This is a genomic window from Paenibacillus terrae (genome assembly GCF_005217525.1).
In the GTDB taxonomy this organism is placed as follows: Bacteria; Bacillota; Bacilli; order Paenibacillales; family Paenibacillaceae; genus Paenibacillus; species Paenibacillus terrae_C.
The window spans coordinates 1-57,671 of sequence record NZ_PNXQ01000008.1; the positions used below are offsets into that span (position 1 = coordinate 1).

At 47.8% G+C, this 57,671-nt stretch carries 47 protein-coding genes and 1 pseudogene (1 of these 48 running past the window's edge); 29 read left to right on the top strand and 19 right to left on the bottom strand.

What is annotated here, in order from left to right:
• Nucleotides 1-888 precede the first annotated feature (888 nt).
• Nucleotides 889-1,659, bottom strand: a complete 771-nt coding sequence (locus C1I60_RS26410) for a hypothetical protein (RefSeq protein ID WP_434784379.1) — start codon at nt 1,657-1,659, stop codon at nt 889-891.
• Between the two features lie 214 nt (nt 1,660-1,873).
• Between C1I60_RS26410 and C1I60_RS07280 the strand changes: the two genes are divergently transcribed.
• The 6 genes from C1I60_RS07280 (at nt 1,874) to C1I60_RS07305 (ending at nt 6,638) form a co-directional block, all read left to right on the top strand.
• Nucleotides 1,874-2,287, top strand: coding sequence for a GntR family transcriptional regulator (locus tag C1I60_RS07280; RefSeq protein ID WP_137061137.1), 414 nt, complete (start codon nt 1,874-1,876; stop codon nt 2,285-2,287).
• On the top strand, nt 2,284-2,997 hold the full coding sequence (locus tag C1I60_RS07285) for an ABC transporter ATP-binding protein (RefSeq protein WP_137061138.1): 714 nt from the start codon (nt 2,284-2,286) through the stop codon (nt 2,995-2,997). The genes C1I60_RS07280 and C1I60_RS07285 overlap by 4 nt, the downstream gene beginning before the upstream one ends.
• Nucleotides 2,994-3,761 (top strand): ABC transporter permease subunit, encoded by a 768-nt coding sequence (locus C1I60_RS07290; RefSeq protein ID WP_137061139.1) that lies wholly within the window; start codon nt 2,994-2,996, stop codon nt 3,759-3,761. Before C1I60_RS07285 ends, C1I60_RS07290 begins: the two co-directional genes overlap by 4 nt.
• A 43-nt stretch (nt 3,762-3,804) precedes the next feature.
• Nucleotides 3,805-4,290 carry a cytochrome c biogenesis protein CcdC gene (locus C1I60_RS07295; RefSeq protein WP_137061140.1) on the top strand — a complete coding sequence of 162 codons (486 nt, stop codon included), beginning with the start codon at nt 3,805-3,807 and terminating at the stop codon, nt 4,288-4,290.
• A 348-nt stretch (nt 4,291-4,638) separates the two neighbouring features.
• On the top strand, nt 4,639-5,865 hold the full coding sequence (locus C1I60_RS07300) for a stalk domain-containing protein (protein ID WP_137061141.1): 1,227 nt from the start codon (nt 4,639-4,641) through the stop codon (nt 5,863-5,865).
• 95 nt (nt 5,866-5,960) lie between these two features.
• A complete protein-coding gene (locus C1I60_RS07305; protein WP_137061142.1) occupies nt 5,961-6,638 on the top strand; it encodes an aspartate/glutamate racemase family protein in 678 nt (225 codons plus the stop codon).
• Nucleotides 6,639-6,740: 102 nt separating this feature from the next.
• On the opposite strand, the gene C1I60_RS07310 is transcribed toward C1I60_RS07305, so the two are convergent.
• The gene (locus tag C1I60_RS07310) at nt 6,741-7,748 is read right to left on the bottom strand and encodes a LacI family DNA-binding transcriptional regulator (RefSeq protein WP_137061143.1); all 1,008 of its coding nucleotides are present in this window, start codon (nt 7,746-7,748) and stop codon (nt 6,741-6,743) included.
• Between the two features lie 43 nt (nt 7,749-7,791).
• Here C1I60_RS07310 and C1I60_RS24765 point away from each other — a divergent pair, with 43 nt between their 5' ends.
• Nucleotides 7,792-7,932, top strand: a complete 141-nt coding sequence (locus tag C1I60_RS24765) for a hypothetical protein (RefSeq protein WP_212734444.1) — start codon at nt 7,792-7,794, stop codon at nt 7,930-7,932.
• On the opposite strand, the gene C1I60_RS07315 is transcribed toward C1I60_RS24765, so the two are convergent.
• Both C1I60_RS07315 and C1I60_RS07320 read right to left on the bottom strand, forming a co-directional pair.
• Nucleotides 7,929-11,369: a GH36-type glycosyl hydrolase domain-containing protein gene (locus C1I60_RS07315; RefSeq protein WP_137061182.1), complete on the bottom strand. Its 3,441-nt coding sequence runs from the start codon at nt 11,367-11,369 to the stop codon at nt 7,929-7,931. The genes C1I60_RS24765 and C1I60_RS07315 overlap by 4 nt on opposite strands.
• Before the next feature lie 13 nt (nt 11,370-11,382).
• Complete coding sequence (locus C1I60_RS07320) at nt 11,383-13,557, bottom strand: glycoside hydrolase family 3 N-terminal domain-containing protein (RefSeq protein ID WP_137061183.1); 2,175 nt, start codon at nt 13,555-13,557, stop codon at nt 11,383-11,385.
• A 493-nt stretch (nt 13,558-14,050) separates the two neighbouring features.
• On the opposite strand from C1I60_RS07320, the gene C1I60_RS07325 reads away from it, so the two are divergent.
• The 3 genes from C1I60_RS07325 to C1I60_RS07335 are packed head-to-tail and all read left to right on the top strand — an operon-like array spanning nt 14,051 to nt 17,098.
• Entirely contained in the window at nt 14,051-15,304 is a 1,254-nt protein-coding gene (locus tag C1I60_RS07325) for an extracellular solute-binding protein (protein WP_137061144.1), read from the top strand.
• Nucleotides 15,305-15,340: 36 nt separating this feature from the next.
• On the top strand, nt 15,341-16,225 hold the full coding sequence (locus C1I60_RS07330) for a carbohydrate ABC transporter permease (protein WP_137061145.1): 885 nt from the start codon (nt 15,341-15,343) through the stop codon (nt 16,223-16,225).
• 18 nt (nt 16,226-16,243) lie between these two features.
• On the top strand, nt 16,244-17,098 hold the full coding sequence (locus C1I60_RS07335; RefSeq protein ID WP_044646507.1) for a carbohydrate ABC transporter permease: 855 nt from the start codon (nt 16,244-16,246) through the stop codon (nt 17,096-17,098).
• Between the two features lie 152 nt (nt 17,099-17,250).
• Here C1I60_RS07335 and C1I60_RS07340 read toward each other — a convergent pair whose 3' ends face one another.
• Nucleotides 17,251-17,895, bottom strand: coding sequence for an RNA polymerase sigma factor (locus C1I60_RS07340; protein ID WP_353505561.1), 645 nt, complete (start codon nt 17,893-17,895; stop codon nt 17,251-17,253).
• A 153-nt stretch (nt 17,896-18,048) separates the two neighbouring features.
• On the opposite strand from C1I60_RS07340, the gene C1I60_RS07345 reads away from it, so the two are divergent.
• From C1I60_RS07345 to C1I60_RS07375, 7 genes are all read left to right on the top strand, one after another.
• A complete protein-coding gene (locus C1I60_RS07345; RefSeq protein ID WP_137061147.1) occupies nt 18,049-19,800 on the top strand; it encodes an ABC transporter ATP-binding protein in 1,752 nt (583 codons plus the stop codon).
• A gap of 75 nt (nt 19,801-19,875) precedes the next feature.
• Nucleotides 19,876-20,061 carry a CLI_3235 family bacteriocin precursor gene (locus C1I60_RS07350; RefSeq protein WP_137061148.1) on the top strand — a complete coding sequence of 62 codons (186 nt, stop codon included), beginning with the start codon at nt 19,876-19,878 and terminating at the stop codon, nt 20,059-20,061.
• A gap of 71 nt (nt 20,062-20,132) precedes the next feature.
• Entirely contained in the window at nt 20,133-21,587 is a 1,455-nt protein-coding gene (gene ccpM / locus C1I60_RS07355) for a Cys-rich peptide radical SAM maturase CcpM (RefSeq protein ID WP_289306508.1), read from the top strand.
• A gap of 14 nt (nt 21,588-21,601) precedes the next feature.
• Nucleotides 21,602-22,723 carry a TIGR04066 family peptide maturation system protein gene (locus C1I60_RS07360; protein ID WP_137061149.1) on the top strand — a complete coding sequence of 374 codons (1,122 nt, stop codon included), beginning with the start codon at nt 21,602-21,604 and terminating at the stop codon, nt 22,721-22,723.
• Between the two features lie 13 nt (nt 22,724-22,736).
• Complete coding sequence (locus C1I60_RS07365) at nt 22,737-23,006, top strand: peptide maturation system acyl carrier-related protein (protein WP_014279347.1); 270 nt, start codon at nt 22,737-22,739, stop codon at nt 23,004-23,006.
• 99 nt (nt 23,007-23,105) lie between these two features.
• A complete protein-coding gene (locus C1I60_RS07370; protein WP_137061150.1) occupies nt 23,106-23,891 on the top strand; it encodes a muscle M-line assembly protein unc-89 Uncoordinated protein 89 in 786 nt (261 codons plus the stop codon).
• A 160-nt stretch (nt 23,892-24,051) separates the two neighbouring features.
• A complete protein-coding gene (locus C1I60_RS07375) occupies nt 24,052-25,662 on the top strand; it encodes a S8 family serine peptidase (RefSeq protein ID WP_137061151.1) in 1,611 nt (536 codons plus the stop codon).
• 26 nt (nt 25,663-25,688) lie between these two features.
• On the opposite strand, the pseudogene C1I60_RS26415 reads toward C1I60_RS07375, so the two are convergent.
• Nucleotides 25,689-26,416: pseudogene (locus tag C1I60_RS26415) on the bottom strand (Rpn family recombination-promoting nuclease/putative transposase); the annotation flags it as partial.
• Nucleotides 26,417-26,544: 128 nt separating this feature from the next.
• Here C1I60_RS26415 and C1I60_RS07385 point away from each other — a divergent pair.
• Nucleotides 26,545-28,308, top strand: a complete 1,764-nt coding sequence (locus C1I60_RS07385) for a sulfatase family protein (protein WP_137061152.1) — start codon at nt 26,545-26,547, stop codon at nt 28,306-28,308.
• Between the two features lie 256 nt (nt 28,309-28,564).
• Here the strand turns inward: C1I60_RS07385 and C1I60_RS07390 are convergent, their stop codons facing one another.
• The 4 genes from C1I60_RS07390 to C1I60_RS07405 form a co-directional block, all read right to left on the bottom strand.
• Complete coding sequence (locus C1I60_RS07390) at nt 28,565-29,671, bottom strand: Gfo/Idh/MocA family protein (protein ID WP_137061153.1); 1,107 nt, start codon at nt 29,669-29,671, stop codon at nt 28,565-28,567.
• A gap of 73 nt (nt 29,672-29,744) precedes the next feature.
• On the bottom strand, nt 29,745-30,473 hold the full coding sequence (locus C1I60_RS07395; RefSeq protein ID WP_137061154.1) for a ThuA domain-containing protein: 729 nt from the start codon (nt 30,471-30,473) through the stop codon (nt 29,745-29,747).
• Nucleotides 30,474-30,510: 37 nt separating this feature from the next.
• Nucleotides 30,511-31,683, bottom strand: a complete 1,173-nt coding sequence (locus tag C1I60_RS07400; protein WP_137061155.1) for a Gfo/Idh/MocA family protein — start codon at nt 31,681-31,683, stop codon at nt 30,511-30,513.
• A 52-nt stretch (nt 31,684-31,735) separates the two neighbouring features.
• Nucleotides 31,736-32,791 (bottom strand): LacI family DNA-binding transcriptional regulator, encoded by a 1,056-nt coding sequence (locus C1I60_RS07405; protein WP_434784378.1) that lies wholly within the window; start codon nt 32,789-32,791, stop codon nt 31,736-31,738.
• Nucleotides 32,792-33,231: 440 nt separating this feature from the next.
• Here C1I60_RS07405 and arfA point away from each other — a divergent pair, with 440 nt between their 5' ends.
• The 4 genes from arfA (at nt 33,232) to C1I60_RS07425 (ending at nt 38,935) form a co-directional block, all read left to right on the top strand.
• Complete coding sequence (gene arfA / locus C1I60_RS07410) at nt 33,232-34,746, top strand: arabinosylfuranosidase ArfA (RefSeq protein WP_137061157.1); 1,515 nt, start codon at nt 33,232-33,234, stop codon at nt 34,744-34,746.
• A 419-nt stretch (nt 34,747-35,165) separates the two neighbouring features.
• On the top strand, nt 35,166-37,013 hold the full coding sequence (locus C1I60_RS07415) for an HSP90 family protein (protein WP_137061158.1): 1,848 nt from the start codon (nt 35,166-35,168) through the stop codon (nt 37,011-37,013).
• A gap of 26 nt (nt 37,014-37,039) precedes the next feature.
• The gene (locus tag C1I60_RS07420; RefSeq protein WP_137061159.1) at nt 37,040-38,101 is read left to right on the top strand and encodes a hypothetical protein; all 1,062 of its coding nucleotides are present in this window, start codon (nt 37,040-37,042) and stop codon (nt 38,099-38,101) included.
• An 87-nt stretch (nt 38,102-38,188) separates the two neighbouring features.
• Nucleotides 38,189-38,935, top strand: a complete 747-nt coding sequence (locus C1I60_RS07425) for a glycerophosphodiester phosphodiesterase (protein WP_137061160.1) — start codon at nt 38,189-38,191, stop codon at nt 38,933-38,935.
• A gap of 163 nt (nt 38,936-39,098) precedes the next feature.
• On the opposite strand, the gene C1I60_RS07430 is transcribed toward C1I60_RS07425, so the two are convergent.
• The 5 genes from C1I60_RS07430 to C1I60_RS07450 form a co-directional block, all read right to left on the bottom strand.
• The gene (locus tag C1I60_RS07430) at nt 39,099-39,926 is read right to left on the bottom strand and encodes a class I SAM-dependent methyltransferase (RefSeq protein WP_137061161.1); all 828 of its coding nucleotides are present in this window, start codon (nt 39,924-39,926) and stop codon (nt 39,099-39,101) included.
• Nucleotides 39,927-40,100: 174 nt separating this feature from the next.
• Nucleotides 40,101-40,976, bottom strand: a complete 876-nt coding sequence (gene galU / locus C1I60_RS07435) for a UTP--glucose-1-phosphate uridylyltransferase GalU (protein WP_137061162.1) — start codon at nt 40,974-40,976, stop codon at nt 40,101-40,103.
• Nucleotides 40,973-41,395: a GtrA family protein gene (locus C1I60_RS07440; protein WP_137061163.1), complete on the bottom strand. Its 423-nt coding sequence runs from the start codon at nt 41,393-41,395 to the stop codon at nt 40,973-40,975. The genes galU and C1I60_RS07440 overlap by 4 nt, the downstream gene beginning before the upstream one ends.
• A 2-nt stretch (nt 41,396-41,397) precedes the next feature.
• Nucleotides 41,398-42,489 carry a glycosyltransferase family 2 protein gene (locus C1I60_RS07445; protein WP_137061164.1) on the bottom strand — a complete coding sequence of 364 codons (1,092 nt, stop codon included), beginning with the start codon at nt 42,487-42,489 and terminating at the stop codon, nt 41,398-41,400.
• Nucleotides 42,490-42,506: 17 nt separating this feature from the next.
• Nucleotides 42,507-44,855 (bottom strand): glycosyltransferase family 39 protein, encoded by a 2,349-nt coding sequence (locus C1I60_RS07450; protein ID WP_137061165.1) that lies wholly within the window; start codon nt 44,853-44,855, stop codon nt 42,507-42,509.
• A gap of 287 nt (nt 44,856-45,142) precedes the next feature.
• On the opposite strand from C1I60_RS07450, the gene C1I60_RS07455 reads away from it, so the two are divergent.
• Both C1I60_RS07455 and C1I60_RS07460 read left to right on the top strand, forming a co-directional pair.
• Nucleotides 45,143-45,829 carry a response regulator transcription factor gene (locus C1I60_RS07455; protein ID WP_014279365.1) on the top strand — a complete coding sequence of 229 codons (687 nt, stop codon included), beginning with the start codon at nt 45,143-45,145 and terminating at the stop codon, nt 45,827-45,829.
• Nucleotides 45,826-47,316: a sensor histidine kinase gene (locus C1I60_RS07460; protein WP_137061166.1), complete on the top strand. Its 1,491-nt coding sequence runs from the start codon at nt 45,826-45,828 to the stop codon at nt 47,314-47,316. The genes C1I60_RS07455 and C1I60_RS07460 overlap by 4 nt, the downstream gene beginning before the upstream one ends.
• Before the next feature lie 60 nt (nt 47,317-47,376).
• Here the strand turns inward: C1I60_RS07460 and C1I60_RS07465 are convergent, their stop codons facing one another.
• Nucleotides 47,377-51,669, bottom strand: a complete 4,293-nt coding sequence (locus tag C1I60_RS07465) for a S8 family serine peptidase (protein ID WP_137061167.1) — start codon at nt 51,667-51,669, stop codon at nt 47,377-47,379.
• Between the two features lie 362 nt (nt 51,670-52,031).
• Here C1I60_RS07465 and C1I60_RS07470 point away from each other — a divergent pair, with 362 nt between their 5' ends.
• Together C1I60_RS07470 and C1I60_RS07475 are read left to right on the top strand one after the other, a co-directional pair.
• Nucleotides 52,032-52,967: a manganese-dependent inorganic pyrophosphatase gene (locus tag C1I60_RS07470; RefSeq protein WP_289306509.1), complete on the top strand. Its 936-nt coding sequence runs from the start codon at nt 52,032-52,034 to the stop codon at nt 52,965-52,967.
• A 119-nt stretch (nt 52,968-53,086) separates the two neighbouring features.
• Nucleotides 53,087-53,443, top strand: a complete 357-nt coding sequence (locus tag C1I60_RS07475) for a winged helix-turn-helix transcriptional regulator (RefSeq protein ID WP_137061169.1) — start codon at nt 53,087-53,089, stop codon at nt 53,441-53,443.
• Nucleotides 53,444-53,450: 7 nt separating this feature from the next.
• Here the strand turns inward: C1I60_RS07475 and C1I60_RS07480 are convergent, their stop codons facing one another.
• The 3 genes from C1I60_RS07480 to C1I60_RS07490 form a co-directional block, all read right to left on the bottom strand.
• Entirely contained in the window at nt 53,451-54,014 is a 564-nt protein-coding gene (locus C1I60_RS07480; protein ID WP_137061170.1) for an NAD(P)H-dependent oxidoreductase, read from the bottom strand.
• 311 nt (nt 54,015-54,325) lie between these two features.
• Nucleotides 54,326-54,868 (bottom strand): MarR family winged helix-turn-helix transcriptional regulator, encoded by a 543-nt coding sequence (locus C1I60_RS07485; RefSeq protein ID WP_137061171.1) that lies wholly within the window; start codon nt 54,866-54,868, stop codon nt 54,326-54,328.
• Nucleotides 54,869-54,978: 110 nt separating this feature from the next.
• Entirely contained in the window at nt 54,979-55,938 is a 960-nt protein-coding gene (locus tag C1I60_RS07490; protein ID WP_137061185.1) for an ATP-dependent DNA ligase, read from the bottom strand.
• Nucleotides 55,939-56,105: 167 nt separating this feature from the next.
• On the opposite strand from C1I60_RS07490, the gene C1I60_RS07495 reads away from it, so the two are divergent.
• The 3 genes from C1I60_RS07495 to C1I60_RS07505 form a co-directional block, all read left to right on the top strand.
• The gene (locus C1I60_RS07495; protein ID WP_137061172.1) at nt 56,106-56,381 is read left to right on the top strand and encodes a GNAT family N-acetyltransferase; all 276 of its coding nucleotides are present in this window, start codon (nt 56,106-56,108) and stop codon (nt 56,379-56,381) included.
• Between the two features lie 260 nt (nt 56,382-56,641).
• Nucleotides 56,642-57,205, top strand: coding sequence for a DUF420 domain-containing protein (locus C1I60_RS07500; protein ID WP_137061173.1), 564 nt, complete (start codon nt 56,642-56,644; stop codon nt 57,203-57,205).
• Nucleotides 57,206-57,389: 184 nt separating this feature from the next.
• Nucleotides 57,390-57,671 carry the start of an ABC transporter substrate-binding protein gene (locus tag C1I60_RS07505; RefSeq protein WP_137061174.1) on the top strand. 993 nt of this gene lie beyond the right edge of the window, so only the first 282 of its 1,275 coding nucleotides appear in the window; it begins with the start codon at nt 57,390-57,392; its stop codon lies off the right edge, out of view.

The window sequence follows — 57,671 nt, forward strand, 5'->3', positions numbered from 1 at the left end:
TAACGCCAGTAGCTCCGATAGCCCCGGTGATGCCAGTAACTCCGGTAACGCCAGTAGCTCCGGTGACTCCTGTGACTCCAGTAGCGCCAGTAGCCCCAGTAACACCCGTGATGCCAGTAACTCCGGTAGCTCCGGTAGCGCCCGTAACTCCGGTAGTGCCCGTAACTCCGGTAGTGCCCGTAACTCCGGTAGTGCCCGTAACTNGTTAGCCCTGTCGGTTCCGCACCTTTTGCTACAAGCAATTCGGAAGATACAATACGGTGAGCTGTCACTAACTGCCCCATTGAATTTTTACCCCAGACTGAAACTTGAATTTCATTTTCTGTAACACTTTCATCAGTGGTAAAAACAAACTCAAATGAATCAAAATCAGCATAATAATCTTTTGTAATCACTTCATTTGAATTTACAGTTATAAAATCAACCGCGTATAACGTTCTTGTACCATTTAGATAAAAACCCTGAATCAATACCGTAGAAGAATTCACAGTATCACGGTTATCAATTTTCACGGTAACTCGATGAGTAGGCCGAATACCACTGACATTACTATTTTCTATGGGTCCAGTTGATATAACCGCCATATATTGGATTCTCCTTTTGTCTAAAGTAACGAGGCTATAGTCCTATCACTAATGTCACCTCTTCTATAAGTAGTATTGAGATTCGAACGTTCACGATTTATATAATATGTAACATCTATTTATACGTGTGGACATTCCCTATGTGATAAAAACCCCTTTTGATAAGTGAGCTTTTTTTGTGGGGCACAAAAAATACCGCTCTGTCTGCCGAAAAAGCAGGGGAGCGGTATTTTTAATCCGTATGCTTTTGTATGGGAAAGCCGGATCATGAAAAACGTTACGGGTAGCTGTATGTGACGATAAGCTACTTCGTTGCCGCTGACTTAGCGGGAGCTTTACTTGTTCCTACTGGCGGTTGGGAAGGTTTAACGCCGTTTACTAAATCGGTAACCATTTTCTCTAGGTTAGAGATTCGATTGTTGTATTCGGTGTCAGTAACTTTACCGTTTTTCTTTTCTTCAGCCATCCTCGATTTCGTGTCGGAAACGAGCAAACTAATGACTTCTTTCACGTTCACGCTTTGTGCCTTTGCGATTGCAGCGAGCGTTTTACCGGATTTCAATTGTGTGTTCAGTTCGCTGGAAGATAAACCTAACAGCTTCAAAAGGGCTTTATTCTCCGCATAATTACCGCCCGCTGCTTTCGGGCCGTTGGCATCGCCAGGAAGTACATTCCCTTTGGCAGCGAGCAGTTTCTCGGCCATAGCGGAATAGTCTGTTGTATTGGATGCGTTAGCTCCGACAGGAGGGTTTTCCTTCAGCCATGTGGAGAGATTGGTTTTCAGTTTTTCTTTGGACACGCCTTGCTTCTCAGCCACTTCACCCAAGGTGTTTTGTTTGAGCTGGGTTCTAAGCGCATCGTTATCAAGGGATAATAGCTTGCCCAGCTTGTCCTGAAATTGACCGATTTGTCCAAACTGTCCTTGTGCATCCTTAGGCGGCTTTTGTGAAGCATTAGCAGATTTGTCAGCTGTAGCGGCAGCAGCGTGAACCGCGCCCGCAGAATAAAGTGCTCCACCTCCTAAAATTGCCAATGCCATCGTTCCTGCCAAAATCGCTTTTTTGGTGTTCTTCATCTTCATTTTCCACCTTTCGGTTAGGGGATGTTAGGTACGAGATTTATCATAAGATATGAACTTGAATGCTGTCTGAGCGCAAGCTGAGCATTTGCTGAATAGGTTTTGGACGGCATGACTAAAATGTTAACTAAAAATATACTTGTGTTACGTGTATTAAGTGATATAATACACTATATGCACGATAGATGCAGCGGATTAGGGGGAAACACCCATGGAAGAGCAAAGGGTTGGCTCGCTTCGCTTTTTAATTGATTTTAGCCAGCCATTATATGAACAAATTTTAAATCAAGTACGAAGCTCCATTGCCAAAGGGGAGATTGAAATGGGAAGCAAGATGCCATCTGTTCGTGATCTGGCACAGGAATTGCGTATGAATCCGAATACTGTGATGCGGGCGTATCAGGAGCTGGAGCGGGACGGACTGACCGAGAAGCGGCGCGGCTTGGGAACCTATGTTACGTCGTCCAGCGAGCGGGTAGACAGCTTTCGGGAACAACTGGCCCTGACGTATATAGATCAGTTCCTGGGACAGATGAGCAGTCTGGGGCTGTCATGGGAGGATGTACAGCGGTATATAGGAAGCAAACAGAACGGGAGTGAAGGGGAAGGAGGCAAAAAGGCATGACGGAATCTATTGTGGTTGCGAACCATATCACGAAGCAATATGGCAGTAAAAAAGCGCTGGATCAATTGGAGGTCGTTATTCCTGCGGGCCGCATTGTAGGGGTGCTTGGCCCCAATGGCTGCGGTAAATCCAGCTTTTTTCGGGCGATCACCGGGTTAATTCGACCAGATGGAGGCAGTCTTGAGGTGCTGGGGCAAAAACCCGGCTGGGAAACCAACCGCGGCATATCCTACCTGCCTGACCGGGCGCGTTGGTACCCCAATCATACGGTGCAGCAGACACTGGAGTGGGGCCAGTCCTTTTTGCCTGGCTTCAATATGAAGGATGCGCACAAGCTTGCTGATCATATGGACGTGGAGCTGGAGTTGAAAATGTCCGGGTTGAGCCGCGGGCAGGAGGCACGGGTGCTGCTGATTCTGTGTCTGGCGCGTGAGGTTCCGCTTATGATTCTGGATGAACCGTTTGCCGGCATCGATGTCCTTTCCAGAGAAGCAATCGTGGCTGGTATTATTGATTATTTGGAGGATCGGCAGCAATCCATACTCATGAGTACGCATGATATTCAGGAAGTGGAAGGCTTGTTTGATTACACGGTGATGATGGACCACGGACGGGTGATATGGTCCGGCGACTCGGATGATCTACGTGGAGAGCATGGGTCTTTGAATCAGGTGTTCCGCAATTTGTACAAAAAGGAGTGGAAGGCGTGAATTCATCAGGGCTGTTCAAAGATTTAATACGCCATGAATTTCGGAATAAAGGAAGCTGGAGAAAGCAGGGTGGGCATCGTCTGCCCAGATCGTGGAGACTCGTTTATTTCTCACTGTTTCTAATTGCGGCGTTCGCTATTTCCTCGTACTTCGCGCTTCACAACCAGCTCGAACTGACGAGGCTGTGGTACGTCACTCTGGGCTTGCCGTACATGATCATTTTCATGGGTGTGGGAAGTCTGAGAAGAGAATGGGAAAATGACACCTACGGATGGTGGCTGACTCTTCCCTATCCGCGTATGTGGCTGATTAGTGCCAAATGGATTGCTGCTATTTTACAAGCCATGGTCGTGACATTGTTCCTGTTTGTTGTAGGTTCTCTGTATGCGCTGTTCATCTCATCAACCATCCAGCCTTATACGTTTGCAGATGCAGCGTCCTTTATTATTGCCGGATTGAACTGGTTTGTGATGATTATCGCGTTCACTCCGTTCGTTATTGCGCTTGGTCTGCTGGCAGTTAGTACAAAATTCAGCACATGGAGACCGATTAGTCCAATTCTCTGGATTGTGCTGATGGGTGGCGGGAGTGTCTTTTATTGGTCAGGCGATCAGGGGCTTTATGAGCAATTTGACCATGTTCAGACAGGACAATGGTTTCCTTTTACTTGGCATTTCCCGGTTGCGGTGTTGATCAGTTGGTTGGCTGCATATGCATTAATCCGGCTGAACGCTTATTTGCTGGAGAAGAAACTGTCGGTTTAGCATCGTCTCAAATAACATGACATATTAGGAAAGGAATTTCACCATGACGACGATATTCATCTATGCATTGCTGGCTGTTTTGGTGGGGATGATGATCTGGTTGAGAACCAAAAGACGAGGGGGGCCGGTAAAAGGAAACGGAGTCCGCCTTTTGCTTCCCTTGTTTATCGCATGCCCACTCATGATGATGTCTGTGTACCAATTGATGTATATTCCCGGCCAAACGCATGCGCTTCCCGCCTTTTGGGAGCTGCTGGCTGCCGGGCTGTTAGGTGCGGTGTTTGGTTACGTCATTCTGCTGCATACGGCATATGAGAGACGGGACGACGGACACATTTATCCCAAGCCGAACAAGTACTTTAAATACATTATTATTGCCATTATTTTGATACGCGTCGTGTTGACCCAGTATCTTAGCAGCTTGGGTACGACCGAGATTAGTCTATTGGCGATTACGATGGCGCTTGTCTATATTTCCATCTGGCGAATTGGGAGCTTTATCAAGTTTAGGAGGATTTTATTAGTATAAAAGGTATAAATAGTGTAAAGAAGCGGGTATTCTGTTCAAAAGCGTTCATTCGCTTGGTGATAGAACCCGTTTCTTTGTGGCTTCATCATAAATTCATCTGTTAGCCCATATACATACATTGTTATTAACCTCTGTATCCTTTATTCTAAGGTTGTAGCTTGCTGTTTAACGGGCCATAAGTATAAAAATTTGAAAGGAGGAAGTATTGAGGTTTCAAAAGAATCCATTAGGTTTAAAGGATAGAGTAGGTTATTACAGATTTTTTTCGTAATAAGTTGTAACTACATTAGTTACATAATAAGGGATCGTTGTCCATATTATTTTATAAGATGAGAGGGGCTTACATTCATGAAAAAACATACGATTACCGCTGCACTTGCCAGCTTGCTTGTGCTATCTTCTGCTGTACCAGTCTTAGCTGCCGAGGTAAAACCCGCTACAACAGGTATCCAGGTTTGGGTAGATGGCAAGAAAGAGGCTTACAAGATTGCTCCTATCGTGGAAAATCAGCAGGTTTTGATTCCTTTGAGACAATTGGCTTCCAGTTTGGGGATTCCGATGGATTCCAAGCATATTACGTTCAATACGGCTCGTCAAAGCACGACAATTCGTTATGATCAGGCGACGGTTGTGCTGGTGTCGGGCAGTCCGGAAGCGCAGATCAACGGGATTAAGGTACCGCTGTCCACCTCGCCCATTTTGACCAAACAAGGAATAACCTATGTTCCGGTCGATGTCGTCAAAGAAGCGTGGGGCAAGCAAGTGATTTGGGACCCGACCAGCAAAATGTTGCAAATCGGGGTGAGCAATAAGGATAAGGTCGTTGAAATCCTGAAAAGCTTTGAAACGGGAGATACCAAAGCGGCCGAAACTTGGGTTAGCAAGGATCAATATATCCAGCATAATTTGAGCTTTGCCAACGGTAGAGAGGGCCTGATCGAAGGTATTAAACAAATGAAAGGCGCCAATACACAGGTTGATATCCAAAGAATCATTCAGGATGGAGACTATGTAGCCGTTCATTATAAGGAAACGGATGATGGCAAACCAAGCGTATTGTTTGATATTTTTCGGTTCGACAAGAACGGTAAGATTGTTGAGCATTGGGACAACAGTCAGGAGCTGGCTCCAGCCAATCCGAGCGGCCGTACGATGATTGACGGAACGACAGAAACCAAAGACCTTAACAAAACCGAAGCAAACAAAGCGTTGATTCGTAAGTTTGTGGATGATATCCTGGTGGGCAAGAACCGCGCTGCACTGGAAAGCTACTTTAACGGTGATCATTACATTCAGCATAATTCCTTTTTCGGCGACGGTGTTTCCGTTATTAAGCAATTATTCCCCGCAGCAGATGGAAACCAGGGAAATTCCTCGGGATACGATAAGGTGCATATGGTCATTGGAGAAGGGAACTTCGTACTGGTTGTGAGCGAAACCAAATCGCCTAAGGGGAACACGACTGCTGTCTATGATATGTGGCGTGTAGAGAACGGCAAAGTCGCAGAGCACTGGGATGTAGTTCAGGACGTTCCGGCTCAAGCAGAGTGGAAAAATACGAACGGCAAGTTTTAAAAACGGCATTCACGCCATGACTGATCCTTAAGGTGATTCCCCAACTACCCTATCTCTGCTAAAATGATGGAAACATGATGAGTGGGGATGGGATGATGGGGAGTTTTAAACAGCGGGTAGGCTGTCTGCATGCGCATCACTCGAACATTGCCTATGTGGAACGGGCTTTTGCTCCTTATGAGGTGGAACTGAAGCATTTTGTGGACCCTGCGCTCATGTACAGAGTTTCATCTGATCCAGACTTCTCGGTGGTGGATGCCAGTCGAAAGGTAGAAGAGCAACTGGAATGGATGGCTCAAAGCGGCATAGATGTTATTTTGATTACATGCACGAATTATATAGTCTTCGCGGAAAAGATTGAATTGACGATGCCTACACCCGTGATAACGCTGGATGAGCCCTTTTTCCATGAGATATGCGATGATCCGTTGCCACAAACCTTGGTATTTACGAATCCGGCTACGGTAGAGGGGACAATGAAACGTCTTTCTCATATAGCAGCCCTGTTAGATAAGCCAGATATCTCTTCGTTGATAGAGGTCAAGGTGGTGGAGCACGCTTTTGAGCTGATTATGCAAGGTCGCAAAGACGAATATATGGAAGTGCTGGTCCGTTCATTGCATGAACTGAGAGAGGCTGAACCAGACAGAACGCTGGCTGTGGCGCAATTATCTATGGTTGATGCTGCATTGCAGGTGGAACTGGAGACGGGTCAGGCGATTGGCAATCCCTTACGGTCGTTGATGAATTTGCTTGAGAATTTGTTAGGTTGAAACATAAGTATGACCCAAAGAACTTCCAACCCGTATTCCGGGGCAATGGAAGTTCTTTTTTTGTAGGATAGCATGTGATTGGGAATGCTTCTACGGTGTTCGTCATAAGGTATTCTGTTGATCTGGAGTGCTTAATACTGCGCCTGCTGACTCTCTTTGGACGAGCGTAACGTACAGCCGTTCATGCTCCACGTCTTCCCCGGCAATGATTTTCAGAACTTGTTCGGCAGCTACTGCGCCCCATTTACGTTTGGAGTAATCAATGGTCGTCAGACGGGGCTGAATATATTGTGCCAGCTCAATATTATCAAAGCCGACGATATGAATGTCTTGCCCGATGGTAAGCTCCGACTGAGCCATTCGATTGTAAAAGCCTACCGCCATCTCATCATTGAGGCAGAATACCGCGGCGGGCTCAGAATCCGGGCTGACATGCTGCTGTAAAATGATCTCGGCTGCCTGTTCGCCGCCCGATTTTTCAAAATCGCCGCCAATCTCGATCATTTCGGCGGTGCCGCTGCGTTCGATCGTCTGTTTGACTGCCTGCATCCGCTGCCATGAATCATAAGAGCCATCCGGCCCAGTGACAACGTACAGCTTGCGGTGTCCCATTTCCAGCAAATGCTCCACCGCGAGAGCGGCACCTGCTTTGTTATCCAGCAGTACCTGATTAATGTTAGGATGATTCAGCTCACGGTCCAGTACAACAATTTTATGCCCACGCTCGGCGTAATTCAGCAGTTCCTGACTATCGAACGTCTGGTCCAGTATGATGGCTCCATCAATCATGCGCTCGGGCAGCATGCGGTGAGACTGCTTGCCGCTGCATACGATGAGGTCATAGTCTTTTCGGTTCAAAATTTCCTTGATGCCGTACAACAAATCTCCATAAACGTCTCCACGGAAATCAGTCAGGAAGACGCCGATAATTTTGGTTTCCCTTTTTTTGAGATTACGTGCGGCGGCATTCGGCACATAGTTAAGCTCTTTGGCAATAGCCAAAATACGTGCGCAGGTCTCTTCCGTCACCTTATCACTGCCGTTCAATGCGTATGAAACGGTAGATATGGAAACGCCCGCCTGTTTGGCGATATCTTTAATGCTGACCACATCATTTCCTCCTTTTCGCCAGTCTGTTACTTGCTATTGTATATTGATTATTAAACTTGTGTTTATTTCGAATATCGTAACTGGACGTGCAAGCAGCAAAGGGCGATCCCGCAAGATCGCCATCGCTTTGTTGCCTATACCCGATTTAAAATTGCTCTTGGGATTTGAGCAAAATGCTCTTTAAAAAATAATCTCCAGGCGATGTATACCGTCATGTTCTGTCAGTGCATGTTCGAAATTCTTGCGCTTGATGCGCAGGGCACCCGAACGGTAGCGATTGTCGTCGGCTGGCTCGCTCTCCAGTGGGGCTCCGTTCAATACCGCGCGGCCTTGCTCACCGCTATTATGCTCTTGCAGCATGCGGTAGACGAAGGTAACGGGTTTCCCGGCAAAAGCAAATTCAAATTCCAAGCCGTCCAGATTATCCGGCAGTACAGGGTCCAGAATCAGGTCTTCGCCCGACTGACGGATGCCAAGGACATTCGATATGAGCTGATTCATATAGATCCCCGGACCACTGGAGTAGATTCTCCAGCCGCCTTTGACCGGAACGGCTCCTTCACGCAGTTCACCAAACCGCTCTTGTGCTTCGTAGCGGGTATTGAATTTGCCATCCGAGCTGCTGAAATACGCGTTGCTCTGACGCCATTCGGCGTTCGGTACGGACGCGCGAATACCGACCGGGTTGATGAGCTTCAGGCTGTGCCAGGCGTCATCCTTGCGACCGAGCTTGGCCATGGCTTCCGCGAAGCGGATATGGGCATGCACATATTGCAGCCCGACCTCGCGTCCGAAGTTGGCCGCTTGCTCTGCACGCTTGAAGTGCGAACTCACACCGCCATCGTACTGTGCAGGGCGGTTCATCAGACGCACGCCATCCGGGCACAGGAACTGCTCGCGGATGAGCTGCTCATGAGCCAATGCTTGCTCCGGCGTGAGCAGCTGGCTGATCATGCTGCGTGTCATCGGCAGCAAACGGTAGTGAATCCCCGTCTCCGTATCGGACGGATGGAGCATCAGCTTGGGCTGACCGGGCTCTTCCATATACACGAAGCCCGGGATGATACCGCTCTCCAGCATGTAGCGGTTAAAGTCCTGGCGGATGCCTTCGGCCATCTGGTGCAGCTCCCGTGCGATCTCGGCGGCTCCGCTTACGACGTCTGCGGGGGCTTGCTCCAGTGCAGCAGCAAAGTTGCCAACCACCTGATAGGTGAGTGCAACGGTCCAACTGCTCGCCATGTATTGCTTCAGTTGAGCGTTGGCTGGCTGGAGCGTGTCATCCCAATCGCCGTCGCCGTAGGCCGACAAATGTGTATCATGAAGGAAATTCGCCCGAATATATTCGATTTCCTTCATCGCATGTTCCATGAGGGTCGCGGTCTGTTTTGTATAATCAAAAGTATGCCGGCTGGTGTAGGGTACAGTTTCTTCCAGAATACTGTAGTCGCGGGTAGCGGTCAAATAATCTCCCAGTACCTTTAGCGGCCAGACGATAATATCGCCATGGCTTTCTTCTTGTTGAACGCGAGCATAGTTGTCGAACATAAACCATTGCGGCCAGTTTCCGCTATCCTCGTACTGATGACTGAACACGGTCAGTAGAATGGAACGGACTTCGTCAAACTTTTGCACGGCTGAAAAATATTCCACCGGACCCTGACATACATCGCGTGTTCCCCAAGCTGCACCACCGTATTGTTCCAGACCATGAGGCACGGAATAGTGGACAAGCATATTGTGGGTGTACCACCAGGCCACCGCATTTACACGGAACAGCTCGTTGGTTTCATGTCCGCTACGCGTCAGATGAAAACCGTTCATCAGCCCGGAAAAATACTGCCGATATCGCTCGCGCTCAGCTTCGAAAGAGGCAACTCCTACCGCATGTGCTCGACCTTTTCCAGATGGATAGCCATGTAGCCAGCCTTGTACGGTGCAGGTCCATTCGCTGCTGTCGCCTAGCTCCAGCACGACCAGAGATGCATCGGGGGAGGCTGTACCCTGTAGCAGCGTGTGAGCGTCGCTCACTTGCTGTAGTGGAGCGCCTTGTACCTGCATTCGGTACAACAGGTCCGGGTAGGCTTCGGCGCTCAGGGAAGCCTGGTCTGCGCGGAAGAGCAGGTCCTCACCGTCCCGTTCCATATGAAACGGGAGCTCATATTCGTTCACATGCATGGACATTTGCTGAGTCACGAGGAACGGATAGGCTTTGCCGCTTGCCGAGCGCACGTGAAGCCGCACTTCTGGCGTATCGGCGTTGGTATGGTTTGTAATGATGAGCGTATCGTCAGCAGTTTTGTAATACCAGCGCACATAGTTAAAGCCAATCTCGAACAGGGAAGGCAGCGTGAGCAGATGGTATTTCCCATGGATTCCGACATAGACACGCTGACCGGATGTTTTTGGAATATTGAGTGCATTACGCGCGTTTGTGATCATTTTATTGAAATTCGTGTTGCCAACCACAAGCTGGGAATTGAACACCCCGTACATATAGGAGGTGGTTGTAATGGTTTCTTCCTTACCTCCCGCGTAATGCCCGCCCATTAAAATATGCCCATGGGGACGCTCTACACGAAGCTCTTTGGATTTGAGTACGACATGTTCATAGCTGTCCGTGAAAAAGGAGAGCAACGTGTCGCCGTCCCGTTCTTCTTCCTGCCGTTTCGGGAAGAGCTGATCCAACTCGGCTGCGGTCATATCCAGCGTGCGCAGCGGCTCCCCGATGTTCTGGGCTGGAGCCACCCGCCCAGTTTGGAGATGACTTGTGACGTTCTCTGGGATGGCGGTTCCGGAAGCAGTTTCCATAATCGTCGCTACTTCTTCGCGTGCTTTCGTCACCAGTTCCTGGTACTCCAGCTTTGTAACGGCTGTCGGATGATTCGGCTGGAACAGACCGTAAAAGGTAAAGCGTGCATCCCCGGCGAGCTTTACCCGCTCGGATTGCAGCGCCGTATAAGCAAATTCGTACTGGTATACTTCATTAGCGAGCGAATCGCGGCGCAGTGCTTCCGGCTCGTTCGTTTCTTTGTACGAAAGCCCAAAGAATTGAAATCCGTCCGTCGAATAACCGACGGTGCGGGTCAACGAGCCTTGCTGGATGTAAGGGAACGCTTGACTTTGCGGCTGGTTTTGACGGGAGCAGACCGTATAGCCTCTTTGTTCGTCATGGTAGACGGTATGGTCGATATATTGAGACAGATAAGCTTCATTACTGCGTACAGCCGCTGTATCCGCAATGCCGATATCCTGACCGTACACGATATCAGCTTCCACGTCATCGCCCTGTAGAGTTACATCCCAGAACCATACCCCGAGACCGCTTAGTGTGAATGTCACCTGATAGCCGACACCTGATGTAAATCCTTCCCAAATAATTTGTTGATCCGTTTGTCGTACTACTCCGGGTGATCGGACTCCCAGCAGGGGAGTAATGCTGACGCCGGACGGACGGTACAGTCGCAGGTACAGGTTGTTCAGGGAACCGTCGACAGAATTGGTCAGCAGTTGATTGATCATGGTTGAGCCATGGGCGATTTTATATAAATCACCGCTGCTCAAGAAGGTGAAGGACAGGTCTCCAACCCGTAGCAAAATATTTTGATCCAGACTTGTATTCATCAAAGGTTACGCCTCACTTTCCTGTTTCTTTCACTAAACGAAAACGTCCTTCAGTAGTATCTCGGCTGTTAGGTCCTGTAAAGACGGCGAATTCACCGCTGTCACTATCAAAGCTCAGGTCTGCATGGTGATAGCGCAGTTGAGACTCGATCAATGAAAATTCCACTTCCCGGCTTTCGCCTGAGGCAAGCAGAACCTTGCGGAAATCTTTCAGCTCTTTCATCGGGCGAACCGTATCTCCGCTGATATCACGGACATAGAATTGAACCGTTTCCTCGACAGGACGTGTTCCTGTGTTCGTTACCCGTACCTTCACGGTCAGTGCTTGACCGGGAGTGAGGGTGTCGCTGGAAAGCTGTACGCTATCATAGGCTACTTTCGTATAACTCAAGCCATAGCCAAACGGGAATAAAGGTTCGTTCGGTACGTCCAGGTATTGGGAGACGTATCGTTCCTTTGTATTTGGATCCAGCTGAGGACGTCCTGTATTAAAATGATTATAGTACACAGGCACCTGCCCCACCGATTGCGGGAAGGACATTGTCAGACGGCCCGTTGGTTCAGCATCGCCGTACAGTAGGTCGGCAATAGCCGCGCCGCCTTCACCGCCGGGGAACCAGGCTTCCAGTACGGCGTCTGCTTCTTCAATAACACCGTGCAGATCCAGTGGGCGACCGTTGAACAGCACGGCTACCATAGGCTTGTTCAGTGTTTTCAGGCGTTTCACTAGCTCCAGTTGGGCTTGTGGCAGGCGAATATCCGAGCGGCTGCCCGCTTCACCACTCATATCCGAACGCTCGCCGAGCGCCAGTACGATGACCTCTGCTTGGCTGGCAGCTTGCAGCGCTTCTGCATATTGTTCTTCAGATATTTCGTCTATAGAGCATCCAGTCGCTACCGAGAGCAGCGAGGAGGATATTTTCGATTTGAAGCCGTCAATGACTTGAACAGCCTCTTCTTGCGAACCGCTCCACGACCAAGAGCCAAGAATATCACCGCTCTCTGCAAAAGGCCCGATCAGTGCGATATGCTGACTGCGATTCAGTGGAAGAATGGAATCGTTTTTGAGCAGTACGCATGATTGGATCGCCAATTCCTTGGCAACCGCACGGTGAGCTTCGCAGAACACGACTTCACGTTCCCGCTCAGGGTCTGCGCCGCGCAGCGGATTATCGAACAAGCCCAGCTTTTGCTTGAGCTTCAATACGCGCATGACCGCTTCATCGACGAGCGCTTCATCCAGTTGCCCGCTGCGAACCAGCTCAGGCAGGTGCCCATTATAGCAGGAGGTCATCATTTCAATGTCTACGCCTGCCAGCAGTGCTTTCTGTGCTGCCTCACGCTCATCCTCGGCAATGCCGTGGGGAATAAGCTCCTTGATGGCGGCCCAATCCGAGATGAGTACACCGTCAAAGCCCCACTCGTCACGAAGCAAATCGCGCATCAGGCGCTTGTTGCCCGTTGCAGCTACACCCTCTACGGTATTGAAGGAGGTCATCACCATTTCACAGCCTTCATCTAGCGCAGCTTTGTAGGAGGGGAGATAATACTCTCGCAACTGCCATGCGGACAGATCGACGGTATTGTAATCCCGTCCGCCTTCGCCTGCTCCGTATGCGGCAAAATGCTTCACGCACGCCGCCACCCGGTCTGTATCGTTCGTCAGGTCCTTGCCTTGAAAGCCGCGTACGAAAGCACGGGCAAATACACTGTTGAGGTAAGGGTCTTCCCCTGTAGATTCCATTACACGGCCCCAGCGCGGGTCACGTACCAAGTCCACCATCGGAGCAAAGGTGACATGAACACCGGATACAGAAGCTTCTCTGGCAGCAATGGTAGCGCTCTCTTCTGCGAGCTGCACATTCCATGAACAGCCAATAGCCAGCGGTATGGGAAAAATCGTTTTGAAGCCATGTACAATGTCTGCCATAATTAGAAGCGGAATACCCAGACGGTTTTTACTTAGATGTGCTTGTTGAACTCGAATAGCTTCTTCGGCTCCTGCGATGCCAAGCACCGATCCGACGTTACGGACCGTTTCTTCTGTGATCCCCAGAGATGCCATAGGTCCGGTAATTTGGCCGTCCGTTTCCGCATCCTCAAAAAAGGCTCCCACGAGCTGGAGCAGTTGATCGACTTTTTCTTCAAGCGTCATATTTTGCAGATAGGAATTCAGTTGTTGTTCCATCATACAATCCTCCGTAAGCTGCTATGGTTGCAGCTTTCTTTTTCAGATCCATGAGATTTTTTGGTGAAGACTGATTCAAAGAAGCGACGAATAGGCTAATACTTTGCATAAATGCTTAGTATCCTGTCGTATTATTAATCGAAACGTTTCTATTGTTGAACTCAGTTGGATTATATACGCTTTCAAATAGAGAGTCAAATCGAAAAAGAAGGTTATTTTACTAAGAAAATAACGATTTATAGATGAAACGAAAGAAAATTGGGCATAATTCTAGACGAATAAAAAATAATATCCCTATTGAATACGGTTTCAATTTGTTTTATAATGACTATCGAAACGTTTCTATTGATGGGTATGGTCCTTACACTTTCCACATATTTTCTATATCGTCAGGCTTTATTTGGCTTTAAACACTGTATACTTTAACGTGTGTAATCGAATCGGGTATCATATTTGAATGATCGGTGAGCCGGTCATCTCGGGAGGAATTTATATGATGAAAAGAACGTTAGGGATCGTTTTGGCAAGCACCTTATTACTGGGGGGCGCGTTGGCAGGCTGTTCATCCAAGGATGAATCATCCGGCAAGGATGCGAATGGAAAAACGACGATTACCCTATGGGGCATGGGGGCGGAAGGTAAGTTGCTGCCTGAGATTGCAAAGGATTTTGAAAAGGAAAATCCTGATATTCATGTAGATGTGCAGGCACTGCCTTGGGATAATGCTCACGATAAGCTGCTGACAGCAGTTGCTTCCAAATCCGGTCCGGATGTGGTTCAGTTGGGTACATCATGGGTTCCGGAGCTTGCATCTGCGGGTGCATTGACGGACATCACCCCTTATATCAGCAAATATCCTGAGCTGGAATCAAAGAATTTCTTCTCTGGTGCTGTGGATACGGCAAAATTTGAGGGAAAACCTGTAGGCGTTCCTTGGTATACCGAAACGAAAGTTTTGTTCTACCGTTCAGATCTATTGAAGCAAGTTGGATATAATGAAGCACCTAAAACGTGGGAAGAACTTTCGGATGCTGCTCAAAAGCTGGCAGCGCGTGGCAAAGGGAAATATGGTATTGCCATTAATGCGAAGGAGCAGTCTCTGGGCTTTATGTTCGCTCTTCAGAACGGCTCCAAGCTGATCGATGAGCAGGGCAATCCGCTGTTCAACCAGCCACCGTTTGTAGAAGCTGTGAAGTATTTGAACACCTTTTTCCAAAACGGCTCCAATGCCCTAGATCTTGGGATAGATTCCGTTCAGGGATTGCAAGGTGATGGTATCGTTCCTATGTTTATCAGCGGTCCCTTCATGATTAGAGAAATCAAGAGCAAGGCACCTGAGCTGGATGGAAAATGGAATATAGCCGAGCTTCCTGGCAAAGTAAACAACCTGTCTGTTTTGGGCGGGTCGAACCTTTCGATTATGCAGTTTAGCAAGCACCCGGAGGAATCGGCCAAATTCTTGGCTTACATGAGTAAACCGGAAACGCAGTTGAAATGGATGGAGCTGTCCAGTACCTTGCCTGCCGCTACCAAGTCATGGGAAGATGCAAAACTGAAGAATGATCCGATGCTTCAAACGATTCGTAAACAGCTCGATCATTCCGCAGCATTACCGCAACTGGCAGCATGGGAAGAGGTTTCTCAACAATTCATCAAGAGCTTCGAACGCATTTACCGTGGTCAAGCCGACGTACAGAAGGAAATGGATGATTTTAACCAGCAAGCTGCAAGTATTATGAAAAAATAATGATCCGTATCCGTCATTGTCAAAGGGAGTGAAGGCATGAAAGGAAGCTCGCAGAAGCTTGCGCCATACTTGTTTATCGGTCCCTCCATTATTCTGCTGACGCTGTTTTCGTTGTTGCCGATTTTACTGGCACTCGTGATCAGCTTCACAGATATGGATCTGTCAGGACTCGTTAATTATGATAATATTCGCTTTATAGGACTGGAAAATTACAAGAATGTGCTAATAGACCCTTCTTTTCTAAAGTCCATTGGGAACACTCTATTTTTCGTCATCATCGGGGTTCCTTTAGTGCTATTGTTTTCACTCAGCATTGCAATCCTGATTAACATGGGTAAATCACGTGCTTTCAAAGTTTTCCGCGTGGTGTTCTATCTGCCGTCCGTAACGAACGTGGTGGCGGTAGCGGTGGTCTGGAGTTATTTGTATAATCCGACCCTCGGGCTTTTCAACTATGTACTGGGCATGATGAATCTGGATCCTGTTCCTTGGCTGACCGATCCTACGATGGCGAAGATATCGCTTATTTTATTGGCTGTTTGGCGGGGAATAGGCTTAAATATGATTATTTTCATTGCTGCCATTAAAGGGATTCCGGGTTCTTACTATGAGGCGGCTCAGCTTGACGGGGCCAACACATGGCAACAAATTCGTTATATTACCCTTCCGCAGCTCCGCTACGCTATCTTCTTCGTATCCATTACGACGATGATCGGCTGGCTGCAATTTTTCGAGGAACCGTTCGTCATGACCAAAGGGAAACCGCTTGACGGCACACTATCAGCATCCCTGTTTATATACAATAACGGTTTCCAATTTAGTAAATTCGGTTATGCCGCGGCGGGATCGTTCATTCTGTTCTTTGCGATCATCGCGGTGACGCTGATTCAGTTCCGTTTGCAAAATAAAGCGGAGTCCTGATAGAGAGAGGTGATGAACGTGAAAACAGCTGTTCAGCAAGCCCGCGCCAATTCGCGCAGTGGAGAAAAAACATTTCAATGGTTCGTGGCGATTCTCCTGACCGTGGGAGGTCTGTTGATGGTGCTGCCTTTTGCGTGGATGATTTTATCCTCCTTTAAGACGGAGAGCGAGGTAACCCAAATTCCTCCAACCATCTGGCCGCAGCATTTCACATTGGACAATTTTAAAACACTATTTGATAGCATGGCTTTTGGCACCTATCTGACTAATACACTGGTGATTGTATTAGCTTCCTTTTTTGGATTATTCCTGAACGCCATGGCAGGCTACGGCTTCGCCAAATTCAAATTTAAAGGTAAAGGTTTCCTGTTCTATTTGGTGCTGGCCACGATGATGGTTCCGGGGCAGGTGACGATGATTCCTGTGTATTTGATTTTGAACCAGATGGGATTAACCAACACCATGATGGGGATTGTACTTCCTGGCTTGGTAGGTGCCTTCGCCATCTTCCTGTTCCGACAGTTTATGTCCGATATTCCGGAAGAACTGCTGGAGGCAACGCGCCTTGATGGTGCAGGGGAGTTTCGTACTTTCCTGCAAATCGTACTGCCTATCTCAACACCGATTTTGGCCGTACAGGCCATTCTGACCTTTATCGGCGGTTGGAACAGCTTCCTGTGGCCGCTCATTATTGCGAACGATGAGAAGCTGTATACGTTGTCCGTGGGACTATCGTTGCTCAAAGGCCAAAATGAGAGCCAGTTCGCGCTCCAGATGGCAGGCTCGACCTTCATGGTCGTACCGATCATGATCATATTCATTGTTTTCCAAAAGTATATTATCGAAAATTATACGATTTCGGGCATTAAGTAGTAGTTGTAGCGGTGAGTTATAGGCTACACATAGCAACGGCGGAGTTTCTTGGTTTAATACCGAGGAACTCCGCCGTTTTGTTGTGTCATATAAAATCTGGTTTCTTGTTTGGTTCATCCGAAGTGCTGGTATGTTTGCACAGGGGTCTGTATTTACATATGAGTCAAATAATATTGATGTGACAGGGTGCGGAGTGTTTTTCTAAGCCTGTAAATCCGTGTAGTGGTAGCTGTAATAGAAATATTATATTTGGTAGCAAGGATCGAAATGGACATGTTCTGCAAAAAATAATCCTGATATAGCTCATATTCTTTCTTCGAGAGTTGCGTCAGGATGCTGTTTATAATCTGATCAATATCTTGAAACCTGCTTTTCTCCCAATCCTCTTCTACCGAAATTGAAAGACTGCAAGCCTCATGTTCAAACATAGTCTCATGCTTTTTTTGTGTGTAGTAGCGTCTTAATGATTTATGTACAAAGTGTTTGGCCGTGAGGTATAGCCACCCTTTCACATTGGGATGAAGTTTGAGCTTACATAGCTGTTGTCTTGCTGTCAAAAAAGTATCTTGTGTACACTCCTCTGCTATGCATCTAAATTGCAATTCATTTTTGAGCAGATGTATGCAGAAACGGTACACGTCATCCAGATAAAGTTCACATATTTGATTATAGAAACAATTGTACTGTCTAGTGCATTGATCCCCTTCACAGCAGTCTGTAACCATCGTTGTCGGCATGTTCAAGCCTCCTTTAGACGGATGAAAGATCATAAACGTTATAAAACTCATGACCATCATATACAATATTTGGATGTATTGGAGATAACAAAAGTCACAGCTTCATTTCGTGAGTATGGAATTAAAGGAAGAGCTATATGTTCAGATCGGGTGATTATATCGTCAAAATGGTATTAGTAAAGGAGAGGGAACAAGAGGGAAAGAGGGAGAGGGATGAAAGAATCAATTGTGTTCAAACGATTGGCGGGATTATTTAGGACGCACTTGAAGTCCGTCACTATTATTCTTACGTGTCTAATTATATCGGCGGGTATGAACATGCTACTGCCTTTAACAAGCAGACTCATTATGGATGACGGCCTTTTAAAAGGAAATATGCAGGCTGTAATCCTGTACACGTCTGCTGCATTTGTGCTGGTATGCTCAGACAAGCTATTGCATGTATGCAAGGAAGCATTCAGGGCGGGTTTAAGTGCCAATATAACGTATTCACTATATGAGAAGGCCTACCTTCATTTGACAAGGCTCCGAATGAGTTATTTTACCCGTACGAACGAAGCAGAACTGCTCAATCAAATCAGTATGGATGTAGGTAATATATCAAGGGTTGCAGACAGCGGACTTTTTTTCGTCATCATGCAGGCGTTTAGTATGATTGGCGGTTTATGTGGTTTGTTCATGATTAATTGGAAAATGACAGTCATTGTGCTTTGCTTTTTGCCAGTCAAGTATGTTGCTGTACAGTATTTTGTCAGGCGCAGAAAAAAGCTGATAGGAGAAATGATAGAAAGTAGCAGTGATTTTGCGCAGTGGTTTGGAGAGGCCATCGGAGGAATGAAGGAGCAGCGGATGTTCGGTCTGCTTGCTAACAGGCATCAGGAATTCTCATCGAGGCAGCATCGTATCGTCGGTACGGAACGAAAAATATCGATGCTGGATGCATGGAATACGGCCTCGGAATCTATCTTGATTCAATTGCTGATTATGGTGCTGTATATCATTGGATCCAATCTTATATTTCGGCTAGAGCTTACCGTTGGCGGTATTTTTGCGTTTATTGCGTACAGTGCTTATGTCACAACGCCTATTTTCGCCATCTTAAATATAGGTTACATGCTGGCTGAGATTCTCCCGTCTGCCATTCGCTACTATCAATTTCTGGATGGGGAAGAGGAGGAAACGTTGGATTTGTCTGTTTTAGAGCCTATTTCTTCTAATCGGGCACCGGACAACCACATTGCGTTTCATAATGTTTCGTTTTCATATAACGAAGATGAGCCTGTTATAAGTGGATTGAACTTTATGATTGCTAGAGGGGAGAAGGTTGCAATCATAGGAGCCAATGGATCGGGCAAATCCACCGTTCTTGATCTCATTATGCGTTTTTGCCAACCCGATCAAGGGATCATCACTTATGAGGGCATTGATATTCAAAGCTACGAAATGGATGAATATCGTAGCCGGATAGCTTTGGTCAGCCAGCAAGTGTATTTATTCGATACTACGATTCGTGACAATATTCGGTTAGGCTCAGGTGTCAGTGACGACGTAGTTGCTACAAGTATTAGAGACATTGGATTAACTGAATTCACACAGAGTCTGTCAGACGATTTTCGTATCGGGTCTAATGGCTCCAGACTGTCAGGCGGTCAAAGACAGAAGATTGCCATGGCCCGGGCATTGGTTAGGGAGGCACCGCTATTTATTCTGGATGAGGCGACCTCTAATCTGGATGCAGCTTCCGAGGTGAATGTCCATCAATTGTTGGAGACACGTTTGAGTGACAAGACGGTAATCGTTGTCACACATCGTAGCGAGGTGTTGAAGTATGTTCAAAAAATTATTTTGCTGGAAGCTGGACAGTCAGCCCAAATTGGATCACATCACTACTTTATGGAGCATCATCCAGGCTACAGAAAATGGGTTTCGGAGAATGATGAGAAAACAAATGAAATGATTTGGTGATTTTATCTCTTATCTGGGATTAGTATAGATGAACACCGCTTTAAACCATTTTGTAAAAGAAAGGAGAGGTTTAGCATGCGTAAGCTTGTGAAACGAAACACAAATGTCAGTGATACGATTGAGGCATTTGGCTGCGGATGTTCCTGCTACTGTCCTTGTTCCTGTTATTGTGCAGGCAGCTCGACCAGAAACTCCAACACCCAAAGAGAAAGTGATGGCTCCTATCGAAGAGACAATGGAACAGGCATCGGCAATTATTAAGCTATTCATCAACTTGGGGGAGCCTGTATTTTAGGCTCTTCCACCACTTTAAATTAGAGTAGGTGTGAATGATGAACATTTGTAAACCGTTTATATATACATTTCAGACTAGACTGCATCATTATCTGTATGATGTGAATACAAACCTGATTTTGCGGATTAAGGAGGAGGCGTATGACTTTTTGAATCAGCATCGCAGCTTTGATCTGAATCAAATAGAAGATACGCCAGAGTTGCAACAGTATATTGGACATTTACTGGATAACGGTTTTTTATCTTCACAGCGTCCGCAGATCATTCACCACCCGAAGACCAAACATTTGGAGCATATGTTAAAGTACCAGCTTAAGACGCTCACCCTGCAAGTAACGCAAAATTGCAATCTCAGGTGCTCCTACTGTGTCTATTCTGGAAATTATGACAATCGTGGGCATTCCAGCTTGCGGATGGATTTTGAAACGGCGAAAAAGTGCATTGACTTTGTAATCGACAGGTCAGTGGACAGTGAACGGCTCGATTTTGGCTTTTATGGGGGAGAGCCACTGATCAATTTCCTGCTCATCCAGCAATGTGTTGAATATATCAAGGAAAAAGTGGTGCACAGGGATATCGGTTTTCATCTGACGACCAACGGTACATTGCTTAATGACGATATTTTGACATTCTTGAATGAGCACCAATTTGTCCTTACAGTCAGCCTGGACGGAGACAAGGAAAATCATGACAGAAACAGACGGTTCGCCGTTAACGGACGAGGATCATTCGATACGATTATTGCAAATGTAGATAAAATCAAGGAGAGCTACCCCGATCTGTTTGAGTGGATTAATTTTAATGTCGTTATGGATACCCGCAATGATTTTGGCTGTGTGAATGATTTCTACGCTAATTATGAAACGTTCGAGAGTTTGTATAGCGTTAGATCCTCATACATTAACGATGCTTATGCAAAGGATGAAGTAATGTATAGGAATACCTTTATTGAACAACGAGGCTATGAAGTATTTAAAATGATGCTGTCTAAATTCGGGAGAATGGATGAAAGCCATGTCTCCAAGCTGATTAAGGACTATTATGTTCAGATATACTTCCGGATGTTTCATTACAGAAAGCCGTCTGCAGGCATGCCACTGGAGGCGCATCATGGGGGACCGTGCGTGCCGGGTGTCCAACGCCTGTTTGCTGATGTAAATGGAAACCTGTATCCGTGTGAGCGGGTAAGCGAGCAGTCTGAGGTGGTCCAGATTGGCAATGTAGATTCGGGCTTTGATGTGGATAAAATCAGTCAAATATTAAACGTTGGCTCCATTACGGAAGATGCCTGTAAAAATTGCTGGAATTTCCGCTTCTGTACGCTATGCGTCGCTGTGGCAGACGATTTGCACACATTATCCAGAGAAATGAAGCTGAACCACTGTGCTGTAGTGAAAAATGATGTAAGACATACTTTACTGGACTTTTGCATGCTGAATGAGCTTGGATACGATTTTTCTGATGATACGATCCTTGATTTTGAAAATGCATGAGAGGAGTTCACAATATGGATAAGCTGCTCATTTTTCCATTTGATAGTGAGACGATAGCTCTTGTGAGAAATTTGAATTTATTGGGTAGTTACAGCGAGGTGGTACTTGTTTCCTTTAAGGGGTCGGGCATGATCGGGAAGGATGCCTGTGTAGCCGATAAGGGAGCAGTTACGGGGCTCACGGTGAAACCGGAGTCTTGTCTGGAGCAAGAGCTGGAGCAGTGCGATGCCATTTTGTTGGTGCGTTCGAATTTTAAACTGGACATCACGGAGCTCTATCTGCCACTGATTATTAAGGCCATGAAGCTCGGGAAAAAAGTAATGTGTAATTTCACTTTACCGGATGAATGCATGACTATCATCGATCAGTATCGGAATCAAGAAAGCAAGCTCACGTTAAAAAATACATTCGATATATTTACCAAGGGACTTACTGCCCCGGACCCAGCTTCCGGTATTCACGATTTCTTTACGCCAGTCATTTTTATACTGGGCTTAAATGAGCGGACAAACAAGCTTGGACTCCAGTTTGCTGTTCGACAGAAGCTTGAGGCGGCAGGATATCGGATTTCCCAGATGACGTCGAACGGGTGCGGGGAACTGGTCGGTGCTCATTCCTTTCCCCAATTTATGCTGGAGAGTGGGCTGACGGAGACCCAGAAGATTATTATGTTCAATCGTTTTCTGAAAAAAATAGAGCAAAGCGAGAAGCCTGATCTTATGCTCGTAGGCATTCCGGGAGGGGTAGTACCATATAACAATACCTTCACGAATTATTTTGGTATTACATCTTTTCTGGCATCAAGGGCTGTCGTACCTGACGGTCTGATCTGCTGTCTTCATTATGATGAGTACAACACTCAGTATCTGGAGCATGTGCAAAAGTATCTTGAAAATCGTTTTTCTTCATCTTTATTGGGATATGCCTTGTGTAACAATGTATTTGACAGCTATTCTTCCTCTACTGTGAATATGCAATATTCTTCTGTGGATAGCCGATTTGTCGAAGAGAAGAAGCGGGAGTTTTCTGATTATCCTGTACCCATAATGAACCTGTCCAATGATGACGACATCGGAAAGATGGCTGATCATATTTTGAATTATTTTTCAAGTGAGCAGAATCTTATTAAGTTGTAACGGAGGAGAGAACATGAATGGAACGCAGGATGTTGTGGAGTTGGAACTGGAAAATATCTTTTTGAAACTTTTTGAAATCAGACTAAATGAGGTAGACATCGGCGCTCCACTGCTTGGTTCGGGAATGAGACTACTTCCGCGTGATTTGGTATACCTCTTCTTTGAAGTAGAAAAAAGCTTTGCTATTCAGATTTCACAGGAACGAATATCGGAGGGCTGTTTCCTTACATATGATCGTTTGCTGGAGACTGTAAGGGAATGTATAAACGAACAGAGGAGTTGAATATTTTGTGAAAAATCTGAATAAATAGTAGACAATGGCCGATATAATAATAGAAATAACTTTTTTTGGGATATAAATATATGAATTGGAGGTTTGGGGATGAATGTATCCATTGCGTCATCTCATCGAGGGTCGTCTTTTACGGCAAATCACAATCGTTCGGGATCCGCTCAGAATGATCGAACAGAAAGGAATAGTATAGCAAGGCCGCAGAACAAGGTGCTTGAACGCCTGATGGAGCAAAAACAAAATCTGATTGATAGGCGTTCTGATTACTTGAGTAATGCGGTCAAGCGAGGAGCCAGTCCAGATAATATAAAAGCTGACCTTGAGGAAATGGATAAGCAGATTCAACAAATGGACGAGGCTATTCAGAAACAGACGCTTGAAGAACAACGCAAGGCTTTAGGTACAGATGAGGAGAGCAAAAAAGAGATTGAAAAGGGATTGGCAGAGAAAACAGAGCAATATAATCCCAAGACAGCTGAAGAGCAAAAACAGAGTTTTTTCACATACACGATGAAGGGTATTGTCTCTGCAAACAATGAGCTGAAGATGGCGAAAGTAACCAAAATGGCTCAAATCACATTGCAAAGCGAGGCGAAGGGGTGGGAGAACAGCGACCCTGCAAAATCTGCGGCCTTGCGAGAGAAGGCAGAGGGGCTTAATAGCAAAATCCTGGATATAGCCGGAGCTGTCAATGAGCATATTACCGAAGCGCTGCAAAGGGAACAACCGATTACCCGTGAAGATAATCAAAGTGATGAGGAAAAACAGCGTGTAGAGGCAGAGGGAGTGTGGACTGAGCAAGAGCTCAATGCTTACTCGGATTCGGCTAAAGGAAAGACAGAAGCGGTCGGCACGAATGTTAATACTGTAGCTTAACACATTCCTGTCTTCCCTAATTTCTGCTTGATAGACTAGGAAGGCAAAGTAGCGGCGGTCGTTTCTTGGCACTGTAGTGATTAGTGGCAATCCTCAAAATAGTTTCCGTGGTGATACACGGAAACTATTTTATTATCGGGGGAAACGGGGAGTGGGAAGAGTGAATTCTAAGATTCATGTAGCGATTATTGACGACGGAGTTACTGCGGAAGTCTTCAATACAAATATGTTGTATGATATTGAAATGGTCTCTTCATTACCAGTTCATTTTCAAACATCCACAAGTGCTGCCCAAGACAAGCCCCTGGAAGACGAACGACAGAATACGTACATGATGAACCATGGGACATTATGTGCAGGTATTGTACAAGCCTATTTTCCGAATGCAGTGATAAGTAGTGTTAAAATATTGAAACAAAGGAAAGGAAATGCTGATCAACTTTGCGCTGCCCTGCGCTGGTGTGTAAAACACGGGGTACAGGTAGCCAATATCAGTCTGGGAAGTACCGATTTTCGGGATCGTACCTTATTGCGGGAAGTGGTGAATGAAGTTGCGGCCGCAGGGCTTATTATGGTAAGTGCCGCACACAATGGCGGTTTTCTCACTTATCCTGCTTCCTTCAGCAATGTGATTGGAGTAGAATGTGACCGAAGCGGGAACCTTGCTGCAGGTCAATACAGGTATAACCTTGAGGCGGCCTTCGGTGGTGGAATTGAATTCACGGCTTTTGCTAGACATGCCCTTACAGACGTGTTAGGAGGGACAGTGTTGTGCCCTAACAGCAACAGCTATGCAGCCCCGCTAATCACGGCACAGGTATGTATGTTATTGCAGAGCTCTAAGTGTATTTATTCTATAGAGTTGCTTAAGAACGAATTGCAGGAACATAGCTGTAATCTGGTGCAAGCCTCCCGTTTACCAGTGCAACGGTACAGAAATCCAGATTGGATTCGGTGTGCGTTTGTATTTAAAGCAGGTACTACTACCTGTACAGTGGCACCGTATTATTTTCAGATTCAACGTGAAATTCTGATCTCCTCTCAAGAGGCTGTTCCTGTGATCAAAGCGGTGCTCGTGCAGGAGCATGAGCAACAGCGGACAACCGATACCCTCATTTTATTGGGGCACATGGATGCGGTTGCCCTTCGGCAAGTGAGTCAATTGGCTATTCAGTACGGTAAGCATGTGGTTTATGCAGGTGAATGGCAGTGCGATATCCCCACGATGGGCTTTTTCTCCCGTCAATTGCGCTTATGGCATGGAGAGGTCGGCCTACAGAGAGAACTGGAGAAGTATAAGGAAGGAAAGTCTCTTGAAATTCCGTTTGTCGCTATTTATTATGACGGGGAAATGGACATATTTTATTTTCTGCATTTGCTGAAAATGTCTTTTGTCCGGGATGGATATCATTGTTGGGTTGCAGTGGATCAGTCCAGATCTGTATTGCATGATATGGAATACATTTGCTTTTCTCGTACTGTAAATAGAATGGAGGAGCTTGTATGCTGTTGTAATAAGACCGCCTCCATGGCTCATGCGGATGTTGTTATTCTTTGTCTGGAGGCCCGTCAGGGTTTGGATGGGTTGAGGAAACAGAACTCACCGGATACAGAGCTGGAGCTTTGGTTGCAAACAACTGAAGGATCAGAAGCTATCCGAATTTCTATAGTAAGTAATAATAAACTTTTGGAGAAAAGGACGCTCCAAGGTTTAAATGTGGAGGCTATAGACGCTCTGTATAAATATATAGAGTATGTGCTGGTCAATTAACATTCCTATTATTTGGGTAATATTTTCTATAATTGAATCGTTTTAATTTCTTGTTCAGTTAATCCGGTAGCCTTTGCAATGATAGCTATGTCCATACCCATGGAAAGCATATTTTTGGCGATATCCTTTTTCTCTTCTATTTTTCCTTTCGCCATACCGACGGATTCTGCTCTATCGATCATGGAAGCTTCATCGTGCAGGTATTTCTGCCGGGCTTCATACAGACGTCTTGCTTCTGAATCCTGACTCAAGAATTGCAGCGTGTTCATGGCCTTTTCCAATCCTGGTCGTTCATTTTTAAAACCTCCCATTTGGATGGATCTGCGCCTTTAAGAAACAACAGCCAGTTGATAAGCCCTCCTTCTTTGAAGGATGCGGTTTGCTCATCCAGCTTCAGCAGTTCCAGAAAATATACTTCAATATCATCAATAAGTGATATCCCTGTGCGGTCCTCGCGTAAATGAAACACATTGTGGTATTCATCGTTAGGTAAAAAAGAATAGTTGAGGATGTTAATGGTCACACATTTTTTTAGTTCCTGGTATTTTTCGCCCTCATGAAGCTGTCCCGCGTATCGCTTACTCCAATAGAACAACGTCCGCTTCTCAATATCGTATTTGTTGAAAAGCTGCATTTCGATATCAATTAGTTTGCCCTCTGCGGTCTTGGCATAGACATCAAAAATAGACTGCTTGTCGTCCTTATCCGTATAGGGATTCATTAAAATAATTTCGGTTAATTGAGCTTCTCCAGCTCCCGTTTAGTATTAATTATATCATCTTTTTTAAGATATCAGATTGTCTGAACTTCTTTTCCGAATGATACTGTTTCATCATTTCACTACATATTCTTAGGGTAAAAACTAACCTGGGATGTGTATACATGAATGATAGCTCATTTTCACCCCAATCCTTTGAAAAACCTAATTTCCTGGTACTCCTTGTGGATGAGGAACGGTATCCAGCGGTTTATGAAAACCGGGAAATCAAAGAATGGAGCAGACAAAATCTTATTACGCAAGGACTCTTGAGGTCTCACGGACTGGAGTTTCACAGGCATTATATTGGAAGTGCTGCATGCAGCCCCAGCAGAACAACCTTGTTCACTGGTCATTATCCGTCACTCCATGGCGTCACTCAGACAGACGGAGTGGCCAAGGGGGCATTCGACTCCGATATGTTCTGGCTGGATAGAAATACGGTGCCTACGATGGGGGATTATTTTCGCGCAGCCGGATACCAAACGTACTATAAAGGAAAATGGCATATATCCGATGAGGATATTATCATCCCGGGTACGCACAAAGCCCTTCCCAGCTATCATCCGCTGACGGGGGTACCCGACAGAAGACTGGAAGGCATATATGAGCAAGCCGACCGCTTGGATAGCTTTGGATTTTCCGGGTGGATCGGTCCAGAGCCGCATGGGAGAAACCCACGAAATTCTGGTTCCTCCGCCGCTGTTGGTTTAAGCGGGCGAGATGAGGTGTACGCCGCAGAAACCGCCCAGCTAATCGAAGCCCTTGACCGTCGGAAACAACATGACAACCATGCAGAGCCTTGGTTAGTCGTAACTTCATTTGTGAACCCGCATGATATTGTTTTATATGGTGCTATTACTGCGCGATTGCCCATGTTTCGATTTGAGGTGGAACCGATGCCAGATGTCACTCCCCCTCCGACAATCAACGAATGGCTGGCTACAAAGCCACGCTGTCAGGCAAGCTACAGGGATATTTACCCTAGAGCGTTACAGCCCATTATGGATCAGCCCTTTTATCGAAAGCTTTACTACCAGTTGCAAAAAAATGCAGACCGTCAGATGCTTAAGGTATTTGAAGCACTGACCCGTTCTTCTTTTTACGATAATACCATTGTGATTTTTACATCCGATCATGGAGATTTGCTAGGCGCTCACGGCAATCTTCATCAAAAATTTTACTGTGCTTATGAAGAGATTGTGCATGTGCCTTTGGTTATCCATAACCAACATCTGTTTCCTCAATATAAAAGCGAGCATACCCTGACAAACCACGTGGATCTCCTGCCTACGATGCTTGGACTGGCGAATGTTGACATCACTGCAATCCAGAGCCGCCTGCAAAACAGCTTTAGCGAAGCCCGCCCCTTGGTGGGACGTGATCTTACTCCTGTTATCCGCGGACAGAACCAGGGGGAGATAGTTGACCAGCCGGTTTATTTTATGACCGACGATGATGTGACCCGAGGACAGCGGCAGATCAATATACTGGGAGAGGCATATCCGTCTGTTGTTCAGCCCAATCATATCGAGACTGTCATTACGCCCCTGCAAAGAGAGGGTGTAAAGGAGCTGTGGAAGTTTACCCGCTATTTTGACAGTACTCAATTCTGGAGCCAACCGGGGGTGAAGGATGTTACTATGCGACCCGTGGGCGAGCATACATGCGGACAATATTCTCAATGGGCTACACAGGTCAAAACGCAACCGGAACGTGACGAATATGAATTGTATAACCTGACCAGCGACCCTTTGGAAACATGTAACCTTGCTCATCCAGCATTTGCAACGCAGCAGAGCAGAAGCGTTCAGCAACAGATGATGCGCTTACTGGAGGAACAACGTAAACAAAAACGTTTATATCCCGCTCAATCAGGTGTGAGGTGAAAAACAACGCTTTTTCCCTCTTCCGGGTCATCGGAAACAGCTTGATGCTCTCTATTAAACGCGATTCGGTCGATAATTATGTATTCGGTTACAATGTTACCATACGAACAGCGGAGCTTCTCTTTGAAGGAGGGGCTCCGCTTTTTCGGGTTCACATGGACATGTTGTGAAAAATCCAAAAAAACAACTTTTGCTTACAGCCTCACCAGTCTTGTAAATCTGGCCTGCTGCCGATTAGCAGCAGGCTGACATTTTTTTACGCATCCAACGTATACAAGGGCAGGCCTTCCGGCAAAGCTGCCGGGCGCAGGCATGTGCTCTGCATCGGATAGAATGTCTGCTCATCGGAGGAATCATGGAACGCCCACATCGCCTCCAACACATGGTAGGCCAGTTCACCGCTGGCGCGGTGAGGCCGTCCGCTGCGGACAGCATAGGCCATATCGGCAACGCCGATGCCCCGTGTATTCTCCTGGTAGCCCGGCAGCAGCGGCGCCTCTGTCCATTCCTGCTCGCCCTGCAGCCTGTAGCGAACCGGCCCTCCGAATGTGTTCGGGTCAGGCACCTGCAGCGTGCCATGAGTACCATATACCTCGATCGGTGGCAGGGAGCTTCCACCAAAGATGTCAAAGCTGGTAATCAACGTGCCGACAGCCCCCTGCTCAAAGCGTAGCAATCCAGCCACATGGGTCGGAATGTCGACCGGGATGGTCTGGCCTCTCTTTTTCTCGCTTGTAATACTTCGCTGGTCCAGCGCCTTGCCTGTCATGCCAGAGATGGTGGCAATCGGACCAAGCAATTGCACCAGAGCTGTCAAATAATAAGGGCCCATATCAAACATTGGTCCGCCGCCCATAGCATAATAAAATTCAGGATCGGGATGCCAATGTTCATGTCCACGGCTCATCATGAAGGCCGTAGCGGCTACCGGCCTGCCAATGACCCCTTCCTCAATCAGCTTCAATGCCGTCTGTATGCCGGAGCCGAAGAAGGTCTCCGGTGCGCAGCCGATAAGCAGTCCCTTGCGGCGGGCCAGCTCCAAGACAGCCTGGCCCTGCTCACGGGTGACCGCAAGCGGCTTCTCTACATAGACATGCTTGCCTGTCTCAAGGGCTCTGAGAGATACGTCGGCGTGAACGGCCGGTATGGTCAGATTAATGATGAGTTCAATCTCTGGATCAGCCAGGATCTCATCTACCGAATATACGTTCGGAACGTTATACGCTGCCGCCTGCTCCTTTGCTCGGCCCTGGTCCAGATCTGCTACTGCCGACAGCTCCAGAATATCGAAGCGCTGGCAATTTTCCATGTAAATTCCGCTGATTTTACCACAACCGATAATGCCCACCTTCATTTTGTTCATGCCTGGACTCCCTTCACCTTCAAAAAATGGATAATGGAATTTCCTTACTGCATCCGACATCATCCTGTCTACGCTACCGCTGCTGGTTGTCTGCCATGCCCGTATAAGCATCTGCCAAGGAGCCGCCCCGGGCAGCCGCCGTCTGTTTGCCTGCCGCAGCCCACAGGAACCCGCTGCGCATCATCTCGGTCACTTGAGGCATCTCTATGATATCTGCGTGATGTCCTAGCGAATTGTAGAAGACGCGACCGTTTCCCCAACACTTCGTCCATACAACGGGCATATCCACCGGCCCATTGGCTGAATGCGGTCCCGGTACGACCGGGAAGCGTGTGGTTGCCAGCACTTCAACCGCCGGGTCTACGTGGAGGTAGTACTGCTCGCTTTTGACCTGAAAATCCTCAATATGGTCCAGCAGCGGGCTGGAGCCGCGCTTCATGTTCACCATATACTCCACCCCGTCATTGCCGGGATGTGCAACCCATTGCCCGCCTGTCATGAACTGCCAGTCCACATTGTTCCGGAAGGCATCGCACATGCCGCCATGGCAGCCTGCTAGGCCTACGCCGCTCTGAACTGCTGCCGAGACATGATTGACCAGCTCCTGCTCAATCTGTCCCATGGTCCACAACGGAACGATTAGGTCCAGGCCAAGCAGCTTCTCCGCATCCTGGTAGGCTTCAAGGTTATTAGACACCTCCACCTCGAACCGCTCTTCCTTCAGGATCCGTTCAAAAATGGCAGCCACCTGCTCCGGCTCATGTCCGTCCCATCCGCCCCATACAATCAGTGCCTTGCTCATCTGTAATCCACTCACCTTTCGGAATGTGATAGTTATCTTACATTTCTTCAATGGATACCCAGCGGCGCTCCTCTATGGATCGTTCCACCGCTTCAAGCACGGCCTGACAAGCGACCCCGTCGTGGAAGTTCGGCACAGGCTGCCGTCCCTCGGAGATGGCACTCATCAGCTCAAGCATCTCGTGGGTGAAGGTATGCTCGAATCCGATCGTATGTCCCGCAGGCCACCAGGCCTCGGAGTACTTGTGTGCCGGATCGGTGGCGAGCACGCGGCGGAAGCCCTGAACGTCCTTCTCATCTTGTGTGAAATACACTTCCAGTTCGTTCATCCGTTCAAAGTCAAACCGCACACTGCCCAGACTGCCGTTGATCTCGAATGAATTGGTGCTCCGGTGTCCGGCCGCAAACCGTGTGGCCTCGAAGCTGCCCAGCGCACCTCCGGCGAAGCGTGCCAGGAACAGCGTGGCATCATCGACCGTCACTTCTCCCATCGGCGCATTCGCCCCGGCGTTGCCCTTGGCGCTCAATCCGGTCATCTCCGAAGCCAGCGGGCGCTGCTTGATGAACGTCTCGCTCATGCCGATCACTTCATGAAACTCGCCGACCAGGAACCGGGCGAGATCAATCAGATGAGCGCCAAGATCACCATGAGAGCCAGAACCGGCCACTTCCTTTTGCAGCCGCCACACCAGCGGGAAGGACGGGTCCATGATCCAGTCCTGAAGGAAAAAGGCACGGAAATGATAGATTTTGCCCAGGCGGCCGCTCTCGACTAGCTGCTTCGCCAGCTGGACAGCAGGAGAGAAGCGGTAGTTGAAGCCGATCATATGTCTGACACCCGCTTCCTCCGCTGCCTGTAGCATGTCACGGGAATCCGCCAGCGAGAGCGCAAGCGGCTTCTCACAGAACAGATGCTTGCCATGGAGGGCAGCCTCAATGACAATTTCCTTATGGGCATCACTCGGAGCGTTGATGTCAATGAGATCAATATCTTCACGTTTCACCAGATCATGCCAATTGGTAACGCTTTCGGTCCAGCCGAACTGGCGGGCAGCCGCCTGAACCCCCTGCTCGTTGCGTCCACAGATGACGGACATCTCCGGCTGCAGCGGGGCACCCGGGAAGAACATGGGCAGATTGCGGTAAGCGTTGCTGTGAGCCTTGCCCATAAATTTGTAGCCAATCATTCCGATACGAAGACGATTAGACATGTCGTTATCCTCCTTATGGGTCTGAGTTCCAACGGATTGTTGAGGAATGCGGTTATTGACGAATGGATGATGCCCTGATAATCAACTTCGTGGACAGAAGCTCTCTTATCGAGGGGCATCCGGTCAGTTCCAAGGCTGGAATACGGTCTGGAGAATCCGGTATAAGCTTCGAGGCCGCAAGCTCCCCCATCTCATAAAAAGGAACGCGGACGCTGCTTAGCGGCGGAACGGACATCTCGGCCACATCCGAATCGTCATAGCCCACGAACGCCGGGAATCGGTCAACGCCCAGTCCGAGCTCGCGCAGCCCCTGCATCACACCGATGGCCATCCGGTCGTTCGCCGCAAACACGGCATCAATATCATTCAGCCTGCCTGCGATTGTAGCCGACGCTTTAAGCCCGCTTCGACGGCTGTAATTGCCCTCCAGAAGCAGCTCGCGATCATAATCGATGCCGGCCTCTTGAAGCGCGATGCGGTAGCCCTTCAAACGCTCTGTACTGTTGGAATAGCTATCAGGGCCGTTGAGAAAGGCAATCCGCTTGCACCCCTGCTCTATGAGGTGACTTACAGCCGCCCGGCTTCCCTCCACGTGGTCTGCATCCACTTCACAGAACGACTGTCCTGCAAAATGGTGATTCATGACGCAGAACGGACGCCCTTCTTCCTGAAGTCTCTTCAGCGCTTCCAACTCATCGTGGTCATCCCTGGCTCCAAGCACGATACAGGCATCGACCTTTTGCTGGCGAAAAAGACCACTGTAATCCATCCTTTCCCCCGGTTTCCGGAACAATAGTAGCAGATCAAGTCCGCTGTCCCTGGCCTTGCTTCCGATGCCGCTCAGCATCTCGGAGAAAAAATAGGCTGAGAACAGGTGCGCCTTCGGCACATAAGGCATAACCACACCAAGATGCCCGCTCTTGCTTCGGGCAAAGTTGCGTGCCAGCGCGCTGGGAACATAACCAAGCTGATTGGCAGCGTCCTTGACCTTCTTCCGGGTCTCTTCCTTGATGGGACCGGCCGCGTTCAATACCCGCGATACCGTCGCTTCAGACACGCCGGCGAGCTCTGCTACTTCCTTGCGCGATACGATATTACCCACCTCCAGTCATTTTATGTACGCGCGTACATTTTCTCATGCAGCCCTGCCTCTGTCAATCCCACTTTCCTTAATAAAATTTTGATCGCATCTGTACAACTATAGCTACTACAGGATTTTGCAAAATCCTTATTTAAGAAAGTAGTTATCTGCTAAACGTAACCAATTGCTTATCGTTTATTAATATAGTTAATTAATATATTAAGTATTTAATAATAATATTGACCATAATATTTATGATGTGTTATATTAAATTCGTAAATGAGCATTTTGCAACAATCCCAAGAGCGATGTCAAATCAGCAATATAGAGATCGAAACAGTTTAGTTCGTCTATCTATTGTCCTTTCGAGCGTTGGGAATCGAATGATGCAAAATGCTGAAATAAACCACTTGTTAGTCTTAGAGGTACAACGGATTTTATTTTCGCATTCAGAGAGGATGGTTTAGGTGGCAGCAGCTGTAAAAGCAAAAATGATTGTAGATAAGTCATTTCGGATTGCTGAAGTCGATAAACGCATTTATGGTTCTTTTGTAGAGCATCTCGGGCGTGCCGTATATGGTGGTATTTATGAGCCTACTCATTCAACTAGTGATGAAAGCGGTTTCCGTAATGATGTAAAAGAGCTGGTGAAGCAGCTTGATGTCCCTATTATACGCTACCCGGGCGGCAATTTTGTATCCGGTTACAATTGGGAAGATGGTGTCGGTCCTGTCGCGTCCAGACCTAGACAGCTAGAGCTGGCGTGGAGAACGGTCGAGCCGAATGAAGTGGGTACGAACGAATTTTTCAAATGGGCGAAAGATATCGGTTCAGAGGTTATGATGGCGGTTAATCTGGGTACGCGCGGGATTGATGCGGCACGTAATCTGGTGGAATATTGCAACCATCCGGGCGGTTCCTACTGGAGTGATCTACGCCGCAGTCACGGTGTAGAGCAACCGCACAAGATTAAAACCTGGTGTCTCGGCAACGAAATGGACGGCCCATGGCAGATTGGACACAAGACAGCGGAAGAGTACGGTCGTCTCGCGGTAGAGTCCGCAAAAGCAATGAAGCTGATTGACCCTGACATAGAGCTTGTCTCTTGCGGTAGTTCCAGTTCGACAATGCCGACGTTCCCTGAGTGGGAAGCGACGACGCTGGATCATACCTATGAGGTAGCCGACTATATTTCTCTGCATCAATACTATGGCAACCACGACAATGATACGGCCAATTATTTGGCACGCTCCATGGATATGGACCATTTTATTCATACAGTTATTTCGACCTGTGACTATATCAAAGCGAAGAAGCGCAGCAAGAAAAAAATGATGCTCAGCTTCGATGAATGGAATGTGTGGTACCACTCCAACGATGCGGACAGCAAAATTGATCCGTGGTCTGTGGCGCCGCCCCAGCTTGAGGATATTTACAACTTCGAGGATGCACTGTTGGTGGGAAGCATGCTGATTACGTTCCTGCGTCATGCTGATCGTGTAAAAATGGCTTGTCTTGCCCAACTGGTCAACGTTATTGCGCCAATCATGACTGAAAATAACGGAAAAGCGTGGAAACAGACGATTTTCTATCCGTATCTGCATGCATCCCGTTATGGTCGCGGTGTATCGTTGATGCCCGTGGTAGACTCGGAAAAATACGATTCCAAGGATTTCACAGACATTCCTTATCTGGATAGCGCTGTGGTTTATGATGAAGAGGGAGGCGCTCTGACCGTCTTTGCGGTAAACCGCCACTTGTCCGAGTCGCTGGAACTGACAGTGGATGTGCGCAGCTTCGAAGGCTATCGCATTGTGGAGCATACTGTGCTGGAGCATGACGATCTCAAAGCAACTAACAGCCCGGCAGGAGAAAAGGTTTCGCCTCACAACGGCGGTAATGCCAAGCTCGACGATGGTATCGTCAAAGCTCATTTGGGCAAAGCCTCGTGGAACGTAATCCGTCTCGCCAAGTCTCATTAATCCTTTTTCTGCAAAAGGTACAGTCCCAGCTGTACCTGAAAAAGCCCGCATTCTCTCTTGTATGGGTATACAGGAGCAGCCATGCGGGCTCTTTGCATAAAATGAGCCATTTGTCCCTCAGCAAATATAGCGATACTAGAACAGGCTGATTTTTAAATAAAAATTATTCTAATTACTAAATTTAACTAAACGAAGATGTTACTTATTAACTATACTCTCATATTACATACATTTTTATGAAGTTAATTAGACCCAGTTCCAATCAGCCAAGGTGAAAAAAGACCCTATTATAGCGTTGTCAACGTATTGATATCTGAAATGCAGGGTGTGCAATCCGTCTGTAATCCACGTTATAATTCACAGGATGGTTTATTCAAAGCCAAGGATTGTCGTAGCATTTCCAGAAAGGAATGATCTGTATGAGTCAAACGGACGAATATCGTTTTCAGGTGAACTTGAGCGGGATGATTGATATTTTGGCCAATCATTTATATAGCAGCCCACGCGTGTTTATACGCGAGGTACTGCAAAATGCAACAGACGCAATTACGGCTCGCAAGGAGCTAGGGGAGACTGCTGCTGAAAGTAAAGAGTTTGAAGGTAAAGTGACCGTGGAGTTATCTGGCTCCGGTGAACAACAGGTTTTGATGATTCAGGATAACGGCATTGGACTGTCGGAAGAAGACATTCACCGCTTTCTGTCGATCATTGGCCAGTCTTCGAAGAAGGGGGCAGATTTACTGGCCTCGGAGACATCATTTATCGGGCGATTTGGGATTGGCTTGCTATCTTGCTTTATGGTGAGCGACGAAATCGTGGTGCTGACGCGTTCAGTAAAGGAAGGCATCTCCATGGAATGGAGAGGAAAACCGGATGGAACGTATACGATCCGTCGATTGGAGACTGAGCTGCCTGTAGGCACGCAAATGTATTTGCGCTGCAAGCCGGGGAGCGAGTTTTATTATGAGCCGGCGCAGGTGGAGGAGTCTCTATTTTATTATGGGGCGTTGCTGCCTTATCCGGTCATGCTGTCTGTAGACGGCGAGACCAAGCGCGTCAATCTTCCGTCTACCCGTTGGATGCAGGACCCGGAACAATTGCGCAGTCGTCGCGGTGAAGTGCTGGACTTGGGCTATCGCCTGATGGGTGAGCGCTTTGGCGATTTTATTCCACTGCGGACGGCATCGGGCAGAACAGGCGGGATTGCATTCATTTTGCCGCGTAGCATCAATCTCAACAGCAAACGGCTGCATCGGGTGTATCTGAAGCATATGCTGGTGTCCGACAAAGCGGAAAATGTATTGCCAGAGTGGGCCTTTTTCATTAAAAGTCTGATCTGGACAGATGAATTGCAGCCGACGGCATCACGTGAGTATTTTTATGAAAATGAGCAGCTTGACGCTGTTCGTTCTGAACTGGGAACCTGTATTCGGCAAGAGCTGCTACGCATGGCGGAGTATGAGCCAGACCGCTTGCAGCATTGGATTCGTTTGCATGAGCTTTCCATGAAGGCGCTAGCGGTGGAGGATGATGAATTTTTGCGGATTATGCACCGCTGGTTTTCCTTTGAAAGTACATTTGGGCGGCGGGAGCTGAGTGAACTGATCCGCGAGGCGGGCGGGCGTCCGCTCCATTACACATCGACGGTTGATGAGTATCGCCAAATTACCCATGTGGCGGCGGCGCAATCCATGCTGGTGATCAATGGCGGCTATATTTACGATACGGAAATTTTGGAAAAGCTGCATTGGATCGACCCTGCCCTGCAAGCCGAGCGGCTTAGTCCCGAGGATGTATCTCTTTCATTTACCGGGCTAACGCAGGAAGAGCGCGAGCAGTATTACAGCGTGCTGCGCGTCATGGATGCTGCTTTGCAGCCGATGCGCTGCCGTACGGAATTGAAGCGTTTTGAGCCGGCGAGCTTGCCTGTGCTATATACCATTTCGCAGGATGCGCTAACCTTGCGCTCGATGGAAAATACCGTTGAAGAAACAACTGCGCTTTTTTCCAATGTACTCGATAGTCTGAAAGCCGGGGTCCAGCAGAATGCGGGCTACTCGACCTTATATTTTAATCTGAACAATCCGGTGGTGGCGCGTATTTTTGAGGCTACCGATACACAGATGATTACGGCTGCAACGGAAATGATGTATGTGAACGCACTTATGATGGGCCATTATCCGATGAATCGGAGTGAGTTGGGTCTGATGAATCGGAGTGTGCTGCATTTTATTAATTGGGGATTAGGGAACGGACAAAACACGTAATTGCGTAATTACAGGAGGCTAGTCGAATGGAAGATACGATATATGATTTGATGGAACAGGCGCAGGATCTGCCCGGAGGGGCGGCCAAGCTGGCGATTTTGGAGGAAGCGGCCCGCTTGGCGGATGCTTCCGGATTGAAGGAACTCGGCTACGAAGTCCGGGGAGAAATTGTGGACTGCGCTATTTTTAATGGATATCCGTTAAAGGCGCTGATCGCTTTTTCGTGGCAACTGGGTCAATTTGATCAAAGCCCCGACGAATATGATGAGCAAGAGTTGCTGTGGACTTACAAATGGATTCTCGGCAAGGTATGCAGCTTTCCCAATATACCGAAAACCCAGGTGGAGGATCTTGTGGAGGATATGCGCAAACGTTATGCCGAATACGGGTATAATGAGCGTCCATATCACTACTATAAGTTCCGTATCGCGATGGATATGGGGAGACTGGATGAGGCACGCCAGTATTTGGATACCTTCCGTACGATCGAACGGGATAGCATGAGTGATTGTGAAGCCTGCGAGCAGAGCCAGATCGTGCGTTTTTACTATTTGACCGGAGAGGACGAGCAGGCGCTTGCCGTGGCCAAACCGATTTTGTCGGGACGGATGACATGCGCGGAAGTACCGCATGTGACGCTCTCACAGGTGCTATTGCCGCTTTACCGTCAAGGGGAAGCAGACAAGGCGAAGGATCATCATCGTAATGGATATCGCCTGGTTCGGGATGACCGTGATTTTCTGAAAACCATAGCGGAGCATATCGAGTATTTGGCGGTTGCGGACCCGGTTAAGGGAATTGAAGTGGTAGAGCGTCATTTGCATATAGCGCTGGATTATGAGAGCGGGCTGGAGCAAATGTATTTTTACGCGGCAATGGTAGGTCTGCTGCAAAAGCTCGACGCTTCGGGTGATAGTAGATTGATCCGGCTGCCTGCTTCTTTGGAGTGGGGCAAAGAGGAGCGTACGCTGACAGAAATTATTGCGTATTTCAGACCACTGGCAGAGTCGGCGGCAGCAGCATTTGATCGACGGAACGGGAATATGTTTTATACCGATTGGATCGGGAAAATTGTTCAAACCGCGTAGAAGAAGAGGCTCTTGTGACAAATATTTATACAGCCCAAACAATGAGCGAGTATAATGTCCCTGTGAAATGACAGGAGGGGTTATGTAGTGACTGAAACCGAGAAAGTTATTAATTTTGCACATCGCGGTGCTTCGGGTGTATGCCCTGAAAATACGATGGCGGCGTTCCGTCACGCTTTGGAGCTGGGAGCAACCGGCATAGAAACGGATGTGCAGCGTACCCGGGATGGGCATTTGGTGCTCATTCACGATGAATCACTGGAACGCACGACAGGTTCCTCACTGGATGTACGCGATATTACGCTGGAAGAACTGAATGGGTTAGATGCAGGCGGCTGGTTTGATGAGAAATTCCGGGGCGAGCGGGTGCCGTTGCTGGATGAACTGCTGGAGCTGGCGAAGTCTTCGGATGCAGTCATTAATCTGGAATTGAAAAATAGCATTTACCTTTATCCCGGTATGGAGGAAGAGGTGATTGCCGCTGTACGACGTTTCGGTTTAGAGGAGCGGGTGATTATCTCCAGCTTCAATCATGAATCACTGGCGCTTTGTGCGCAATTGGCACCTGAGATCAAGACAGGAGCGCTGTATATTGAGATTATGGTTCGTCCGTCGGAGTATGCAAGACAATTCGGGGTAACAGCACTGCATGCTTACAAGCATTCCGTTACACCAGAAGGGGTATCTGAGGCACAGGCAGCGGGTATGGTCTACCATCCGTGGACAGTAAATGAGCCGGAAGAAATGCAGCGACTGCTGGAGGCCGGGGTGAGCGGCATCATCACGGACTACCCTGATCGGTTGGTGCACCTATTGGCTGTCCGCTCTTCCTAAGCCGAAGACATAGCAGAACTGCGACTAAGCTCTTTTGGATATGAATATGGCTATTTATGAAGCCAAAAGACTCTCCTGTACGCACTCGTCTTTACGAGGCAAAGGAGAGTCTTTTTTGAGCTTGAGCCGAAGAACATATCATCACGATAATCTTGTTTCCTTTCTATTTGACGCCAAGCCGCATACGATAGCTGAACAGGATATCCAAGGTTCTGTCCTGAAAATGATCCTTTACGAGCTTCACAAAGCGGGCCAAATCTTCATCAAGCGCCCGATTGCCGAGTTTGAATAGCGTTTGTATACCGCCTTGACTAAGAACAAGCCCTATATAACGTGCTGCGTCGCACTGCTCACGGTTGTGAAAGACAATTTCCCGGGTATAACGGAATTGTCCGCTGCGCTGTAGATTAGGCAAATGCTGTTCCTTGCTCCATTTATGGGCTTGCTGCTCTACAGGTGCTTCCCGATTGAGAATCTCGTCTGCTTTGGTGATCAACTGTACATAAGCTTGATCTATCTCCCATTGCAGCACCGGAGGCCAATCGCAGTCAAAGGCGGCGAATATCCCGCCTTGAGCCAAGACTCTGCCCGCTTCCCTGAGCGTGCTGTCGGGGTCCATCCAGTGAAAGGATTGAGAGCAGGTGATGACGTCTACAGTTCCATCCTCAAAGGGCAGATTGTTGGAGAACCCACTTTTGAAGGAAATGGTGTCTGCCGTTGTCGCTCCTGCTGTCTCCAGCTTACGCTGCGCTTTTCCTCTCATGTCTGGGTTGGGCTCGATGCCGACAATTTGACAGGCCACGTCTTTCCAAATGAAAGTCGAAAGCCCTGTTCCACAGCCAATATCAGCAACAAGCTCCACTTTTCGTTCCAGATAGCGGGAAATAATCTCGACAACGAGTGACGGTGCTTCCGGACGGTGTTGGTCGTAGTCATCGGCAAAGCCGTTGAAACGGTCTACATTACTTTGCAAATTCCCCTCAGGTATCATATGGACTTTTTCCTCCCTGATTTCGGCGGACAGCCGAGCATATTCCGATAGTGCTGTACTTTGACATTATACAGGTTTATGTGTTTATACATCTACTCTTGTGGTTGCACAACATGGATCAGATATCAGAATATGCACAGGAGAAGGGGATAGGTGCAATTCTGTGTGCCTATTTTATCGTGAAGCCAGCGCCCACTCGCGCATCATGGAGTCAAGCATTGGACGAAGATCCTCGCGCTGCATGCCCATGTGAAGCACAGCTTCCAGGTATCCTGCTTTATCACCGATATCATAACGCGTGCCTTCCAGCTCAAGCGCCAGCAGTTGATTCTGCAATGCCACCTGATGAAGGGCGTCAGTCAGTTGATATTCGCCGCCCGCACCAGTAGACATATGTTCCAATATGGAGAAAATGGAAGGCTCCAATACATATCGTCCAATGACTGCCTGCCGTGAAGGAGCGTCTGCTGGGGATGGCTTTTCAACAAGTCCGCCGACTTCGTGAATAAGACCGTTCTGGCGAGTGGAGTCAATAATGCCGTATTTACTTACATCCTGTTCTTCCACTGTGCGTACGCCGACCACTTGCTTGCCAGTCGCTTCGTAGACATCCATCATTTGACGAATTGCCGGGGTAGAGGAATTCATAATATCATCGCCTAGCAACACAGCGAATGGCTCATCACCAATAAACTGACGGGCACAACGTACCGCATGTCCCAAACCGAGGGGTTCTTTTTGGCGGATGTAGTGAATTACGGCTTTGCCCCCGATGCTTTGGACCTCGCGCAGAAGATCGTACTTGCCTTTGCTTTCCAGTGCTTGCTCCAGTTCTACCGACTTGTCAAAATGATCCTCGATGGCTTTTTTATTACGCCCAGTCACGATAATGATGCTTTCAACCCCGGATTTGATAGCCTCTTCGACAATATATTGAATAGCTGGCTTGTCGACAATCGGAAGCATCTCTTTAGGCAAAGCTTTCGTAGCAGGTAAAAAACGAGTTCCTAATCCAGCGGCTGGTATAACGGCTTTTGTAATTTTTCTCATAGAGATTCACTTTCCTTTCGGGGTGGGGAACCGAATACCCAATATCGGCTCCCGATATAATTGATGATCATTCCGGCTGCGGTGGCAATCAGCTTGCAAGCGGCAAGCGGCAGCTCGGTTCCACTGTGAAGCATTTGCAATAATAAGGAGGTCAGACCCAATACGATCAGGTTGATGACGATAAATCTAGGCAATTGACGTTTATGAGTATCGGGTTCTGGTTGTTTGTTGAATGTCCATTTGCTGTTCAAAATGTAACTGTTGGCTGTGCCGCAGCTGTATGAAATGATCTGCGACAACGCAACCTGAACTCCGGCCCAGGCCAGCAGCATGAAAATGATATAGTCTACGCCCGTATTCACCAGTCCTACCATGCCAAAACGGATCATAGGGAATAGCTGGGCCATGCGACTTTTCAAGGTTATGCCCCGTGACCCGATTTGGGTCCGGTATATACAGCGCTGTTGCCGCGTACTGTGCGGCTGGCGGATATTAGGCTGTCACGGGAACCTTGCATATATAGGGATTCACGTTGTTCAGGGGCCTTCATGGCATGGGTCGGGCCGTTTTCGTATTGTCCACCCAGATGCTCACGGACAATGTAGAGTGGGCGGGCTTTGGTTTCGTCATAAATCCGTCCAACATATTCACCCATAATACCGAGAATGACCAGGATCACTCCGTTAAAGATCAGGCTGATGCTAATCATGGACGACCAGCCCTTCATGACATAGGAATCGGTGAAAAAGTTGAGGAATAATACGTACATCAGATACAGGAAGCCAGACATGGACAGGAGTGCGCCGATATAACCTGCCAGCTTGAGCGGTTTAATGGAAAAGGATGTGATTCCATCCAGACTGAGCTTGATCATGCGTTTGAGCGGATACTTGGTTTCACCTGCGAGCCGCTCATCGCGCTCATATTCAACAGCCGTCTGCTTGAAGCCGATCCAGCTAACGAGTCCACGGACAAACCGATTATTTTCCGGCAGCCGTTTCAATTCGTCTATTACCTTGCGATCCATCAGGCGGAAATCGCCGGTGTCTACCGGGATATTAATATCCGTTGATGCTTTCAATACGCGGTAGAAGAGACTGGCAGACCACTTTTTGAAGCGAGTTTCACCATTGCGTTTCAGCCGTTTGGCGTAGACTACCTCATAGCCTTCCTTCCACTTGTTGGCCATCTCTACGATCAGCTCAGGCGGGTCCTGGAGGTCGGCGTCAATAACGACGACCGCCTCTCCCACCGCATAATCCATCCCGGCGGTAATCGCTAGCTGATGACCGAAATTACGGGAGAAATCAATCAATACGATGGTATCGTCTCTGAGACTAAATTCCTTGATCAACTGGACGCTGCGGTCCGAACTGCCGTCATTTACGAATATCAGCTCGTAGGGCTCGCCCATCGAGCCCATGACTTGTTTCAGCCGCCGATAGGTTTCGGTAATGACGGCTTCCTCGTTGTACATCGGAATAACTATGGAATAACGGATTTGCTCACTCATTCGTAGTTCCTCCTTATTTATAATGTGATTTCGTATAAAGTACCGCTTCCGCCACGTTCGTCTCCGCCAGGTCCACCTTGACCATCCTGAGCGTTCGAGTTGCTGTTCGTGATGTCGCTTCCGCTGTCGGATGCTTCAGCATTGGTACTGGTTTCGCCAGTTGTTGTTTTCCATTCATCTGTAGGAATCACTTTGCCATGTTCTTTGATCCATGCAGTGACTTCGGAGTTGCCGCTATCCGGTCTACCGCCGCCTCCGCCAGAAATCATGAAGTACTTCACTTGACCGCTTTCCACCAGCGCCTTGATCTTATCGACGGTATACACCGGATCGGAGGATACAAAGCCGTTCATAATAATCACTTTTTGCCCGGCTTCAATCATGTAAGGAGCGGCTGTTGAATAATTGCTTGCTGCGAAAAGGTAGGTTTCACCTGTATTATGCTTTTGCAAATAGCTCAGCGTTTTGCTGTCCAAGCTTTGACTACCGTTTGGTCCACCTATTCCTCTGAAGCGGGTAGAAGATCTCTGTTCTCTGTCTGTGCTTGTTCCTGTGCCTGAAGTAATACCATCAGAGCTGGATTGCTCTGCATTATTGGTTTGGTTATTCGTTTGAGTTCCTTCAGCTTTTTGCCCATTTGCACCCTGACCTCGGTTGCCAAAATTACCTCCCGGCATTCCGCCACCGCCTCCACCGCCGCCAAATTGTGTCGGTCCGGCTTGTGGAATCATGCTGTTCCCCCCGTAGGTAATTGGCGTCAACGCCCAGTACACAGGGCCGATGAACATTGCGAGTACACTTGCAATGATGGCATATCTCGTGAACTTCTCTGATTTCAATCGTGCTACTACCAGTAGCGCCGTGCCGATGATACCGAGGATCAATACGGCGATGGACCAGCCACTGCCAATGGTGTCGTTGTAATTTTGCAGGACGAACCAGCTAAATACCGAGGTTGCCAGTACCGCTGCGGGCAACAGCCAGGAGAGCCAGCCGGAACGCTCACGATATTGCTCCCATAATTTCACGAATCCGGCTCCGAAGAGCACTGCAATTGGTGGTGCGAGCATAATCAGGTAATACTGATGGAAGAAACCGGCTACGCTGAAAAATGCAGCTACGGGAATCAGCCAGGCCAGCCAGAAGATGACCTCTTTGTGTTTTTGCGTGATATTACGGCGTCGAATGCTTGCAAGCAGGCCGATTGAAGCAATCAATGCGAATGGGAGCAGCCAGCTGGCTTGACCTGACAGGGCAGATTGGAACAATCGTAAAGGTCCCTTTTCACCAGTGCCGAACATGCCGCCACCGGAATTTCCACCCGGTCCACCACCAGGGCCATCCTGACCACCGCCTTGACCGTTACCGCCAAATCCGCCCGGCGGCATTTGGCCACCAGCGCCGTTGCCGCCTGTTGATGTGCCATCGGTATTGGAAGCGCCTGTTGTAGTACTAGCGTCTGATGATGATGTAGCGGTCTGGGCTTGATCGGAGTTTGCATTGCTACTATTCGTTGAAGCGTTTCGTTTCCACTCCGAGCGTTGACCGCCACTAGCGCCGCCGCCTGTTCCTCGTTCTCCCGTCAGACGGGATAGGCCGTTGTAGCCAAAGGCCAGATTCAGTACGGAGTTCGTACCGCTGCTTCCCATATAAGGGCGCTGGTCTGCCGGAGTGGAGTCGACCACGACTGCCCAAGAGAGCGACACAGCCCCGAGAACGACTGCCGATGCTGCCAGTGTTATCGCTTTTCGCTTCCAGTTAAACTTGGAGGCCAGCAGGTAGAAGAGCCCCAAAGCGGGAACAATCATATAGGCTTGGAGCATTTTTTCGTTAAAGGCGATACCTACGACTGCGAAAGCCCAGAGGATCGGTCCCATTTTGTGGTTTCTAATGCCTCTGAACAGCAACCATGTTGCGAGCAGCAGCGTGAAAACCAGCATCGCATCAATGTTATTGGTGCGGCTGACCGCTACTGCAATTGGTGTAGTTGCCATAGCGAAGGCGGCCAATCGAGCGGCCATCGTACCGAAGCTCGGTTTGACGAGCAGGTAAACGAGCAATACCGACCCGACCTGAGCGAGCGCTTGCGGTAGGATAACACTCCAGCCGTGAAGTCCGAAGATGTAGGCGCTGAGTGTTTGAATCCAGAAAACCACAGGCGGTTTGTCTACCGTTACCGACCCTGCCGAATCAAGTGATGCGAAGAAGAAGTTGTGAAAGCTTTCTAGCATGCTTGCTACGGCCGTCGTGTAGTAGGTGTTAACATATTTGTCTTGCCAGATGTTGTATCCGTTCAAAATCGCGGATATCAGCATGATGATGATGAGGGGGACGTCCGCCCGGCTCTTGAACCATTTCTTAATCATGTACATTCCACTCCCTGTGAAAATTCTTTGTATTTTCCGTTGTTCTAGCCGCTATCTTCAGGACTGTGGAATGATCAGCCACTTCCGATCTTGGGCCCGGTGAACTACCGGCTTGCTATTATCATGCCTGACGTAGCTGAAATGGTTATGAGCGCTCCCTGAATGTTAGCTGAAAGCTGGATAGGGATGCTTTTTTTACGTAAATATTCAGTTATATTAGATACAGGTGAAAATAAATCGATCTTTTATTAAGAAAAAAAGTGACTTCATGAAAGGGAAGATAACCGATGAATCCGATACACGGGGTTAAAATTATGCTAGCGGACGATGAGCCGCACATTTTGCAATTTTTGGAGCTTGGGCTGATTAATGAAGGCTATGAGGTTAAAACAGCTGAGAACGGCAGTGATGCACTGGATTTAGCAAAAGAGTTCCGCCCGCATGTTGCGGTGCTGGATGTTATGATGCCTGAAATGAATGGCTTTGAGGTATGCCAAAGTCTCAAGGAGACAGAGGATAACATTGCAGTCATTATGCTGACAGCCAAGGATGATGTGGATGATCGGGTAAAAGGATTAAAACTGGGCGCGGACGATTATGTCGTGAAACCCTTTAGTTTTAATGAACTGCTGGCCCGGATTGAAGCGCGTCTGCGCAATCAGTTTCCCGATCTGCTCGGAGAAGTGGTTCACGGACCCTTTCAGGTGGATGATCGACGAAAGGAAATTCGCTACCAAAATCAGGTGCTGGAGCTGTCGCCTACCGAATATGAACTATTGAAGTTTTTGGTGTTGAATCACGGGATTGTTCTTAGTAAAAGTCGAATCCTGGATCGAGTATGGGGATACGATTTTGGGGGCGAGGACAATATTGTCGAGGTGTATATTCGCTCCTTACGTGAAAAGCTCAAAGACAAGGAGCATCGGGTCATCCGTACGCTGCGTGGTGTTGGGTACCGAGTGGACTTGCTATGAAAGCGGCGGGGAAAAGCCGGAGAAGAACTGCGCTCCGTTCTCTCCGCTCCCAGCTTTTGGCCAGGACGTTACTTATTTTGGCGCTGCTGCTCGTCTTGATCGGATTTTTACAATATTTCCTGATGAAAGATTTTCTGTATCGCAGTCGGGCGGATGCGATGGGTACTCAGTTAGGCTCAATTCCTGCCGATTTATTGATTAAAGATTCGCAGGAGAAGAGCGGAAGCTCCACACCCAAAGAAGGAATCAATCGGAAGGATAACCGACCGAGGCCGTTTTTGTTTTGGGCGGATATGTCGCTGGCTTCCATAGATACAGCTGGAACCTTTACGAGCCTGTCTAACGAAAATGGACTTACGCCGCCGAGGCTCACCGCTCAGCAATATATTTCGATGCAGCAAAACAAGCACATGCGTTATGGCTATCAATTGCTCACGGATGCCCAAGGGAACGAGCAACTGGTCGTATTCCGTCCGCTCGGTCCGCCTGACCATTCGAAAGGGCTGCTTCAAATGGGTGTATCCACAACTTCCATGCAAGAGCAACTGATTAACCAGTTGCGTACCTTCATTTTACTATCTCTGATTGCGCTCGCAATTGGTCTGGCGCTTATGCTTCCAGTGCTGCGGCGCACGTTGGTGCCCCTTTCGAGGATGGTCGAGGCGGTCAAACGCATTGATGCGGGCAATCTGGCCGAGCGCTTTGACGCAGAGCAGGGGCAGTATGAGGTGGACCGATTGGCGGTATCCTTTAACGGGATGCTGGAACGGCTGGAGCATTCATTTGCTGCCGAGCGCGAGTTACAGATGCAGATGAGACGGTTTATTGCGGATGCTTCCCATGAATTGCGCACCCCGCTCACTTCGATTCACGGGTTCTTGGAGGTGCTGCTTCGTGGAGCCGCATCTAATCCAAAGCAGCTTCAATCTGCACTGGAGAGTATGTATGGAGAATCCAAACGGATGAACAAGCTTGTCTCCGATTTACTGTTGCTGGCTAAGCTGGACCGGACGCCCGAATTGAAGCTGGAAGATATGTCGCTGGATACGTTGCTGCTGGAAATGAAGCCGCAGCTTCTGATGCTGGCGGGCAAGCGAAGAGTGATTTTTGATATGACAGCGGGTGTGCGAGTGCTGGCTGAAGGGGATAAAATCAAGCAGGTAGTGCTCAATCTGTTCCATAATGCTGTTCAGCATACAGATATGGAGAGAGGTGTGATCCATGTAAACTTGTCTGCCGGGAAGAAGCTGGCGGATATTCAGATTCGTGATAACGGGCCGGGCATGAGTAAAGAGCAGCTGGATCGGATTTTTGAACGCTTTTACCGTGGAGATGAGTCACGTACGCGCAGCTCGGGCGGAGCTGGTCTTGGTCTGGCGATTACACAGTCTATTGTGGAAGCACACGGTGGAAAAATCACCGCTGCAAGTACGCCGGGAGAAGGGAGTGTATTCAAGGTCGCGCTACCGTTAGCGGGGACGGTATAACATAAAAACAGCCTCCTGAACCGTGACGTTGTCTATAACGCGGCTCAGGAGGCTTTTGGGTTAGTTAATCAATGCAGCCTTTTGTAAAAGCACGTGCAGCACCTTGGCAGATGCTTCACGCGTTGTAGGCGCATTCGGCTGGAAGTAGGAGGAGCCCTTGATGGTTGCTCCGTTGATAATGCCTGCCGCGCTTACTTTTTCAATGCTATCCTTGGCATAGCCTGCAAAGGATGAAGCATCATGATACGGTGTGCGGGCAGGGCCATCGACAGATGCTTTGATCTGGAGCAGGTCTACTGCCTTGCTCAGCACGACAGCAATTTCCTGCCGACTGATGTTAGCGTTCGGATCGAATTTGTCGCCGCTGCGACCTGTGATCAATCCGGCCTCATAAGCGGCTGCTACATCGCCAGAATACCAGCTATCTGCTGGAATATCGCCGAATGGTGCGGCAGTACCCGGTGTCAGGCCAAGAGCCCGGGTTACCAAAGCTGCAAATTCCGCACGTGTCACGTTCTTCTTCGGTGAGAAGGCCGTGTCTGTGGTGCCGTTGATCAGCAGCTTGTTCGCAAGCGACTGAATCTCGGATTGAGCATACGACGATGAAATATCTTCAAAGCTAACGGGACGAGTCGCCGCTGCATACGTCGAGAAGCCCGGACGGCTTACCTTAACGATTGTTGATCCATCTGCTTGCTTGGAAAAGACGGATGGAACAGGGTAAACATTTCCGTTAGCTGTATAGAGAACACCGGCTGTATTTGACTCAATTTGGCCAGGTACGGTAAAGGAACGACTAATGAACTGTCCTGGTGCAACCTTAAGCGGTTCGCTCTTGCCTCCAGTGACAACATTAGCTTCAAACCCTACAGGGGTGCCAATCACAGTTGAGCCTTTCAGCTTGCTCGTAAATGTGTTGCTTTCCTGTGCCTGGCTGCTGATTATCACTTCAATGCCTGCACCGGCAGGGGCATTTTTCAGAGCAGATATCGGCAAAGCCAGGGAAGCTCCTGTGTTGCTCACAATCAGGCTGCTTCCTGCTGAAGCCTTGCCCAGTGTTGTCAGTTGGGCGGAAGTCAGCGCTGCTTTGGTTGTTTGACCTGCTTGGCTGCTGGCCGACAGGACAATGGCTATTGGGCTGGAGCCTGCTGCCGTCACAGTAGTCTGCAAATCTGCATCGGTTACAGTCAGTGACTGTACATTGTTGTTAACCACGACAGTTGTGGCTACCGCTTTTACGGCCTGTCCTTGCTTCACTACGGATTGAAGTGAAGGTGCAGATGTAGCGACAGGGGTGGATGTGGTGGTTGAAGCGGAAGGTGTAGTATTACTTCTGCCGCCACCTCCACCACCGCCTCCACCGCTACTGCTGCCGGAAGTGGCACTATTGTCGACGCGGATGGCCTTCATAGCGCTGAAAAATTTAGGACCGTTAGTATTGGTCTCGACTTCGCCTTTCGCATTCAGTTCCGGCGAATTAACCTCCAGCTTATACACACCGTCCTTCAAATGCTGGATAACGGGCTGACCGCTGGCATCCAGAACAGGCCTTCCGTTAGCATCGTATTCGACATAGCTTCCGTCAATGTCCTTGAAGGAGTATGCTCCTTGCTTGAGACGGGCGTTAACTCCTTGCTCCCTAGGAGTCGTAATTCCATTAATAAGACCAATTAATTTATCATCTATGCCATATACATAAAGAGCAATTTGGTTTGTTTTATCCGTGGTCAGGCGGAAAGCAAGATCTGTTGTGCGTTGGGCACCTGTACGATTCGGGTAAATAATCGGGTTGGTTATACTCAGGTCCTGCAAGCCGAAGCCTGTAGTCGGATTTTCCTTGCCAACATGAACGACGAACGGCAGATGCAAGGTAGGTAGTCCGGCGCTTTTCAGGATGACTTCTCCCTCATATACGCCTGTAGCTGCACTTGAGCTTGGCTGCACGGACAGGAAGAACGGTTGGGATTTACCCGCTTCTGCCGAGATCGCCCCATTCGTGCCGACACCTTGCAACTGAACAGCGATATTGCTCACGTCAGGTGTAGCAACGGGCTTGGCAGGGTCGGAGGTTACATGATCATGCAAAATGTAGCTTGCTTCATACTGTACGCTGTTTGCGGACAGATTTTTAAGCTGCAATTGAATTTGCTTGGCATCACTGCCTGGTTTTAACACCCCGAAGCTGGCGGAAGGATTGTAGTTCACGACCTCCTGCCGATTGAAGTTCTTATCGAGAATCGTAATCTTTTCAACAGTTTCCAGCAGGGCTGGTGTCTGAATCGCATTGGCGATGTTTACAAGTCCTGCACCTTGGGAATACACATCGTATTGGATTTGATCCTCGTCGTAAAGCGTATCCGACGTGTTCGCCAGAGCAGCACGGATATCGAACGGCGTCCAGTTTGGATGCTGCTGCTTCAGCAGAACAGCAAGTCCGGCTACATGCGGAGAAGCCATACTGGTTCCGTTGCTACGTTTGTAAGCATGATCATAAGAGGCATCTGGATAGAACTTGGCGAAAGCAGGATAGGTTGACATAATACTAACTCCTGGCGCGCTTACATCCGGCTTGATGCTAAGTAGTTCGTCTCCGTTCGGCCCACGGGAGCTGAATCCAGCCATCGTATTGCCTGCATTATCTGTGCGAATAAACTTCTCTCCGAAGGAGACAGAGAATTTTTCTCCGGCATTGTCGACGAGTTGTTTAGCCAGCGCGCGACCTTCCTTACCTTTCATATCAAAGGTCGGAATAAAATCAAAGCTGTCGCCCTGGTTAGCGTTTACGTAGCTATCTAGACTCGGGATGGAGTCTGTCAAATCAGCCTGCGTGATGTCAGTCGTTTTTGCTCTCCCGTTAAAAATGATTACGGCTTTTGCGCCGTTTTCTTTTGCATTTGCAATTTTATCCACGAATGCCAGGCTTCCACGTGACACGATGACAATTTTTCCGGCTACATCTTTTCCTTCAAAATCATCAGGCTGCCCCAAATTTGCATATACCAGTTCATAAGGGGCAGTTCCCAGAATTGAAGCAAAATCCTCTTGGCCAGTTCCCCAGCCCAACAGATTAAACCCGTAATGTGCATAAGCATCAGCGGTTACTGTTTTCTTCAATTCACCATTCGCTTCCCAATAGGAATCACGGGTAACTGAAGCTGTGCCTGAGAAGCTTTTGCTTGGCGAGGTTGCCGCACCGACGGAAATCGCCAACTGGGATGAGGCCGGGGAACCCATTGAATAATAATAATTCCCGTCTTGTGCTGCATTACCATTCGCAATGACAGCAACTACACCGGAAAGCACCGCATTATTAATGGCAATGGAGTCCGGGGAGTTCGGGTCCTTCTCGGAGTCTGAGCCGAGGGACAGGTTAATCACGTTCATGCCATCCTTGACAGCGCGTTCAATACCGTCAATGACCTGTGCGGAGGAACCGGAGGAACGCCCGGTTTTGGTATTGCGTCCAAGCACTTTATATACGTATAAGTCCGATTTATAGGCAATACCCTTTTGTACAATATCTGCCGTTTTATTAGCGGCCTGGCCAGCAATTGTACCGGAGACGTGTGTACCGTGTGTTGTTCCGGCAAAACCTGTGCCGTACGGGTCATTCTCTTTTTCAAGGAAAGGCTCCTCGTAAGGATCATTGTCCTGCTCAAAAGAGTCATATCCACCCTTGTAAGCTGCTTTCAAATCCGGGTGCTCATAATCGATCCCGGTATCAATAACCCCGACCTTAATCCCTTCGCCTGTCAAACCTTTAGCCCAGGCTTCAGGAACGCCAATTTGATCAAGCGGTGCGTTATCATACGTTGCTTCGCTGGCGGTGAGTGTTGGCGGGTCCTGTACGGGGATGGAATAATACGTTTTGTTTTCGTGGATGGATTTTACACCTGGCAATTTAGCCAGTTCTGGAATTTTGTTAGCTGGCAGCGTAACCTCCAAGCCATTAAGCACCGTGTTGTACTGGTAATTTACCTGAAGGGGAATGCTGCGCTCTGCCGCTCTATCCACGAACGATGTTTGCTCGTTGACGATAGCGGATTCCGCTTTTTGTTCGGATCGAGCTGTGAAAGTCTGATTGCCCGACCGTGCCGCATATTTGTCCACGGCTAGTGGCTCACCATCAAGCTGTACGATGACTCTGACCTGCTGCGAGGAAGTGGTACTCAGCTCGGGCGAAATGAACGCTGGAGTCGCTTCGGAAGTCAAAGCTTCCTGTGCTTCTAAAAATGAACGAGTTTGCAGGTCTACGGTAGCGGCAGAACCGACAGACGGAAAAGACAAGCCTGCGGTCAAAGCAAGAGCGAGTGTTATGACAGGAATTTTTTTAAAAATGATCGGCTTTTTCAAAGATTTCCCTCTTTTCAATCAAAATATGATTTTTCTACATACTAGGATTTGAAGTCACTGCCGAAGTTCTCACGCCTCCCTCAAAGATTCAAATGATAGAATTGACCACTGGTGACTAACTTGCCAGTTTTGAGGAATATCTTACCATGTTAGTGGGATATATTACTATATGTTTTTTATATTTTTAGAAAAAATAAGGTTAACTTCACATACATATTCCATGGGAATGTTATGAATTTAATAGATTATTTTTGAAATCATTCAAAGGGGAATGGGAGAATAGGAGATTTAATGATATAATCTGCATTGGAATTGTTGATATTTCACGAGAATGTAAAATGCTTAGTGCAAAGGAGTCGATTATGTTGGCAAAGACATTGATTTTCGGGCATAAAAATCCGGATACGGATACGATTTGCTCAGCTATTGCTTATGCAGACTTGAAAACCAAACTGGGCGCGGACGTGGAGCCGGTTCGTCTGGGTGAGGTAAACGGGGAAACGCAGTATGCACTGGATTATTTCAAAGTGAGTGCGCCGCGTCTGGTTGAACAGGTTGCTGAGGAAACAGACAGCGTCATTCTGGTCGATCATAATGAACGCCAGCAAAGCGCGGTTGACATTGATAAAGTGCGTGTAACTGAAGTCATCGACCATCACCGGATCGCTAACTTTGAAACAAGCCAGCCGTTGTACTTTCGCGCTGAGCCTGTAGGCTGCACAGCCACGATTTTGAACAAGCTGTACAAGGAAAACGGGATAGCGGTTCCGAAAGAAATCGCAGGTCTGATGCTGTCCGCGATCATTTCCGATTCCCTGCTGTTCAAATCCCCAACCTGCACCGACCAAGACGTAGCTGCTGCCCGTGAACTGGCTGAAATCGCTGGTGTGGATGCAGATAGCTACGGTTTTGATCTGCTGAAAGCAGGAGCTGATTTGAGCGGCCACACGATTGAGCAGCTGGTAAGTCTGGATGCAAAGGAATTCCAGATGAACGGACGCAAAGTGGAAATTGCGCAGGTGAATGCGGTAGACGTTAACGATGTGCTGTCTCGTCAATCCGAGCTGGAAGCAGCGCTGTCCCAAACGATTGCAGCTAAAAATCTGGATCTGTTCCTGTTCATCGTAACGGATATTGTGAACAGTGATTCCATTGGTATTGCGCTGGGAAGCCAAGCACAAGCGGTCGAAAAGGCCTACAATGTGCAGCTCGACGACAACAAAGCCGTTCTGAAGGGTGTCGTATCCCGCAAATCTCAGATCGTACCTGTATTGACAGACACTTTTAACAGTCTGTAATTCGGAAGCAGGCTACTATATGAAAGAAGCCTCCTGAATCCAGCTACATTAAAGCAGCGGAAGCAGGGGCTTCTTTTTTATTTTTTTTCAATTCTTCCAATCTTAAGGAGAGTGTAACTATGGGAGAAACCTGTGTTCCTACTGGAGTTGAACTAAAAACCACCGGTTTTGGATATACGTTGTCATTGGTAGACGGCAAATATAAAATGATCATCATGTATTGGCTGTCTGAAAATAAGGTTATGCGTTTTAATCAGCTCAAGCGAAGTATAGGCAGTATCTCCTTCAAAACGCTGAGCACCATGCTGAAAGAGCTTGAAGCAGAAGGTCTCGTCCTTCGTAAAGAATTTCCTCAAATCCCTCCCAAAGTGGAGTATTCATTAACTGAACGAGGTCTTTCTCTCATTCCATTGCTGGATATGATGTGCCAGTGGGGAGAGGAAAACATGCCAACTGTGGAGACTCTACAGCGGTAGACAGAGATTAAAGGTTGTCAACAAACCTCAAATAATCCTGTACGCTTTTTTCCAATTCATTTGCAATCGGCTCATTTTCTTTACCTGGTTCATTTTCGCCAGGCTTTTTTTCCGTACCATAAAATGCAAAGTATGAACGATAATTTGCATTGCAGTACAGGAAGGTCGTTTCAAAAGGTGTTAACAAATGTTCAAGGGTATAACGATATCTTCCCTCTTCACTATAATCTTCTTTTCTAATTCCGGCAGATACAGCGAGAGCCACTTTGCGATTCTTTAATTTATTACCTCCATTGGAGCCATACGCCCAACCATAAGCAAACACATCGTCGAGCCATTTTTTGAGGAGAGGTGGGCAATTAAACCAATAGATCGGAAACTGCAAAACAAGATTGCCATGAGCTTCAATGAGTTGCTGTTCTTTTTCTGCATCAATGTTTCCGTCAGGGTAAACCTGATGCAATTCATGTACAGTATACTTTTCCGGATATTGTTTAAGTTCTTCCACCCACCGCTTGTTAATAACGGATGTTTCCAGGCTGGGGTGTGTTACGATTACTAGAGTTTTCAAAAAATTGTCCTCCTTAGTACGATTTAGCTCTTATTATAGAATTCATGCTATTCGTATGTAAGTATGCACATTTAGTATAGATACTTTCTTCAAGGTAAGTACCTCCATCGAATCACTTAGGCTTCCCATATGATTCATCATCATTAGTTATCCATCAAATCGGCTATGAAGATAAATAAAAAAGCCGCCAATATGGCGACCTGGGACTTCTTTAGCCAGCATTTTGCATCATTTGTTCCCCAACGCTCGAAAGTACAATAGATGCGCACGCCTCCACTATTCTGCCAGTGGATATGCGAGCAGTCTTTGTCTCAGTCCTCGCACAATTTATCTTCTCCCTCCCCGGAATCAGTCAGACGCGAACCTTTCACATCTTCAAATGCAGACCGTAAGCGTGACAGGTAGGTTTGAAACTCGCAGATTTCTGATTCGCTAAAGTCCGACATCAGGCGTGAGGCTAGTCCTATAAAAAAGGGGTCCATTTGATTGATTTTCCCCCTTCCTTTATCGTTCAACGATATAAATACGCCTCGTTTGTCATTCGGATCATCGTATTTGTTAATATATCCATCTTGTTCAAGGGAAATGATCATGGAACTGATCGCTGCCCGACTTACACCCATTTTCTCAGCCAAAACAGAAGGAGATGACATTTCGTCTCTTTGCGCAGAAAGCACACAAAGCGCTATATATTGCCCATAGGAGAGCCCGAATTCACGTGAACGTTTCTCCATGCCTTTACGAATTTCATACGTTATTGAAAATAGCTCTACCAAAACACCAATTGGTTTATTGCCACCTGGGAACAGATTATAGGCCAGTTGACGAATTTCGGAGTCCAAGAAAAAGAACATGCGATCCACCTCGATGTAGTTAATTAGTTAACTGTAATTTAATTAACCACTGGTTGCAATGATTTATATAAACTTTATTTTGCTTTTTTTAAATTTATCTGTACAACTTATCATCCCCAGGGTCCGATGCACTGCTCTACGCCCTGATTTACAAAAGCCTGTATGGAGGGCTGGCGAAGGGTTCGCCCTTCCTGCCATCGCCACTCACTGTATTGAACCTTGGCGGTATACATAGGTTGTACCCATATTGCATCCCGATGACGATTTGGCTCATTGACAAAAGGCCGCGCTGAAATGGTGTGTGGCATTAGTCGCTCTGTAAGCTGACGCCAATCGTCCCGCGTAAGCTTCCCCGTACCTGCATGTCCAATGTAGCGCAGCCTTTCTTGCTTGTCGTACAGGCCCAGCAACACAGCATTAATGACGCTTCCGTTCAAAGTGTAGCCTCCAATGACAGCAATAGTATCGCCGTAATTCTTGACCTTGACCCATCGCCTGTCCTGCCCGCCACATGTGTAAGGGCTGTCTAAACGTTTGCATACGATACCTTCCATCCCTTCGCTGCGCATTACCTGAAACAGAGCTTGTCCATCAGGATGAGCAGGCGCCAGTTGAACCCGTTCATTCGGCAGGATGACCTGATGCAATAATTCAAGCCTTTCTGCCAGCGGTTTACGGTGAATCCATTCCCCATTCAAATATAAAATATCAAACAGCATGTATGTAGCGGGCACTGCTTCATAAGCCGCTTGAATCCGATCCGTTCGACGAATCAGGTCGCGGCGCATAATATCATGAAACGAGGGCTTCCCATCAGCTCCCAGTGCGATCATTTCTCCATCCAGAATGACTGAATCGGCCTGGCAGTATGAAGAAAAATAAGCAAGTTCCGGGTATAAAAGTGTTCGCTCATGCTGCTTCCGGTTAAACAGACGCGTACTACCCTGTTTATGATATGTCAAAATTCTTGTGCCATCCCATTTTATTTCGTACCGCCACAGGCCCTCCGTAGGGATTTGTTCACTCTGCACTGGCTCAAACGGAATAACGGGTTTCATTTCCGAACGCAAATACAACACCTCGCCTCACCTTTTTGGAATAAGGATAGTGTCGACGGCCTGCTTCTTTTTATGTGAGGATTTTGCAAATTCTGATGTATGAGATGTTTCGGCGGGTCTTAAATCGGGGAATGATAGGGATATCTAATCGACTCGATGGCAGAAAGGGGCAGGGTTTCATGAGACAAATTCGCGAGGAGGACCATGCGGTAGTCATGGTGGATGATGGACAGGTGGTTGCAGAAGTAGGCTATAAGTCCATAGATGACCATTCCTTGGTCATTGACCATACATTTGTATCCGAAAAGCTGCGGGGGCAAAAAATTGGCAAGGAGCTGATTGACAAAGTCGTTCAAATGGCGAGGGAGCAACATAAAAAAGTCGTTCCCGCATGCACGTACGCCCTGGCCCTGTTCAAGCGTCATCAAGAATATAGTGACGTCTGGCAGCAGTAACCGCGGGGAATGCTCGTATTACAAGTGCATAAATATCACAACATCGGGACAGGTAGTCAGGCCATCCCGGTGTTTTTTGCGTGTACAAAGCCCCGAAAATGGTTATCCTCAGATGCTAAAGCACATTTTTGAATTGTCGGCTGTGAAATTGTTCATACTGTTGTCACTTCACAGGCCGTCCCCAGGTTCTATATAATATAGTATGGTTATTACCACAACAGAAAACGAAAAGTTGAATTTAAACGAAGGAGACGCTCATTATGAATAAAGCGAGTGAGGACAAGCAGTACGTTCCAACGAGCAATCGTAATTTCACAGCCTTGATTATCACCGTTTCGATCATAGCCAACGTGATTATTTTGCTGCTGTTCTTTTCACCGATTGGATACCAGGGTAGTGTTAGCTTCGATATCACCATTTTCCCGAGGTTGAATGCGATTTTTAACAGCTTCACGTTTATTTTTCTGGTGGCGGCGTTGATTTCCATTATCAAGAAGAACGTCAAAGTGCATAAAACATTTGTTTTACTGGCCTTCGCCAGCACTGTTTTATTTTTGTTTTCTTATTTGACCTTCCACTATATTTCGCCGGACACTGCAAAATTTGGCGGAGTGGGCATTATTCGGCCGATTTACTTTACGTTGCTGATTTCACACAGCATACTGGCTGCCATTATCGTACCGTTGGCTCTGTTCACGGTTGTATGGGGATGGACGATGCAGGTGGCGAAACACCGTAAAATTGCACGCTGGACCATGCCGATCTGGTTGTACGTCAGCTTGACCGGGGTACTCGTGTACGTATTCATGGCCCCATATTATTAAATAGACTTGAACCTCAGCAGGTTCAAAAAGGAAAAAGGCGTCTCTGCTAACAGAGGCGCCTTTTTTATATCGAATAAAAGAAAAATTATTCCTTTTAAATTTATTTTATTGAAAAAACGTTCCTTCTCCAACGGTATTTCTGCTATAATTTGCCTTAATCAACTAAGAATAAGGGGGTCACCATGTGACGAAGAAAGCGAAAGGCAGGTTACGGTTGCTTGTTTCTATGCTCGCGCTGGTTGTGCTGCTGAGCAGCTGCGGTGGCGGAGGCTCAAAACCGGACAACGTTAACGGAGGAAAAGTGACACTGCAATTTTGGACCATTGCGCTACAGCCTACATTCACCCCGTATTTCAATCGGGTGATTGCCGATTATGAGGAGAAGAATCCCAATGTCAAAATTGACTGGAAGGATTATCCTTATGACGCAGTGACCAACAAGCTGTTGACGAGTATTGCTAGTGGC

Bases quoted from the DNA above. Each gene is read 5' to 3' on its own strand.
- C1I60_RS07315 (WP_137061182.1), bottom strand. From the start codon at position 11,369: ATGAATACAAGTCTGGATCAAAATATTTTGCTACGGGTTGGAGACCTG.
- C1I60_RS07445 (WP_137061164.1), bottom strand. From the start codon at position 42,489: ATGAGTGAGCAAATCCGTTATTCCATAGTTATTCCGATGTACAACGAG.
- C1I60_RS07340 (WP_353505561.1), bottom strand. From the start codon at position 17,895: ATGATGGTCATGAGTTTTATAACGTTTATGATCTTTCATCCGTCTAAA.
- C1I60_RS07330 (WP_137061145.1), top strand. From the start codon at position 15,341: ATGAAAGGAAGCTCGCAGAAGCTTGCGCCATACTTGTTTATCGGTCCC.
- C1I60_RS07385 (WP_137061152.1), top strand. From the start codon at position 26,545: ATGAATGATAGCTCATTTTCACCCCAATCCTTTGAAAAACCTAATTTC.
- galU (WP_137061162.1), bottom strand. From the start codon at position 40,976: ATGAGAAAAATTACAAAAGCCGTTATACCAGCCGCTGGATTAGGAACT.
- C1I60_RS07320 (WP_137061183.1), bottom strand. From the start codon at position 13,557: ATGGAACAACAACTGAATTCCTATCTGCAAAATATGACGCTTGAAGAA.
- C1I60_RS07430 (WP_137061161.1), bottom strand. From the start codon at position 39,926: ATGATACCTGAGGGGAATTTGCAAAGTAATGTAGACCGTTTCAACGGC.
- C1I60_RS07300 (WP_137061141.1), top strand. From the start codon at position 4,639: ATGAAAAAACATACGATTACCGCTGCACTTGCCAGCTTGCTTGTGCTA.
- C1I60_RS07415 (WP_137061158.1), top strand. From the start codon at position 35,166: ATGAGTCAAACGGACGAATATCGTTTTCAGGTGAACTTGAGCGGGATG.
- C1I60_RS07325 (WP_137061144.1), top strand. From the start codon at position 14,051: ATGATGAAAAGAACGTTAGGGATCGTTTTGGCAAGCACCTTATTACTG.
- C1I60_RS07420 (WP_137061159.1), top strand. From the start codon at position 37,040: ATGGAAGATACGATATATGATTTGATGGAACAGGCGCAGGATCTGCCC.
- C1I60_RS07400 (WP_137061155.1), bottom strand. From the start codon at position 31,683: ATGTCTAATCGTCTTCGTATCGGAATGATTGGCTACAAATTTATGGGC.
- C1I60_RS07390 (WP_137061153.1), bottom strand. From the start codon at position 29,671: ATGAACAAAATGAAGGTGGGCATTATCGGTTGTGGTAAAATCAGCGGA.
- C1I60_RS07450 (WP_137061165.1), bottom strand. From the start codon at position 44,855: ATGATTAAGAAATGGTTCAAGAGCCGGGCGGACGTCCCCCTCATCATC.
- C1I60_RS07460 (WP_137061166.1), top strand. From the start codon at position 45,826: ATGAAAGCGGCGGGGAAAAGCCGGAGAAGAACTGCGCTCCGTTCTCTC.
- C1I60_RS07455 (WP_014279365.1), top strand. From the start codon at position 45,143: ATGAATCCGATACACGGGGTTAAAATTATGCTAGCGGACGATGAGCCG.
- C1I60_RS07365 (WP_014279347.1), top strand. From the start codon at position 22,737: ATGAATGGAACGCAGGATGTTGTGGAGTTGGAACTGGAAAATATCTTT.
- C1I60_RS07280 (WP_137061137.1), top strand. From the start codon at position 1,874: ATGGAAGAGCAAAGGGTTGGCTCGCTTCGCTTTTTAATTGATTTTAGC.
- C1I60_RS07470 (WP_289306509.1), top strand. From the start codon at position 52,032: ATGTTGGCAAAGACATTGATTTTCGGGCATAAAAATCCGGATACGGAT.
- ccpM (WP_289306508.1), top strand. From the start codon at position 20,133: ATGAACATTTGTAAACCGTTTATATATACATTTCAGACTAGACTGCAT.
- C1I60_RS07305 (WP_137061142.1), top strand. From the start codon at position 5,961: ATGGGGAGTTTTAAACAGCGGGTAGGCTGTCTGCATGCGCATCACTCG.
- C1I60_RS07500 (WP_137061173.1), top strand. From the start codon at position 56,642: ATGAATAAAGCGAGTGAGGACAAGCAGTACGTTCCAACGAGCAATCGT.
- C1I60_RS26410 (WP_434784379.1), bottom strand. From the start codon at position 1,659: ATGAAGAACACCAAAAAAGCGATTTTGGCAGGAACGATGGCATTGGCA.
- C1I60_RS07485 (WP_137061171.1), bottom strand. From the start codon at position 54,868: ATGTTCTTTTTCTTGGACTCCGAAATTCGTCAACTGGCCTATAATCTG.
- C1I60_RS07295 (WP_137061140.1), top strand. From the start codon at position 3,805: ATGACGACGATATTCATCTATGCATTGCTGGCTGTTTTGGTGGGGATG.
- C1I60_RS07345 (WP_137061147.1), top strand. From the start codon at position 18,049: ATGAAAGAATCAATTGTGTTCAAACGATTGGCGGGATTATTTAGGACG.
- C1I60_RS07350 (WP_137061148.1), top strand. From the start codon at position 19,876: ATGCGTAAGCTTGTGAAACGAAACACAAATGTCAGTGATACGATTGAG.
- C1I60_RS07495 (WP_137061172.1), top strand. From the start codon at position 56,106: ATGAGACAAATTCGCGAGGAGGACCATGCGGTAGTCATGGTGGATGAT.
- C1I60_RS07475 (WP_137061169.1), top strand. From the start codon at position 53,087: ATGGGAGAAACCTGTGTTCCTACTGGAGTTGAACTAAAAACCACCGGT.
- C1I60_RS07395 (WP_137061154.1), bottom strand. From the start codon at position 30,473: ATGAGCAAGGCACTGATTGTATGGGGCGGATGGGACGGACATGAGCCG.
- C1I60_RS07360 (WP_137061149.1), top strand. From the start codon at position 21,602: ATGGATAAGCTGCTCATTTTTCCATTTGATAGTGAGACGATAGCTCTT.
- C1I60_RS07285 (WP_137061138.1), top strand. From the start codon at position 2,284: ATGACGGAATCTATTGTGGTTGCGAACCATATCACGAAGCAATATGGC.
- C1I60_RS07370 (WP_137061150.1), top strand. From the start codon at position 23,106: ATGAATGTATCCATTGCGTCATCTCATCGAGGGTCGTCTTTTACGGCA.